The 56,629-nt window shown below is 63.4% G+C and carries 51 protein-coding genes (1 of these 51 running past the window's edge); 15 read left to right on the forward strand and 36 right to left on the reverse strand.

All coding sequences use genetic code 11. The features are described from left to right. Together LOY22_RS14315 and tenA are read left to right on the forward strand one after the other, a co-directional pair. On the forward strand, positions 1-83 hold the 3' end of the coding sequence (locus LOY22_RS14315) for a TenA family protein (RefSeq protein ID WP_258593639.1). 565 nt of this gene lie to the left of the window's left edge; the window shows 83 of its 648 coding nt (coding positions 566-648); its start codon lies beyond the left edge, outside the window; its stop codon occupies positions 81-83. Between the two features lie 3 nt (positions 84-86). Beyond that, positions 87-752 carry a thiaminase II gene (gene tenA / locus LOY22_RS14320; RefSeq protein WP_258593641.1) on the forward strand — a complete coding sequence of 222 codons (666 nt, stop codon included), beginning with the start codon at positions 87-89 and terminating at the stop codon, positions 750-752. A gap of 19 nt (positions 753-771) precedes the next feature. Here tenA and xerC read toward each other — a convergent pair whose 3' ends face one another. Together xerC and LOY22_RS14330 are read right to left on the reverse strand one after the other, a co-directional pair. Further along, the gene (xerC, locus tag LOY22_RS14325) at positions 772-1,686 is read right to left on the reverse strand and encodes a tyrosine recombinase XerC (RefSeq protein WP_258593642.1); all 915 of its coding nucleotides are present in this window, start codon (positions 1,684-1,686) and stop codon (positions 772-774) included. Between the two features lie 181 nt (positions 1,687-1,867). After that, the gene (locus tag LOY22_RS14330; RefSeq protein WP_258593643.1) at positions 1,868-2,674 is read right to left on the reverse strand and encodes a hypothetical protein; all 807 of its coding nucleotides are present in this window, start codon (positions 2,672-2,674) and stop codon (positions 1,868-1,870) included. Between the two features lie 115 nt (positions 2,675-2,789). On the opposite strand from LOY22_RS14330, the gene LOY22_RS14335 reads away from it, so the two are divergent. Continuing rightward, positions 2,790-3,437 carry a DUF1345 domain-containing protein gene (locus LOY22_RS14335; RefSeq protein WP_123566602.1) on the forward strand — a complete coding sequence of 216 codons (648 nt, stop codon included), beginning with the start codon at positions 2,790-2,792 and terminating at the stop codon, positions 3,435-3,437. Here the strand turns inward: LOY22_RS14335 and LOY22_RS14340 are convergent. Next, positions 3,363-4,619, reverse strand: coding sequence for a pyridoxal phosphate-dependent aminotransferase (locus LOY22_RS14340; RefSeq protein ID WP_213604322.1), 1,257 nt, complete (start codon positions 4,617-4,619; stop codon positions 3,363-3,365). The two genes, LOY22_RS14335 and LOY22_RS14340, sit on opposite strands and share 75 nt — an antisense overlap. A gap of 308 nt (positions 4,620-4,927) precedes the next feature. Here LOY22_RS14340 and LOY22_RS14345 point away from each other — a divergent pair, with 308 nt between their 5' ends. Then, entirely contained in the window at positions 4,928-5,188 is a 261-nt protein-coding gene (locus LOY22_RS14345) for a DUF1652 domain-containing protein (RefSeq protein ID WP_045198261.1), read from the forward strand. On the opposite strand, the gene LOY22_RS14350 is transcribed toward LOY22_RS14345, so the two are convergent. The 9 genes from LOY22_RS14350 to LOY22_RS14390 form a co-directional block, all read right to left on the reverse strand. After that, the gene (locus LOY22_RS14350; protein ID WP_093382198.1) at positions 5,189-7,273 is read right to left on the reverse strand and encodes a bifunctional diguanylate cyclase/phosphodiesterase; all 2,085 of its coding nucleotides are present in this window, start codon (positions 7,271-7,273) and stop codon (positions 5,189-5,191) included. Between the two features lie 280 nt (positions 7,274-7,553). Further along, positions 7,554-9,050, reverse strand: a complete 1,497-nt coding sequence (locus LOY22_RS14355; protein WP_258593644.1) for an efflux transporter outer membrane subunit — start codon at positions 9,048-9,050, stop codon at positions 7,554-7,556. After that, a complete protein-coding gene (locus LOY22_RS14360) occupies positions 9,047-12,154 on the reverse strand; it encodes an efflux RND transporter permease subunit (RefSeq protein WP_213604318.1) in 3,108 nt (1,035 codons plus the stop codon). The genes LOY22_RS14355 and LOY22_RS14360 overlap by 4 nt, the downstream gene beginning before the upstream one ends. Before the next feature lie 121 nt (positions 12,155-12,275). Then, the gene (locus LOY22_RS14365; RefSeq protein ID WP_045198253.1) at positions 12,276-15,371 is read right to left on the reverse strand and encodes an MdtB/MuxB family multidrug efflux RND transporter permease subunit; all 3,096 of its coding nucleotides are present in this window, start codon (positions 15,369-15,371) and stop codon (positions 12,276-12,278) included. Then, positions 15,368-16,651 (reverse strand): MdtA/MuxA family multidrug efflux RND transporter periplasmic adaptor subunit, encoded by a 1,284-nt coding sequence (locus LOY22_RS14370; protein ID WP_093382181.1) that lies wholly within the window; start codon positions 16,649-16,651, stop codon positions 15,368-15,370. Before LOY22_RS14370 ends, LOY22_RS14365 begins: the two co-directional genes overlap by 4 nt. Positions 16,652-16,885: 234 nt before the next feature. Further along, on the reverse strand, positions 16,886-17,386 hold the full coding sequence (gene tpx / locus LOY22_RS14375) for a thiol peroxidase (protein WP_258593646.1): 501 nt from the start codon (positions 17,384-17,386) through the stop codon (positions 16,886-16,888). Positions 17,387-17,545: 159 nt separating this feature from the next. Continuing rightward, entirely contained in the window at positions 17,546-18,823 is a 1,278-nt protein-coding gene (locus LOY22_RS14380; RefSeq protein ID WP_045198247.1) for a serine/threonine transporter, read from the reverse strand. 217 nt (positions 18,824-19,040) lie between these two features. Then, on the reverse strand, positions 19,041-20,237 hold the full coding sequence (locus LOY22_RS14385) for an amino acid aminotransferase (protein WP_258593647.1): 1,197 nt from the start codon (positions 20,235-20,237) through the stop codon (positions 19,041-19,043). Between the two features lie 131 nt (positions 20,238-20,368). Beyond that, positions 20,369-21,394, reverse strand: coding sequence for an Ldh family oxidoreductase (locus LOY22_RS14390; RefSeq protein WP_195884262.1), 1,026 nt, complete (start codon positions 21,392-21,394; stop codon positions 20,369-20,371). Positions 21,395-21,544: 150 nt separating this feature from the next. On the opposite strand from LOY22_RS14390, the gene LOY22_RS14395 reads away from it, so the two are divergent. From LOY22_RS14395 to LOY22_RS14425, 7 genes are all read left to right on the forward strand, one after another. Continuing rightward, positions 21,545-22,414, forward strand: a complete 870-nt coding sequence (locus LOY22_RS14395) for a MurR/RpiR family transcriptional regulator (protein ID WP_045198460.1) — start codon at positions 21,545-21,547, stop codon at positions 22,412-22,414. Between the two features lie 34 nt (positions 22,415-22,448). Then, on the forward strand, positions 22,449-23,207 hold the full coding sequence (locus LOY22_RS14400; protein ID WP_045198241.1) for a transporter substrate-binding domain-containing protein: 759 nt from the start codon (positions 22,449-22,451) through the stop codon (positions 23,205-23,207). A 136-nt stretch (positions 23,208-23,343) separates the two neighbouring features. Next, the gene (locus tag LOY22_RS14405; RefSeq protein WP_045198240.1) at positions 23,344-24,063 is read left to right on the forward strand and encodes an ABC transporter permease; all 720 of its coding nucleotides are present in this window, start codon (positions 23,344-23,346) and stop codon (positions 24,061-24,063) included. Next, a complete protein-coding gene (locus LOY22_RS14410) occupies positions 24,060-24,770 on the forward strand; it encodes an ABC transporter permease (protein ID WP_045198238.1) in 711 nt (236 codons plus the stop codon). Before LOY22_RS14405 ends, LOY22_RS14410 begins: the two co-directional genes overlap by 4 nt. A 25-nt stretch (positions 24,771-24,795) precedes the next feature. After that, positions 24,796-26,037 (forward strand): FAD-binding oxidoreductase, encoded by a 1,242-nt coding sequence (locus LOY22_RS14415; RefSeq protein WP_213604312.1) that lies wholly within the window; start codon positions 24,796-24,798, stop codon positions 26,035-26,037. 18 nt (positions 26,038-26,055) lie between these two features. Beyond that, on the forward strand, positions 26,056-26,844 hold the full coding sequence (locus LOY22_RS14420; RefSeq protein WP_045198234.1) for an amino acid ABC transporter ATP-binding protein: 789 nt from the start codon (positions 26,056-26,058) through the stop codon (positions 26,842-26,844). A 189-nt stretch (positions 26,845-27,033) separates the two neighbouring features. Further along, on the forward strand, positions 27,034-28,179 hold the full coding sequence (locus LOY22_RS14425) for a DUF1624 domain-containing protein (RefSeq protein ID WP_258593648.1): 1,146 nt from the start codon (positions 27,034-27,036) through the stop codon (positions 28,177-28,179). 40 nt (positions 28,180-28,219) lie between these two features. Here LOY22_RS14425 and LOY22_RS14430 read toward each other — a convergent pair whose 3' ends face one another. Beyond that, entirely contained in the window at positions 28,220-28,513 is a 294-nt protein-coding gene (locus LOY22_RS14430) for a hypothetical protein (protein ID WP_010222003.1), read from the reverse strand. Between the two features lie 161 nt (positions 28,514-28,674). Beyond that, positions 28,675-29,097 carry a homoprotocatechuate degradation operon regulator HpaR gene (hpaR, locus tag LOY22_RS14435; RefSeq protein WP_045198230.1) on the reverse strand — a complete coding sequence of 141 codons (423 nt, stop codon included), beginning with the start codon at positions 29,095-29,097 and terminating at the stop codon, positions 28,675-28,677. A gap of 367 nt (positions 29,098-29,464) precedes the next feature. On the opposite strand from hpaR, the gene LOY22_RS14440 reads away from it, so the two are divergent. Further along, positions 29,465-30,280, forward strand: a complete 816-nt coding sequence (locus LOY22_RS14440) for a gamma-glutamyl-gamma-aminobutyrate hydrolase family protein (protein ID WP_045198229.1) — start codon at positions 29,465-29,467, stop codon at positions 30,278-30,280. Positions 30,281-30,327: 47 nt separating this feature from the next. Here LOY22_RS14440 and LOY22_RS14445 read toward each other — a convergent pair whose 3' ends face one another. Together LOY22_RS14445 and LOY22_RS14450 are read right to left on the reverse strand one after the other, a co-directional pair. After that, positions 30,328-31,251 (reverse strand): EamA family transporter, encoded by a 924-nt coding sequence (locus LOY22_RS14445; RefSeq protein WP_258593650.1) that lies wholly within the window; start codon positions 31,249-31,251, stop codon positions 30,328-30,330. A 154-nt stretch (positions 31,252-31,405) separates the two neighbouring features. After that, positions 31,406-32,113, reverse strand: coding sequence for an MOSC domain-containing protein (locus LOY22_RS14450; RefSeq protein ID WP_258593652.1), 708 nt, complete (start codon positions 32,111-32,113; stop codon positions 31,406-31,408). A gap of 126 nt (positions 32,114-32,239) precedes the next feature. On the opposite strand from LOY22_RS14450, the gene LOY22_RS14455 reads away from it, so the two are divergent. Beyond that, positions 32,240-32,626, forward strand: coding sequence for a hypothetical protein (locus tag LOY22_RS14455; RefSeq protein WP_176794330.1), 387 nt, complete (start codon positions 32,240-32,242; stop codon positions 32,624-32,626). A gap of 4 nt (positions 32,627-32,630) precedes the next feature. Here LOY22_RS14455 and LOY22_RS14460 read toward each other — a convergent pair whose 3' ends face one another. The 9 genes from LOY22_RS14460 to LOY22_RS14500 form a co-directional block, all read right to left on the reverse strand. After that, positions 32,631-35,072 carry a TonB-dependent siderophore receptor gene (locus tag LOY22_RS14460; protein ID WP_258593654.1) on the reverse strand — a complete coding sequence of 814 codons (2,442 nt, stop codon included), beginning with the start codon at positions 35,070-35,072 and terminating at the stop codon, positions 32,631-32,633. A gap of 87 nt (positions 35,073-35,159) precedes the next feature. Beyond that, positions 35,160-36,134 carry a FecR domain-containing protein gene (locus LOY22_RS14465; RefSeq protein WP_093382141.1) on the reverse strand — a complete coding sequence of 325 codons (975 nt, stop codon included), beginning with the start codon at positions 36,132-36,134 and terminating at the stop codon, positions 35,160-35,162. Next, positions 36,131-36,637 carry a sigma-70 family RNA polymerase sigma factor gene (locus LOY22_RS14470; RefSeq protein WP_123566874.1) on the reverse strand — a complete coding sequence of 169 codons (507 nt, stop codon included), beginning with the start codon at positions 36,635-36,637 and terminating at the stop codon, positions 36,131-36,133. Before LOY22_RS14470 ends, LOY22_RS14465 begins: the two co-directional genes overlap by 4 nt. 104 nt (positions 36,638-36,741) lie before the next feature. Then, positions 36,742-37,170, reverse strand: coding sequence for a MarR family winged helix-turn-helix transcriptional regulator (locus tag LOY22_RS14475; RefSeq protein WP_038994982.1), 429 nt, complete (start codon positions 37,168-37,170; stop codon positions 36,742-36,744). Then, entirely contained in the window at positions 37,163-38,239 is a 1,077-nt protein-coding gene (gene hemE / locus LOY22_RS14480; RefSeq protein WP_093382136.1) for a uroporphyrinogen decarboxylase, read from the reverse strand. Before hemE ends, LOY22_RS14475 begins: the two co-directional genes overlap by 8 nt. Before the next feature lie 44 nt (positions 38,240-38,283). Then, entirely contained in the window at positions 38,284-38,967 is a 684-nt protein-coding gene (gene rpe / locus LOY22_RS14485; protein WP_045198215.1) for a ribulose-phosphate 3-epimerase, read from the reverse strand. Positions 38,968-38,979: 12 nt separating this feature from the next. Then, entirely contained in the window at positions 38,980-39,906 is a 927-nt protein-coding gene (locus tag LOY22_RS14490; RefSeq protein ID WP_213604303.1) for an alpha/beta fold hydrolase, read from the reverse strand. Positions 39,907-39,951: 45 nt separating this feature from the next. Next, a complete protein-coding gene (locus LOY22_RS14495) occupies positions 39,952-41,529 on the reverse strand; it encodes a class I adenylate-forming enzyme family protein (RefSeq protein ID WP_093382133.1) in 1,578 nt (525 codons plus the stop codon). Next, complete coding sequence (locus tag LOY22_RS14500; protein ID WP_258593661.1) at positions 41,516-43,144, reverse strand: phosphopantetheine-binding protein; 1,629 nt, start codon at positions 43,142-43,144, stop codon at positions 41,516-41,518. Before LOY22_RS14500 ends, LOY22_RS14495 begins: the two co-directional genes overlap by 14 nt. A gap of 451 nt (positions 43,145-43,595) precedes the next feature. Between LOY22_RS14500 and ccoN the strand changes: the two genes are divergently transcribed. Beyond that, a complete protein-coding gene (gene ccoN, locus LOY22_RS14505; protein ID WP_045198209.1) occupies positions 43,596-45,023 on the forward strand; it encodes a cytochrome-c oxidase, cbb3-type subunit I in 1,428 nt (475 codons plus the stop codon). Positions 45,024-45,034: 11 nt separating this feature from the next. Continuing rightward, complete coding sequence (locus LOY22_RS14510) at positions 45,035-45,247, forward strand: hypothetical protein (protein ID WP_038994976.1); 213 nt, start codon at positions 45,035-45,037, stop codon at positions 45,245-45,247. Between the two features lie 12 nt (positions 45,248-45,259). Here the strand turns inward: LOY22_RS14510 and cysC are convergent, their stop codons facing one another. The 11 genes from cysC to LOY22_RS14565 all read right to left on the reverse strand — a co-directional run bounded on the left by cysC (position 45,260) and on the right by LOY22_RS14565 (position 56,087). Beyond that, the gene (gene cysC / locus LOY22_RS14515) at positions 45,260-45,871 is read right to left on the reverse strand and encodes an adenylyl-sulfate kinase (RefSeq protein WP_045198205.1); all 612 of its coding nucleotides are present in this window, start codon (positions 45,869-45,871) and stop codon (positions 45,260-45,262) included. A 67-nt stretch (positions 45,872-45,938) separates the two neighbouring features. Further along, positions 45,939-46,736, reverse strand: coding sequence for an SDR family oxidoreductase (locus LOY22_RS14520; protein ID WP_045198203.1), 798 nt, complete (start codon positions 46,734-46,736; stop codon positions 45,939-45,941). Between the two features lie 5 nt (positions 46,737-46,741). Next, positions 46,742-48,100, reverse strand: coding sequence for a DUF1254 domain-containing protein (locus LOY22_RS14525; protein ID WP_176794251.1), 1,359 nt, complete (start codon positions 48,098-48,100; stop codon positions 46,742-46,744). A 71-nt stretch (positions 48,101-48,171) separates the two neighbouring features. Next, entirely contained in the window at positions 48,172-49,335 is a 1,164-nt protein-coding gene (locus LOY22_RS14530) for a sulfotransferase (RefSeq protein WP_093382123.1), read from the reverse strand. A gap of 38 nt (positions 49,336-49,373) precedes the next feature. Continuing rightward, a complete protein-coding gene (locus LOY22_RS14535) occupies positions 49,374-50,585 on the reverse strand; it encodes an aminotransferase class I/II-fold pyridoxal phosphate-dependent enzyme (RefSeq protein WP_052676522.1) in 1,212 nt (403 codons plus the stop codon). Between the two features lie 2 nt (positions 50,586-50,587). After that, on the reverse strand, positions 50,588-52,069 hold the full coding sequence (locus LOY22_RS14540; protein ID WP_213604300.1) for a coniferyl aldehyde dehydrogenase: 1,482 nt from the start codon (positions 52,067-52,069) through the stop codon (positions 50,588-50,590). 19 nt (positions 52,070-52,088) lie between these two features. Then, positions 52,089-52,994 carry a fatty acid desaturase gene (locus LOY22_RS14545; RefSeq protein WP_052676521.1) on the reverse strand — a complete coding sequence of 302 codons (906 nt, stop codon included), beginning with the start codon at positions 52,992-52,994 and terminating at the stop codon, positions 52,089-52,091. After that, positions 52,991-53,239: an acyl carrier protein gene (locus tag LOY22_RS14550; RefSeq protein WP_045198198.1), complete on the reverse strand. Its 249-nt coding sequence runs from the start codon at positions 53,237-53,239 to the stop codon at positions 52,991-52,993. Before LOY22_RS14550 ends, LOY22_RS14545 begins: the two co-directional genes overlap by 4 nt. After that, positions 53,236-55,068, reverse strand: coding sequence for a fatty acyl-AMP ligase (locus LOY22_RS14555; RefSeq protein ID WP_258593666.1), 1,833 nt, complete (start codon positions 55,066-55,068; stop codon positions 53,236-53,238). The genes LOY22_RS14550 and LOY22_RS14555 overlap by 4 nt, the downstream gene beginning before the upstream one ends. 115 nt (positions 55,069-55,183) lie before the next feature. Next, positions 55,184-55,600, reverse strand: a complete 417-nt coding sequence (locus tag LOY22_RS14560; RefSeq protein WP_195884275.1) for a hypothetical protein — start codon at positions 55,598-55,600, stop codon at positions 55,184-55,186. Positions 55,601-55,667: 67 nt separating this feature from the next. Next, complete coding sequence (locus LOY22_RS14565; RefSeq protein ID WP_045198192.1) at positions 55,668-56,087, reverse strand: MAPEG family protein; 420 nt, start codon at positions 56,085-56,087, stop codon at positions 55,668-55,670. Between the last annotated feature and the right edge of the window lie 542 nt (positions 56,088-56,629).

Consider the following 56,629-nt stretch of genomic DNA (forward strand, 5'->3'; position numbering starts at 1 on the left):
CACAGGTCAGCCGCGACTTCTTCCTGCGCAGCGTGGCGCTGGAACAGGCGTTTTTCGACGCCGCCTACGACATTGAGGGCTAAGCCATGGATATCTTCGAGCGCCTGAAACAGGCCGCCAGCGCCGACTGGCACAGCTACGTCGAGCACGACTTCGTTCGCCAGATGGGCGCCGGCACCCTGGCGCAACCGGCGTTTCGCAAGTACCTGGTACAGGACTACCTGTTCTTGATCCAGTTCGCCCGCTCCTGGGCCCTGGCCGCCTACAAGAGCCGCACCCTCGCCGACATTCGCGCCGCCCAGGCGGGGCTGGCGGCGATTCTCGACGAAACCGAGCTGCACGTGCGCCTGTGCGAGCGTTGGGGGCTGTCGGCCGACGACCTCGCGGCGACACCGGAGCACCAGGCCACTGTCGCCTACACCCGCTTCGTGCTGGACTGCGGCGCCGCCGGCGACCTGCTGGACCTGCACGTGGCCCTGGCGCCGTGCGTGATCGGCTACGCCGAAATCGGCCGCAACCTGACCCCCGACGGCGTTCAGGCACTGGGCGATCATCCTTACCGCGAGTGGATTGGCGAATACGCAGGCGCCGGCTACCAGGGCGTGGCCACCGCTGCGCGTGCGCACCTGGATGACCTGGCCGCGCGAACCATGACCGAGCGCCGCTTCGAGGAACTGGTCAAGGTCTTCGCCCAGGCCTCGCGGCTGGAAGCCGACTTCTGGCAGATGGGGCTGGATGCGGCTGGACAGTAAGGGTTAAAGATTCCACAGGTCAGTAATCGTAGCGATCCACCGCCCGCCGCCGCTCGTTGTCATCGCGCATGTCGTAGTTGGCGGTGGTCTGGATGTTGGTGTGGTGGGCCAGCTTTTGCGCGATCGACAGGTCATGCTCTTCGATCACCCGGGTGATGAACGAGCGGCGAAAATCGTGGGGCATGATCTTTACCCCTACTTGAGTGCCGCGCTGGCGGGCGATGTAGTAGATCGCGTGCTTGGTGATGCGCTCGCGGGTGATGTGGCTGCCACGGCGGATGCGGTTGAACAGGAACTCGTCGTCGGCCTGCCCTTCAGGCAACTGCTCGCGGCGAAACGCCAGCCAGGCGTTGAGCTTTGCAAACGCCCAGGGCGGCGCGTACTTGATCAGTTGCTTGTTGCCCTTGCCCAGTACCTGCAGGCTGCGTTCGCTGAAGTCGACCTGGCTGAGGGTCAGGTTGACCGACTCGGACTTGCGCATGCCGGTGCCGTACAGCAAGGCGATCACCGCCGCATCGCGCAACCCCTGCGGGCGCGGGTCGGCAGCGCAGGCGTCCATCAGCTCGCGAATCAGGCTGCGCTTGAGGTTGCGCCCGGCCTGCAGGCGCGTGCCCTGGGTCGGCTTGACCGTGCGGATCTTGAGCAACTGCTCCTGGCTGATCAGGCTCAGGCGCCAGGCCTCGTTCATTACCCCGCGCACCGCGTTGACGTACAGCGACGAGGTGTTCGGCGCATAGCCGTCGGCGCGCAAGGCCGCCACCAGGGCGGTGACATGCCCGGGCTCGAGCTGGTGCCAGGGCACCTCGGCGATGTCGCAATCCTCGAAGCCCAGGCGGTCGGCAGCATCCTGGAGGATGTACTTCATGGTCAGCTGGCTGGACGGCGCCAGGCGGGCGAGGTATTGCAGCAAGGGGTTTTGCAGTGAATCGGACAAACCGGGAATCCTGTAGAGCGCAGCTGAGGTCAGGGGCCTGCAACGGGCCAGTCTGACTCGTGACAACACCGTGGCCACTGACCTGCATCACAATCAGGTCATTGATTGGCAAGTCTTTTTAGCCACGGCAAGAATCCCGATAGTACCTCATCGTCGCCCCCGGAATCGATTGAGGGCATTTTCATGGCACCGAGTCATCCAGGTACAGCTTCACGGTTTCGCGGGTCAGCGACATGACTTCATGGGTCAAACCGTTGAAATCCGTCTCGCCATGCTCCAGGTAGCCGTCACTGCGCTTGACCACATAGGCCACGTAGCCGCGTGGGCGGCCGGTGTCGTTATCGATGATTTGCAGGCGGTCGCTGTACAGCGGCAACGGCTCGATCCGCGGCACCAGGGGCGAACGACCGATGACAATCGGCTCGGGCTGCCACTGCACCAGGCGCTCGCGGTGCCGGGCCACTTCGGTGAGCACCTGGTCGACCGGCAACTGCAGGGTTTTCGAATAGTAGGCATCGTAAAGAAACGCGGTAATGCTCAGTTTGCAGGGGATATGCGCCTTGTCCGCCAGCAGGCGCTGGATCGCCGGCTTGAGCAGTTCGGTCTGCGTGCTGCGGTCCGGGGTGGTCTTGTAGAAATGCGCGTTGACCACGTAGTTGTAGCCCTTGATTTCGGAGATGCCCTCGAAATCGACACCGCCAACCAGGCTGTAGATCATCGCATGGCCAACGGTGAAATCCTGGTCATCGTCCAGGGCGCAGGTAAACCACTCGCCGATCTGCCCGTCGCCGGTATGCCGTTCGAACAGGCTGATAATCTCTTCGTCGCTGCGAAAGCGCAGGGAGTAAGAGCCATCGTGATAGGTGAACGAGGTGAATTCCAGCGGCATCGACTCGATACCGTGGCTGCAACCGCCAAGCGCTAGCGCAGCGCCCAGGGCGCACGCGGCGAGGCGTAAAGAGGGGGCGAACAAAGGGGCGTCATCCATGAGCAAGCGAGGCGCGCAAGAATGCCCAAGGCCGCGCCCGCCAGCAAGCATTTCCGCGCCCGCAGGCGGCAACGATGGGCTACAGTTGCCGAGGAACCCCCTGCCCCGAGGCCCCATGGCTTTCCATCGACTGACCCGCACCCACCCGCGCCTGAGTTTTTCTGCCGTTGCCGGCTGCCTGGGCGGCTGGCTGATTCCCGCCGACAATCTGGTGCAGCACATCCTCACTGGCTGGAACATCGGCGTCTGGCTGTACCTGCTGCTGGTGCTGTGGCTGACCCTGCGCGCAAGCCCCGAGAAGGTACGCGAAGTGGCCTGTGTCGAAGATGAAAACGCCGGCCTGGTGCTGCTCACCGTCAGCATCGCAGCGATCGCCAGCCTTGCCGCAGTGACCCTGCAACTGGCCGCCAGCCGCGGCCTTGCCGGTGGCCCGCAACTGCTGCACTACGCCTACACCGGCTTTACCATTGCCGGCTCCTGGCTGATGATCGGCACCATCTTCAGCCTGCACTACGCCAGGCTGTTCTACACCGCCGGCAGCAAGGAGCCTTTGCTGCGCTTTGCCGATGGCGAGCTGAACCCCGACTACTGGGACTTCCACTACTTTTCGTTCACCCTCAACGTCGCCGTGCAGACCTCGGACGTGGGCGTTGCCGACCGGCAGATGCGCCGTATCGTCCTCGCCCACTCATTGGTGGGTTTCGTGTTCAACACCGCGATTCTGGGCTTTACCATCAACATCGCCGCCGGCCTGTTGAACTGACGGCACGCCTTCAAGCACCTGCATGGCGCAACGGGCGATGCGCTGGCAGGCCTGCTCCAAACGGTCGCTGTCGAGCACCAGGCCAAAACGCAGGTGGCCGGCGGCGCTGGGGCCGAAGGCGTCGCCAGCGAGCACCGACACCCCATGCTCCTCCAGCAGACGCTCGGCAAAGGCCTGGGCGCCAATGCCGGTCTCGCGGATATCGATCATCACGAACATGCCGCCATCGGGCTTGTGCACGCGGATGCCCGGGCAGCCGTCAAGGCTTGCGCAAACCCGGTCGCGCCGCTCGCGGTAGCGCTCGCGCATCTGCCGCACCTGGGGCAGGTCTTGCTCCAGGGCCACCTGGGCGGCGTCCTGGATAAAATCCGGCAGGCCGTACAGCATGCACAGCGCCAGGTTGCTCAAGTGCTCGGTCAACTGCTGCGGGCCGATCACCCAGCCGACCCGCCAGCCCGACATGGCATGGGACTTGGACAGACTATTGATGGTCGCGCTGCGTTCGGCCATGCCCGGCAGGCTGGCCGGGCTGAAATGCTCGCCCTCGTACAACAACTCGCTGTAGACCTCATCGGAAATCAGCCACAGGTCGTGGTCGATGCACAGTTGCGCCAAGCGCTGCCAGGTAGCCTTGGGCAGGCTGGCGCCAGAGGGGTTGTGCGGGCTGTTGAGCAGCAAGGCGCGGGTGCGCGGGGTAATACGCCGGGCGATGTCGTCAGGGTCGACCCTGAAGCCCTGCTCGGGGCGTACCGGCACCGGCACCAGACTTGCGGCGCAGGCACCGAACACCGCTTCGTAGGTGACATACATGGGCTCGGCGACGATCACCTCGTCGCCCGGGTCGAACAGGCACTGGGCCACGCCATACAGCGCGCATTGCGCCCCGGCCAGCACCACCACTTCCAGCGGGTCGACCGGCTGGCCGCTGTGGCGGGTGTGATGGGCGGCGATGGCGCGGCGCAGGGCCTCGCTGCCGCGCACATCGGAATAGTGGGTGTGGCCACCGCGCAGGCTGTCGATGGCGGCGTCGACTATTGGTTGCGGGGTGTCGAAGTCCGGGTCGCCAATCGACAACAGGATGATATCCCGGCCCTGGCCTTGCAGTTCGACGGCGCGGTAGTGGATGTTCCAGGCAGCAGCACCGTCACCGGCGATACGTTGGGTGAGCGCGGAATAACGCATGGACGGTCTCCTTGACTGAACCTGGACGCGCCATTGGTCTGAAACTCCCAGGCAAGCATCCCAGCCGACTGTCGGTAAAAATAGCAGAGCGGCGCCATAGCAGGCGGGGAAATATTGCCAGCAAACGTTTGCCGCCAACACCAAAGTGGTCGCCGCGCCTGCCGGGGAACGTGAGCTGGGTCAAACTCTCGACAAACCGTCATCATCCTGGGCCGACACTGGCGCCATCAATGCTATGTTTAGGTTTCCCGCCGGGTCGCACCGACCCGCCCATTCTTGCGTGAGGTTCACCGTACAAGGAGGCCGGCATGAACAAGCTGACGTTCCCCAACGCCTGCCAGATGATGCGCTGGCATTTTCATCCGCTGGGCTTCGAGGCCAGCATGGACGCCCCGCGCAGCATGGTGGCGCGCCTGTTCGACCGGGCCACCGGCGAAACCCTGCTGGCGATTGCCGGCATTCCCTGCGCCACGCTGATGCACGCGGCGGACGTCGAGCGCATCATCGAAGCGGTTGAGGCCGAACTCGACGCCTTCGAACCGTCCTGCAACCTGCGTGCGGTCGGCTGATCAGCTGACAACCCGGGGCTCGCGCCCGCGCTCGATATCGGCAATGAAGCGCTCGGCCGGCTGTGGCTGGCCGAGCAGATAACCTTGCAACGAGTCACATCCCAGGCGGGTCAGGAAGCTCTGCTGGCGGTCGGTCTCGACCCCTTCGGCGACAATCCGCAAGCCCAGGGCCTGGCCCAGCGCGACGATGGCCGAAACGATGGCAGCGTCGTCGCTGTCCTGCTCCAGGTCTCGCACGAAGCCGCGGTCAATCTTCAATTCGTTGGCCGGCAGGCGCTTCAAGTACATCAGGCTCGAATAGCCGGTACCGAAGTCATCGATAGACAGGTCCACACCCATGTCCGAAAGCCGCTGCAGCACCTGCATGCTGGCGTCGGCATCGCGCATGGCGGTGGTTTCGGTGATTTCCAGGGTCAGGCTGTTGGCCGGCAACTGATGACGCGCCAGCACCCTGGCAACGCTCTCGACCAGCCCGGTGTGGCAGAACTGGATGGCCGACAGGTTAACGGCGATGCGCCAGTTGCTGTGGCCCCGGTCGATCCAGATGCGCATCTGCCGGCACGCCTCGTCCAGCACCCACTCGCCGATGGGGATGATCAGGCCGGTTTTTTCCGCCTGGATGATGAACCGGTCGGGCAGCAGCAGGCCATGTTGCGGGTGTTCCCAGCGCAGCAAGGCCTCGGCGCCGATCGGCTGGCACTCGAGGGCGTCGAACTTGGGCTGGTAGTACAGGCGGAACTGGCCCTGCTCCAGGGCCACGCGCAAATCCTGCAGCAGTTGCAGTTGCAGGCGGGCGTTGCTGTTCATCGACACGTCGAAGAAGCTGTAGCCGTTCTTGCCGGCGCTCTTGGCGTGGTACATGGCCGCATCGGCGTTGCGCAGCAGTTCGTGCTGGTCGATGCCATTGCCCGGGTAGAGGACGATGCCGATACTCGCCGAGATCTGCAGGTTCTGTTCAGCAACGCGAAAGCTGCGCGAGATCAGGTTGACCTGCTTGGCCGCCACGCCCACGGCGTCGTCGGCTTCCTGCAGCTCGACCAGCAGCACGAACTCATCGCCGCCGATCCGCGCCAGGGTGTCCTGGCTGTGCAGGTGGCCGCGCAGGCGCAGGGCGACTTCCTTGAGCAACTGGTCGCCCATGTGGTGGCCGAAGGCATCGTTGACCGGCTTGAAGCCGTCCAGGTCGATGAACATCAGCGCAAAACAACCGCCCTGCTCGGCCACCTTGCTGATCGCCTGGTCGATACGGTCGGCCAGCAGCGTACGGTTGGGCAGGCTGGTGAGGGTGTCGTGCAGGGCCAGTTGGGTCAGTTCCTGGTTGGCCAGGGTCAGCGAGCGGGCAAGCTCGGCGGTGCGCGCTTCCAGGCGCGCATCCAGCACCGAGGTCAGCAAGGCTGCGGCCAGCACCGCCAGGGTGGTGATAAGCACCAGGTAATCCAGGCCGTTGCCGCTCAGGCCGCCGCCCAGTGCGCCGCAGTAACTGCCTTCGGGGAAGTTCGCCGCGGCCATGCCGGTGTAATGCATGCCGACGATCGCCACGCCCATGATGATCGCCGCGCCGCCACGCAAGTGGCGCACGTACAGGGTTTGCTGGCGCAGGCGGAAGGCGATCCACAACGCCGCTGCTGAAGCGCCGACAGCGATCAGCAACGAGGCGCTGAACAGCGCGGGGTCGTAGTCGATGCCCGGGGTCATGCGCAGCGCGGCCATGCCGGTGTAGTGCATGCTGCTGATGCCGGTGCCCATGATCAACGCGCCAGCGCCCAGTTGCAGCCACGGCAAGGTCGGCTGGCTGACCAGCCACAGGGCGAAACCCGACGACAGCCCGGCGATCAGCAGCGACAGCAGGGTCAGGGTAATGTCATAACCGAGCTCGATCGGCAGGTTCAGGGCGAGCATGCCGATAAAGTGCATCGACCAGATCCCGATGCCCATGGCCAGCGCCCCGCCACCGATCCACAGGTACACCGCACGGCCCTTGGCGGTGTTGATCCGGCCGGCGAGGTCGAGGGCGGTATACGAAGCAAGGATGGCCACACACAGCGAAATCAATACCAGCGACGAAGAGTAACTACCGATCAGCATGAGGCCTTCCACAACCCGTAGACCGGGCACTGGCGAGGCCCGGATAAAAGCCGATGATTGTACTCAACCTTTGGCGAAACGCACGGAGTTTTCGGTGGAAGATGGCAATGATGAATCACTGCCATCTCAAGTGATTTCTAGCAGAAAAATACTTTATAAATCAATAAGATATATAACTTTATTAATGTGAAAAGCAAGAAAACAGTGCAGCTTGCACCACAAGCTAACCTACCGAACAAACAACATTAATAAATCAACTTATACCTTTGATTTATATTGATTAATTAACACTATCCTGCTCGGCAAACACCGCCTGCGCCTCCCAGCCCCCACCCAGCGCCGCGATCAACTGCACGCTGGCCACCAGCCGCCCCTGCAGCAGGTTGAGCACGCTGCGCTCGTTGCTCAGGGCGGTGGTCTGCACGTTGACCACATCCAGGTAGGCGATCAGCCCGGCCTTGTACTGTTTGTTGGTCAGGCGCAGGGAGTCGCGGGCCGAAGCCAGGGCTTCGCTGCGCAGCCGCGCTTCGTCTTCATAGACCTTGAGCTGTACCAGGTAGTTTTCCACTTCCTTGAAGCCGTCGAGCACGGTCTGCCGGTACTGGGCCACGGTCTGGTCGTAGACCGCTTCGCTGCGGTCGACTTCTGCCGCGCGCTGGCCGGCGTCGAACAGGGTCATGGCCAGTTGCGGGCCGACCGACCAAAAGCGGTTCGGCAGGCTGATCCAGTCGCTGAAGCTGCTACTGCTGTAGCCGCCGCTCATGCTCAGGGTCAGGTCCGGGAAGTAGGCGGCGCGGGCCACGCCGATGCTGGCATTGGCCGACATCACGTTGCGCTCGGCCTTGGCGATGTCCGGGCGGCGCTCCAGCAGTTGCGAAGGCAAGGCCAGCGGCACTTGCGGCAGTGCCGGGATGTCCTTGCTGTCGGCCAGGGCGAACTCGGCGGGGGCCTTGCCGAGCAGCACGGCAATGGCGTTTTCCAGCTGCGCGCGCTGCCACACCAGGTCGATCAGGTCGGCCTGGGTGCTCTTCAGCTGGGTCTGCGCCTGGGCCACCGCTTCCCTGCCGGAAATCCCCGCTCGGTACTGGTTATCGATCATTTTCAGCGAACGCTCATAGGCCTCGACGGTGGCCTCGAGCAGGCGCTTCTGCTCGTCGATCACCCGCAGTTGCAGGTAGTTCTGCACCAGTTCCGACTGCAGGCTCAGGCGGATCGCCGCCATGTCGGCGAGGCTGGCTTCAGCGCTGGCCTGGTTGGCGGCCAGGCCGTCACGCAGCTTGCCCCACAGGTCGGCCTCCCAGCTCACCCCCAGCTGGGTGTTGTAGGTGTTGCGGATGCCGCTGCTGTTGTTGCTCAGGCTCGAACTCGAGCTGCCGGTGCCCTGGCTGGAGCGGGTTTTGCCGGCCGACAGGTCGAGGCTTGGGAACAGTGCACCACGGGCACTGCGCACCAGGGCCTGGGCCTGGCGGTACTGGGCTTCGTACTGGGCGACGGTCTGGTTGCCGGCGTTGAGCTGCTCGACCAGGCCGTTGAGCTGGGCGTCGCCGTACAGCTCCCACCAGGCGCCGCGGGCGATGGCGTCCGAGGGGTTGGCCTGGGTCCAGCCTTCGGCGTGCTTGAAGGCCACCGGCGCCGGGGTTTCGGGGCGGTGGTAGTCCGGGCTCAGGGTACAGGCGCTGAGCATTCCCAGGCACAGGGCCGAGGCCAGCAGGCGCGAGCCGCGGGCAGCCAGCAACGGCTGCAGCGAACGGTCGGAAAGAAGCGGACGTCGGGTCATAGCGGGGTTTCCAAAGCAGCGTCGGTACGCACGCCGCGCCAGCGGTTGAAGCGATGGCGCAGGCGGTCCAGATAGAGGTAGACCACCGGGGTGGTGTAAAGCGTGAGGATCTGGCTGAAGACCAGCCCGCCGATGATGGTCAGGCCCAGCGGCTGGCGCATCTCGGCGCCTTCGGCGTGGCTGAGCAGCAGCGGCAAGGCGCCGAGGATGGCCGCCAGGGTGGTCATCAGGATCGGCCGCAGGCGCAGCAGGCAGGCACGGCGGATCGACTCCTCCGGGCTCAGGTGCTCGTGGCGCTCCAGCTGCAGGGCCAGGTCGATCATCATGATGGCGTTCTTCTTCACCACGCCAATCAGCAGGAACAGGCCCAGCAGGGAGATCAGGCTGAACTCGCTGCCGACCACATACAAGGTCAGCAAGGCCCCTACCCCGGCCGATGGCAGGGTCGAGAGGATGGTCAGCGGGTGAATGTAGCTTTCGTAGAGAATGCCCAGCACCAGGTACACCGCCAGCAAGGCGCCGAGGATCATGAACGGCTGGCCCTTCTGGCTTTCGGCGAAGGCATCGCCGGTACCGCCGAGCTTGGCGATCACGTCCTCGGGCAGGCCGACCTTGGCCACTGCCCGCTCCACAGCGGCCAAAGCCTGGTCCTGGCTGTAGCCTTCGGCAATGTCGAAGTTGATGCTCTCGGAGGCAAACTGGCCTTCGTGGCTGACGCGGTCGTCGGCCAGGCTGTTCTGGTAATGGGCGAAGGTGGACAGCGGTACCCGCGCGCCATCGGCGGTGATCACCTGGACCTGCTCGAGGGTGCGCGGGTCCTGGGCATATTTGGGGTTGATCTCCATCACCACCTGGTACTGGTTGAGGCTGTCGTAGATGGTCGAGATCTGCCGCTGGCTGTAGGCGTTGTTAAGCACCGAGGTGACCATGCTCATGTCGATGCCCAGGCGCTTGGCCTGTTCGCGGTCGACCACCAGGGTGATCTGCTGGGTACCGCCGCCTTCGCGGGCGTCGATGGCGGTCAGTTCCGGCAGGCTCTTGAGCGCCGCGACCACCTTCGGATACCACTCGCGCAGGGCCGACAGCTCGCTGCTTTGCAGGGTGTAGAGGAACTGCGAGCTGCTCTGGTCGCGACCGCCGCCGAACTGCAAGTCCTGGTCGGCCATCAGGAACAGCCGCCCGCCGGGCACCTTGGGCATCTCTTTGCGCAGGCGCTCGATGATCTTCTGCGCCGAGACCTTGCGCTCGCTGATCGGTTTGAGGCGCACCAGTACCATGGCGTTGTTGGTGCCGCTGTTGCCACCGATGAAACCGGCAACGCTTTCCACTGCCGGGTCGGCCAGCAAGGCGCGGCGGAAGATCTCCATCTTCGGCTGCATGACCTGGAACGACAGACCGTCGTCGCCGCGGACAAAGCCCATCAGCTGGCCGGTGTCCTGCTGCGGCAAAAAGGTCTTGGGCACCACCACGTACAGGGCGATGTTGACCGCGATGGTCACCAGCAGGCTCAACAGGGTCAGGCGCCGGTGGCGCATGACCCAGTCAAGGCTGCGCCCGTAGCCGGCCATCATGCGCTGGTTGAGCTGCTCGCTCCAGCGTTGCAGGCGGGTCTGTTGCCCCTCGGCGTGGGGCTTGAGCCAACGTGCGCAGAGCATCGGCGTCAGCGTCAGCGACACCAGCAGGGAGACCAGGATCGCCACTGCCAGGGTGATCGAGAACTCGCGAAACAGCGAGCCGACGATGCCGCCCATGAACAGGATCGAGACGAACACCACCACCAGCGACAGGTTCATCGACAGCAAGGTGAAGCCCACCTCCTTGGAACCCATGTACGCCGCGCGCATCGGCGGTACGCCTTCGTCGATATGCCGGGAGATGTTCTCCAGCACCACGATGGCGTCATCCACCACCAGGCCGGTGGCAAGAATCAGCGCCATCAGCGACAGGTTGTTCAGAGAAAAGCCGCACAGGTACATGGCCGCGAAGGTGCCGACCAGCGACACCGGCACCGCCAGGGTCGGGATCAGCGAGGCGCGCAGGTTGCCGAGAAACAGGAACACCACCAGCACCACCAGCACCACGGCGATGATCAGGGTGTGCTCGGCTTCCTTGAGGGTCGCCTTGATCACCGGCGAGCGATCCATGGCCACGTCCAGCTTGACGCTGGCCGGCATCAGCGACTCCAGGGCCGGCAACTGCTCCTTGATTTTGTTCACGGTCTCGATGATGTTGGCGCCGGTCTGGCGGTTGATCACCAGCAGCACCGCGTCCTGGTCATTGAAGAAACCACTGTTGTAGCGGTTCTCCACCGCGTCGCTGACCTTGGCCACATGGCTCAGGCGCAGCACCGCGCCATCCTGGTAGCGAATCACCAGCGGCTCGTAGTCCTTGGCTTTCTCCAGCTGGTCGTTGGCCTGCACCTGCCAGTTGCGCTGGCTGTCTTCGACAAAGCCCTTGGGCCGGCGCTGGTTGGCGTTGGCGATGGTCTGGCGCACGTCGTCCAGGGACACGCCGTACTGGTTGAGCAAGTGCGGCTCGAGCTCGACCCGCACCGCCGGCAGCGAACTGCCGCCGATCTGCACTTCGCCGACCCCCGGCACCTGCGACAGGCTCTGGGACAGGATGGTCGAGGCCAGGTCGTACAACTGGCCCTTCTGCAGCACGCTTGAGGTCAGCGCCAGGACCATGATCGGCGCCTGGGACGGGTTGTATTTCTTGTAGGTGGGCATGCTGCGCATGCCGCTGGGCAGCAAGTTGCGCGAGGCATTGATCGCCGCCTGCACCTCGCGCGCGGCGGCGTCGATGTCGCGGCCCTGGTCGAAACCGAGGATCACCCGCGTCGAGCCCTGGCTCGAGCTGCTGGTAAGGGTGGTCACCCCGGAGATCGCGCCCATCGAGCGCTCCAGCGGCGTGGCCACGGTCGAGGCCATGACCTCGGGGCTGGCGCCCGGCAGGTTGGCCTGGACCACGATCACCGGGAACTCGATCTGCGGCAGCGGCGCCACCGGCAACAGGCCGAAGCTGACACCGCCAAGCAGCATGATCGCCAGGCTCAGCAGCATGGTCGCCACTGGGCGGGCGATGAACGGAGCTGAGAGGTTCATGGGCGGCTCCAGTTGCAAGCTGCAAGCTGCAAGCTGCAAGCAACTTGAGGTGACCTTCGATCCACAGATCGAACACCGGACCGCTTGCAGCTTGTAGCTTGCAGCTTGTAGCTGGCCCCGATCACACCAAGTCTCCAGTCAGGCCACGGGAGCGAAGGCGCCTCGACAACCGATCAAAGTACAAATAGATGACAGGCGTAGTGAACAGCGTCAGCACCTGGCTGACCAGCAGCCCGCCAACCATCACCAGGCCCAGGGGCTGGCGCAGCTCGGCGCCGGAGCCGCTGGCGAGCATCAGCGGGATGGCGCCGAACAGTGCCGCCAACGTGGTCATCAGGATCGGCCGGAAGCGCAGCAGCGCGGCCTGGTAGATGGCCGCTTCCGGGGCCATGCCCTGGTTGCGCTCGGCCTCCAGGGCGAAGTCGATCATCATGATCGCGTTCTTCTTGACGATACCGATGAGCAAAATGATGCCGATGATGGCGATCATGCCCAGGTCGTTACCGGAGAGGATCAACGCCAGCAAGGCGCCCACCGCCGCCGACGGCAGGGTCGAGAGGATGGTCACCGGGTGGATGTAGCTCTCGTAGAGCACGCCAAGCACGATATACATGGTCACCACCGCCGCCAGGATCAGCAGCAAGGTGCTCGACAGCGAGGCCTGGAAGGCTTCGGCCGCGCCCTGGAAGCGGGTTTGCACGCCCACCGGCATGCCGATGTCCTGCTGCACCTGCTCGATGACCTTGACCGCCTCGCCGAGGGCGACGCCGTCACCGAGGTTGAACGACATCATCACCGCCGGGAACTGGCCGATATGGGCAATCGCCAGTTGCGCCTGGCGCTGCTCGATGCGCGCCAGGCTCGACAGCCGCACCTGGCCGCCGTCGGCAGCCTTGACGTGAATCTGCTCGAGCACCTGCGGGCCGATGCTCGACGCCGCCTCGGCCTGCAGCACCACGCGGTACTGGCTGGCCTGGGTGTAGATGGTCGAGATCTGCCGCTGACCGAAGGCATCGTAGAGGGCGTTGGTGATGTCGGCGACGTTGATGCCCAGGCGGCTGGCGGCGTCGCGGTCGATCACCAGGAATACCTGCAGGCCCTTGTCCTGCAGGTCGCTGGCGACATCGGTGAGTTCCGGGCGTTGCTGCAGGGCATCGACCAGCTTGGCGCTCCACTGCGCCAGCAGCTCGGCATCCGGCGAGGACAGGCTGAACTGGTACTGAGTGCGGCTGACCCGGTCTTCGATGCTCAAATCCTGCACCGGCTGCATGAACAGGCGGATGCCGACCAGCTTGTCGACCTCCGGTTGCAGGCGGGCAATCACCTGGGCTGCGGTGAGGTCACGCTCGCCATGGGGCTTGAGGTTGATCAGCAGGCGACCACTGTTAAGCGTGGCGTTGTCGCCATCGACGCCGATGTACGACGACAGGCTCTGCACCGCCGGGTCCTTGAGGATCACCGCGCTGAGCTGCTGCTGGCGCTGGCTCATGGCGCTGAACGACACCGACTGCGGCGCCTCGGAAATACCCTGGATCACCCCGGTGTCCTGCACCGGGAAGAAGCCCTTGGGCACCACCAGGTACAGCAGCACGGTCAGGCCCAGGGTCGCCACGGCCACCAGCAGGGTCAGCGGCTGGTGGCGGAGCACCCACTGCAGGCCACGGCCGTAGTAGTCGATCATCCAGTCGATCCAGGCGCCGCTGGCACGGTAGAAACGCCCCTGCTCTTCCTCCTTCGGTTCGCGCTTGAGCAAGCGCGCGCACATCATCGGCGTCAGGGTCAGCGACACCACCAGGGAAATCAGGATCGCCACCGCCAGGGTGATGGCGAATTCGCGAAACAGCCGGCCGACCACATCGGCCATGAACAGCAGCGGGATCAGTACCGCAATCAGCGAGAAGGTCAGCGAAACCAGGGTGAAGCCGATCTGCCGCGCGCCTTTGAGCGCCGCCTGCATCGGCGTCTCGCCCTCTTCGATATGCCGCGAGATGTTCTCCAGCATGACGATGGCATCGTCGACCACAAAGCCGGTGGCGATGGTCAGGGCCATCAGGGTCAGGTTGTTGATCGAGAACCCGGCCAGGTGCATGACCGCAAAGGTGCCGATCAGCGACAGCGGCACAGCCACCGAGGGGATGATGGTGGCGCTGAAGCGGCGCAAAAAGATGAAGGTGACCATGACCACCAGGGCGATGGCGATCAGCAGCTCGTGCTGCACGTCCTTGACCGAGGCGCGGATGGTCTGGGTGCGGTCGGTGAGCACGCTGACATCCAGGCCCGCCGGCAGGTTGTCGGTGATCGACGGCAGCATCGCCTTGATCCGGTCGACCACCTCGATGACGTTGGCCCCGGGCTGGCGCTGGATGTTCAGCAGCACCGCCTGGTTCTGGTTGGCCCAGGCCGCCAGGCGCTCGTTTTCGGCGCCGTCGACGATCTCGGCGACATCCTTGAGGCGCAGCGGCGCGCCGTTGTTGTAGGCGAGAATCAGGTTGGCGTATTCCTCGGGCGAACGCAGCTGGTCGTTGGCGTCGAGCATCGACACCCGCGTCGGGCCATCGAAGTTGCCTTTGGGCTGGTTGACGTTGGAAGCGCCGATCAAGGTGCGCACGTCGGCCAGGTTGAGCCCGGCCGAGGCCAGGGCGTCGGGGTTGACCTTGATCCGCACCGCCTGGCGTTGGCCGCCGGCGATGCTGACCATGCCGACGCCGCCGATCTGGGCGATTTTTTGCGCCACGCGGGTGTCGACCAGGTCGTTGAGCTTGGGCAGCGGCATGGTTTTCGACGAAATCGCCAGGGTCAGCACCGGCGTGTCGGCCGGGTTGACCTTGTTGTACACCGGTGGCGCCGGCAGGTCGCTGGGCAGCAGGTTGCTGGCTGCGTTGATCGCCGCCTGCACCTGTTGCTCGGCAACGTCCATGTTCATGTCCAGGCTGAAGCGCAGGGTCAGCACCGAGGCGCCACCGGAGCTGGTCGAGGCCATCTGGGTCAGCCCGGGCATCTGCCCGAACTGGCGCTCAAGCGGCGCAGTGACCGCGCTGGTCATCACCTGGGGGCTGGCGCCGGGGTACAGGGTCATCACCCGGATGGTCGGGTAATCGACCTGGGGCAGCGCCGCCACCGGCAGCATCTTGTAGGCGATCAGGCCGGCCAGGACGATGGCCAGCATGCTCAGGGTGGTCGCCACCGGGCGCAGGATGAACAGCCGCGAGAGGTTCATGCGCCGGCCTTGCCCTGTGCGCTGTCAGCGGCGGAGGCTTCTTTCTTGTCCTGGCCCTGCAGGTGCTGGCCAGGGGTGACCGGCACTTCGGCGCTGTCGTTGACTACTTCGACCTCGCTGCCATCACGCAAGCGGTCGGTGCCTTCGAGCACCACCCGCTCGCCCTTGGCCAGGCCTTCGTTGACCACGGTGAGATCACCATCGCTGGCGCCCAGCGTGAGCTTGCGGATGCGTACCTTGTTGTCGCCTTCCATGACATAGACGAACGAGCCGTCGGTGCCGAACTGGATCGCCGCCGACGGCGCCATCACCACACCCTTGAGGGTATCGGCGAGCAGGCGCACGTTGACGAACTGGTTGGGGAACAGCGCTTCGTCCTGGTTTTCGAAGAAGGCCTTGAACTTCAGGGTGCCGGTGGTGGTGTCGATCTGGTTGTCGAGGCTGCGCAGCACGCCGGCCGCCTGTTGCTTGCTGTCGCTGCGGTCCCAGGCCTCGACCGGCAACTGCGCGCCGCTGCGGTAGCGCGCCAGCACCGTGTTCAGCTCTGTTTCCGGCAAGGTGAAGGCCACGGTGATTGGCTGGGTCTGGGTGATGACCACCAGCGCGGTGGTGTCGTTGGCCGCCACCAGGTTGCCGACGTCCAGCTGGCGCAGGCCCAGACGGCCGCTGATCGGCGCGCGGATGCGGGTGAAGTCGAGGTTGAGCTTGGCGTCGCCTACCGCCGCCTGGTTGGTCTTGATCGTGCCCTGGTACTGGCCGACCAGTGCCTCCTGGGTATCGAGGGTCTGCTTGGCGATGCTGTCTTCGGCGAACAGGCCTTTATAACGCTGCAGGTCGATCTGGGCGTTTTTCAGTTGCGCCTGGTTCTGCGCCAGGGTGCCTTCGGCCTGTTGCAGGGCGATCTGGTAGCTGCGCGGGTCGATCTCGGCCAGCAGGTCGCCGGCCTTGACCTTCTGGCCTTCCTGGAAGTTGACCTTGACCAGTTCGCCGCCGACCCGGCTGCGCACATTCACCGTGTTGGTCGCGGTCACCGTGCCCAGGGCCTTGAGGTATACCGGGAAGTCGCCAACCGTGGCCGGCTCGACCCGTACCGGTACCGGCCCGCCGAACGCGCCAAAACCCGGCCGCCCGCCCTTGCCGCCCGGCGCGGCACCTGCCTTGTGCGCCGCCGGCGACGGCCACAGCCACCAGCACAGGCCGGCGACCAGCAGCAGGATCAGCAGGCCGACAAGCCAGCGACGGGAGGAACGGGAACGAGAAAGCATCGGTTGATCGACCATTGTGCGGGAAAGAATTCTTTTCAGGAGGCTGAACGATAAGCACTGCAGACAGATAAGCAAAGCGCCTTTACCGGCACTTTACCTTGAGCTTACGTAGCTAACGTAATGAACTATAAATAAAAACGGCCTGGACGAGGGCCAGGCCGTTACATCTCTTCGCAATTCTTCGCGGGGCAAGCCCGCTCCTACAGGGATGGTGTAGGAGCGGGCTTGCCCCGCGATCGGCTGTCACTGTTACTTCAGAACAGCCAGGGCAGCCTCATAATTCGGCTCTTCGGCGATTTCGCCAACCAGCTCGCTGTGCAGCACCTTGTCGTTCTCGTCCAGCACTACCACGGCGCGGGCAGTCAGGCCGGCCAGCGGGCCGTCGGCGATTTCAACACCGTAGTTGCCGAAGAACTCACGGCCGCGCAGCAGCGACAGGTTCTGCACGTTCTCCAGGCCTTCAGCACCGCAGAAGCGCGCTTGAGCGAACGGCAGGTCGGCGGAGATGCACAGGACGACGGTGTTGTTCAGCTCGTTGGCCTGGGCGTTGAACTTGCGAACCGAAGTGGCGCAGGTCGGGGTGTCGACGCTTGGAAAGATGTTCAGCACTTTGCGCTTGCCGGCCAGGGAAGCCAGGGTCACGTCGGCAAGGCCTGCACCAACCAGAGAAAACGCAGGTGCCTGGGCGCCGACTTTCGGCAGTTCGCCTTTGACCTGAACCGGGTTGCCTTTAAGAGTCACTTTAGCCATGAACGAAGTCCTTATGCGGGGGTGATTAAAGGACCAGAGTTAACCATGAAAGTGCCCGTCTACCTATGGGCGAATGTTAAATTGTTGAATTGCCAGACAACTTTTGTGGACAATCTTTAGTTGTCCGGGAGCCGATTGCCGGCTCCCGAATCAGGCATTTCAGCTCAGCAGCGAGTACACCAGCGCCGAGATGGCCACCAGGCCCACGGCGACGACGAAGACGTTGGACATCTGCCCGCGGTACTTGCTCATCGCCGGCACCTTGCGGATGGCGTACATCGGCATCAGGAACAGGATCGCGGCGATCACCGGGCCGCCGAGGGTCTCGATCATGCCGAGGATGCTCGGGTTGAGGGTGGCGACGATCCAGCAGATGATCAGCATGAAGGCTGCGGTCATGCGGTCCAGGGCCTTGGCGCCCGGGCGCTTGCCGGTCTTCAGCACCAGGCCTTTGAGGCCTTCGCTGGCACCGATGTAGTGGCCCAGGAACGACTTGGCGATGGCGATGAAGGCAATCAGCGGCGCGGCGAAGGCGATGGTCGGGTTGCTGAAATGGTTGGCCAGGTACGACAGGATCGACAGGTTCTGCGCCTTGGCTTCGGCCAGTTGCGCCGGGGTCAGGGTCAGTACGCAACTGAACACGAAGAACATCACCATGGCCACCATCAGCAGGTGGGCGCGGCACAGGATCTGCCCGCTGCGCTCATCGGCATGCGCGCCATAACGGCGCTTCTGGTCAACGGCAAAGGCCGAGATGATCGGCGAATGGTTGAACGAGAAGACCATCACCGGAATCGCCAGCCACAGGGTATGCAGGAACGCCGAGCCCGAAGGCATTTCAGTGGCGGTGCTGAGGATACCGCCGCTCCAGTGCGGAATCAGGAACACCGCGAGGAACGCCAGGGCGACGATGAACGGATAGACCAGCCAGCTCATGACCTTGACCGTGGCCTGCTCGCCGCAGCGCACGATGGCCAGCAGGCCGAGGATCAGCACGAACGACAGCAGCGCGCGCGGTGGCGGCTCGATGTGCAGCTGGTGCTCCATGAAGCTGCCGACGGTGTTGGTCAGGGCCACACTGTAGATCAGCAGGATCGGGAAGATGGCGAAAAAGTACAGCAAGGTGATCAGGGCACCGGCACTCAGGCCGAAATGCTCTTCGACCACGTCGGTGATGTCGGCGCCGTCGCGCCCGGAGAGCACGAAGCGGGTCAGGCCGCGGTGGGCGTAGAAGGTCATCGGGAACGCCAGCAGCGCCAGGATCAGCAGCGGCCAGAAGCCGCCGAGGCCGGCGTTGATCGGCAGGAACAGGGTCCCGGCGCCGATCGCCGTGCCAAACAGGCCCAGCATCCAGGTGGTGTCCTGACGGGCCCAGCTGCCGAGGGCGGCGGGGGTCGATTCGAAGCGTTGTTCAACGCTTGGGGCCTGCTCATTCATCCGGGTGCAACTCCACTCGCAAGACTGCAACAGGGCCAGGAGTGGCTAAACAGACGCTTCGCCCCTCTTGACCATACAAAGAGGGGCGCGATTGTGCGCCGATTGGTTGCACTTGCAAAGCCCTGGCCGAGGAGTGGTTGCACCGAAGCTGCAAGCTATCAGCTTCAAGCTGCAAGAAAGGTTGTACCCACTCGCAGCTTGAAGCTGGAAGTGCCAGTTACCTTTGAACTGCAGCGAACGCCTTGGCCACCTGCTGCAGGTTGTCCGGACGCAGGCCGGCCATGCACACCCGGCCGCTGTCGATCAGGTACACAGCGAACTCGTCACGCAGGCGACGCACCTGCTCGACGCTAAAGCCGGTGTAGCTGAACATGCCGCGCTGGCGCAGGAAGAACTGGAAGTCCTGGCCCGGCAGCAAGTCACCCAGGGTATCGACCAGGGCCTGGCGCATGTCGAGGATACGCAGGCGCATCTTCTCCACTTCCGCCTCCCACTGGGCATTGAGCTCAGCATCACCGAGCACCGCGGCCACCAGCTGGGCACCAAAGCTTGGCGGACTGGAGTAGTTGCGGCGCACGGTGGCCTTGAGCTGGCCGAGCACGCTTTGTGCAGTATCGCTGTCGTCACAGACCACCGACAGGCCGCCAACCCGCTCGCCATACAGCGAGAAGATTTTCGAGAACGAGTTGCTCACCAGGCACGGCACGCCGGCGCGGGCCACTTCACGGATGGCGTAGGCGTCTGCGTCCAGGCCTTCGCCAAAGCCCTGGTAGGCGATGTCGAGGAACGGGATCAGGTTGCGCGCCTTGAGCACTTCGATCACTTGCTGCCACTGCGCTTGGCTCAGGTCGACGCCGGTGGGGTTGTGGCAGCACGGGTGGAGCAGGACGATGCTGTTGGCCGGCAGGCCGTTGAGGCTGCCAAGCATGCCGTCGAAGTCGACGCCGCGGCTGGCCGGGTCGAAGTACGGGTAGGTGTTGACCTTGAAACCTGCGCCTTCAAAGATCGCCCGGTGGTTGTCCCAGGTCGGATCACTGACCCACACCTGCGACTCGGGGAAGTAGCGCTTGAGGAAGTCGGCACCGACTTTCAGCGCGCCGGAGCCGCCGACGGTCTGTACGGTGGCCACACGACCGGCCTCGACCGCCGGGTGGCCGGCACCGAACAACAGCGCCTGGATCGCCTGGCGGTAGCTGTTCAGGCCTTCCATCGGCAGGTACATCGAGGCTTCGTGAGGCTGGGCGGCAAAGCGCTGCTCGGCTTCGCGCACCGCGGCCAGCTGTGGCACCACGCCTGCGGCATCATAATACAGGCCGATGCTCAGGTTGACCTTGGCGCCGCGCGGATCGGCCTTGAAGGTCTCCATCAGGGAGAGAATCGGATCGCCGGCATAGGCATCGACATGTTTGAACACAGCGCACAGCTCCTTGGGTCAGGACAGTTCGGACTAAAAGCTGTGTCGAGGATACCTGTACTGGCGGCCGAGGAACATTACCCTTGGTGCAACTGATTTGTGCATGTATGCACGGTAATCGGCTGGCTGCCCTACCCCGCCAGGCCCTGTAGCTGCTCAAGCTCCGCCACTGTCAGGGTCACGCCCTCCTTCGCCGACTGCTCGCGCTCGCGAAAACGCCGCTCACCCGGCATGCGCTGCAGGCCCACCGCCTGCATCTGCCGCACCAGCTCGCGGCTGCGTTCAGCAAAACGGTTACCTACTGAGCGGGCCGGGTCGATGACGATGATCAACTGCCCGGTCCAGGGCGTTTTCGCGCCTGGGTGCTGCGACCAGTCGAACTCGAACGAGAAGTTGCCGCCGGTCAGCGCCGCCGCCAGCAGTTCGACCATCATCGACAGCGCCGAGCCCTTGTGCCCGCCAAACGGCAGCAGCGCGCCGCCATCGAGAATCGCCTGCGGGTCGCAGGTCGGTTCGCCTTTATTGTCGACGCCCATGCCTTCGGGCAGCCGTTCACCCTTGCGCGCGGCGATCTGCACGTCGCCATGGGCCATGGCGCTGGTGGCCATGTCGAAGACGATCGGGTCGCTGCCGGCGCACGGCGCGGCAAAGGCAATCGGGTTGGTGCCAAACAGCGGTTGCCGGGCGCCATGGGGCACCACGCAGGTCATGCTGTTGACCACGCTCAGGGCCACCAGGCCTTCATCGGCAAAAGGTTCGACATCCGGCCAGAGGGCGGCGAAATGGTGCGAATTATGGATCGCCAGCACGGCAATGCCGGCGCTGCGGGCCTTGGCCACCAATAGCTCGCGAGCCGCGGCCAGCGCCGGCTGAGCAAAGCCGCCCTTGGCATCGACGCGCACATAACCGCTGGCGAGGTCTTCGACAGCGGGTACGGCCTGGCCATCGACCCAACCACTTTCCAGGGTCGAGACATAACCGGGAATACGGAACACACCGTGGCTGTGAGCGCCATCGCGCTGGGCGCTGGCGCAGTTGAAGGCCAGGGCCTGGGCGACCGCTGCGCTGCAACCATGGCGGACGAAAATACGCTGCAACAAGGCCTGCAGGTCGGCAAAGGCGATCTGCGCGACAGCAGTGTCGGGACGTGCGGACATCTGAAGCTCCCTTATTGGATTTGGAATGGGCGACAGCGATGGGCAATGGCCAGACTTTCCTCCAGTGACAGCAAACTGTCAAATGTTGACTTGATGACAGAAAACATTCATTTTCTGTTTCCACGTGCCACCGCCTTCGAGTATCGCCCTGTGAGCCAACCGATCAAACAGCGCCTGGAACACAGCCTGCACAACGCAGCGGCGTCGGGGCGCAAGATCGCCAGCTACATGCTCGCCCACCTCACCGACCTGCCGTTCGAAACCTCCGCAAGCCTGGCGGCGAAAATCGGCGTCAGCGAGTCGAGTGTCGGGCGTTTCTGCCGCTCGCTGGGTTACGAGCACCTCAAGGCCCTCAAGCACGATCTTAAGGACGACCTCGGCGAAGGCCCGTGGCTGGTCGGTGATCGCCTGCAAGAATTTCGCCAACGCCATGGCCAGGATGCCGCCGGCCTGGCACGCAGCCTGGAGCAGGAGGTTGGCGCCCTGGTGCGGGTTTACGAATACAGCCGCACCCCGGCCTGGAATACCGTCAGCCAGCGCCTGGCGCAGCGGCGCAAGGTGTTTATCGCCGGTTTTCAGACCGAGCGCGGCATCGCCCAGTGCATGGCGCACTTGCTGCAATACCTGCGCGACGGCGTGCAGGTGGTCGATGGCAGTGCCGGGCATTTTGGCGAAGTGCTGCTCAGTGACCCGGCCGACTGCGCCCTGGTGGTGTTCGAGGCCCGCCGCTATTCCCGCCATGCCCTGAACCTGTGCCGCAAGGCGCATGCCGCGGGCATTGCCGTCACCCTGGTGACCGACACTTTTTGTGACTGGGCCGATGCCAACGCCAGTGAGGTGTTTCGCATCCCCACCGAATTCAATCTGTTCTGGGAGTCCACCGCGACGATGCTGTCGTGGGTACACCTGATGGTCAACGAGGTCTGCAAGAAGCTAGGACCGGATGTTGAAAAACGCTTGGAAGCAACTGCAGCTCTACACAACGAATTCGTTGGCTACACGTCAACGAGCAAACAATAGCAAGAGTGCAAACAACAACAGATCGAGGTGTGTCATGAAACCTGTTATCCGCTTCGCAGGGGCTTGCGCCCTGCTGCTCGCCGGCTCGACCCTGGCCCAGGCCGAAACCCTGAAGATCGCTACCGAAGGCGCTTACCCACCGTTCAACTACGTTGATTCGGATAACAAACTGCATGGCTTCGACGTCGACATCAGCCACGCCCTGTGCGAACAGATGAAGGTCGAATGCACCCTGGTGGCCCAGGACTGGGAAGGCATCATCCCGGCCCTGATGGCCAAGAAGTACGACGCCGTGGTGGCGTCGATGATCGATACCGAAGAGCGGCGCAAGAAGATCGCCTTCACCAACCACTACTACAAGACCCCGTTGTCGGTGGCCGTGGCCAAGGACAGCGACATCACCGACGCACAGACCACCTTCAAAGGCTACACCGTCGGCGCGCAATCCTCCTCGACCCAGGCCATCTACGCCGAAGACGTCTATGGCAAGGCCGGCGCCGACGTCAAACTCTACCCGACCCTTGATGAAGCCAACGCCGACCTCGCCGCCGGGCGCCTGGACGGGGTGATTGCCGACAAGTTCCCGCTGACCGAATGGCTGGGCAAGGCCGGCAAGGACTGCTGCAAGATCCTTGGCGACGTCAACGGCACCAAGGCCGACGCCTCGATTGCCGTGCGCAAGGAAGACCAAGCGCTGCGCGAACGCCTGAACAAGGCCCTGGACGAAATCGTCGCCAACGGCACCTACCAGAAGATCGCCAGTCGCTACTTCGACTTCGATATCTATCAGTGACTGATCGCGGGCCCAGTCGAAGCGTCGCACCGCCGCTCCCACAAATACCCTGTGGGAGCGGCGGTGCGGCGTCCCGACTGGACCCGCGAAGAAGCCCTCCAAAGCACCATCACTCTTGAACCGAGAGGGTTCGCCCATGCTCGAACAACTGTCACTGCTTTCCTTCGCCAGCGGCGGCTGGGGCCAGGCTTTGCTGGCCGGCGCCCTGGTGACCATTTCCCTGGCCCTGGCCTGCCTGCCCATCGGCCTGCCGCTGGGCCTGGGCGTGGCCCTCGCCGCCCGCTCCTCCAGGCGCTTCCCGCGTGCTGCGGCGACGGTGTTCTCTACTGTGTTTCGTGGCCTGCCGGAGCTGCTCACGCTGCTGATCATCTACTACGGCTGCCAGATTGCCGCGCAGAAAATCCTCCTGGCCATGGGCTATGAAGGCGAAGTGCTGATCAACACCTTCCTGGCGGCGATGATCGCCTTCAGCCTGGTGTTCGCCGCGTTCTCCAGCGAAATCTGGCTGGCCGCGTTCAAGACCGTCGCCAAGGGCCAGTACGAAGCCTCGGCGGCGCTGGGCCTGAGCAAGGCCACCACCTTTCGCAAGGTGGTCTTCCCGCAACTGGTGCGCATTGCCCTGCCGGGCCTGTCGAACAACTGGCTGTCGCTGCTCAAGGACACCTCGCTGGTATCGACCATCTCCCTGGTCGACCTGATGCGCCAGACTAACCTTGCGGTCAGCGTGACCAAGGAGCCGATGTTCTTCTACGGCGTCGCCTGCCTGGGCTACCTGTTGTTCTCGGCGCTGTCGGGACGGGTGTTCAGCTTCATCGAACAGTATTTCAGCCGCCATTTGCGGGGGGCACGGACATGAGCTTCGAACAACTGCTGGCGCTGGTACTCGACCCCGACCTGCTGGAACGCTACGGCCCGCGTTTTATCGACGGCCTGCTGGTCACCGGCAAGCTGGTGGCACTGTCGTTTACCCTCGGCGCCCTGCTCGGCATGCTCCTGGCCCTGGCCCGGCTGTCGGACAAGCTGGTGCTGCAACGCCTGAGCGCCGGCTACATCTACTTCTTCCGTGGCTCGCCGCTGCTGGCCCAGCTGTTCTTGCTGTACTACGGCCTGGGGTCGCTCAAGGGCTTCTGGCAGGAGGTTGGCCTGTGGTGGTTCTTCCGCGATGCCTGGTACTGCACCGTGCTGGCCTTCACCCTCAACACCGCCGCCTACCAGGCGGAGATCTTCCGGGGCAGCCTGCTGGCAGTCGCCCCCGGCCAGTACGAAGCCGCCAAGGCCCTGAGCCTGAAGCGCTCGACCACCTTCTTCAAAGTGATCCTGCCGCAGTCATTGATCGTTGCCATCGGCCCGCTGGGCAACGAACTGATCCTGATGATCAAGGCCAGCGCGATTGCCTCGCTGGTGACCATCTACGACCTGATGGGCGTGACCAAGCTTGCGTTCTCGCGCAGTTTCGACTTCCAGATCTACCTGTGGGCTGCCGTGCTCTACCTGCTGATCGTCGAGATCGTGCGGCGCAGCCTGAAACACATCGAAGCCCGCCTGGGCCGCCACCTGCGCTGATCGCCTGTTTGTGAGGACCGCTCCAATGCATTGTCAAACCATCGTTCTGGGCGCCGGCATCGTCGGCGTGTCCACGGCCCTGCACCTGCAGGCACGCGGGCGCAAGGTGATCCTGATCGACCGTGAAGAGCCGGGCAGCGGCACCAGCCATGGCAACGCCGGGCTGATCGAGCGCTCCAGCGTCATCCCCTATGCCTTCCCCCACGAGCTGTCGAGCCTGTTGCGCTATGGCCTGAACCGCCAACCCGACGTGCGCTACAGCTTCACCCACCTGCCCAGGATCGCCCCATGGCTGTTCAAGTACTGGAAGAACTCCTCGCCCGCCGGCCTTGCCGTGGCCACCCAGGCCATGCTGCCGCTGGTGCAGCGCTGTGTCGAGGAACACGACGCGCTGATCGATGCCGCAGGCCTCGGCGAGCTGGTCAGGGCCAGCGGCTGGATCGAGGTGTACCGCAATGAAGAGGCCTACCGCAAAGCCGTGGCCGACGCCCATGCCCTGAAAGCCTATGGCTTGAAGTACGAAATTCTCGACCGCCAGCAACTGCACGCGCGCGAAGTGGACCTTAGCGACAAGGTGGTCGGCGGTATTCACTGGCTCGACCCCAAGACCGTCAGCAACCCCGGCGGCCTGACCCGCGGCTATGCGGCGCTGTTCGTCCAGCGTGGCGGCCAGTTCATCCACGGCGATGCCCGCACCCTGCGCCAGATCGGCAGCGACTGGCAGGTCGACAGCCGCCAGGGGCCGATCAGCGCGCCGGAAGTGGTGATCGCCCTCGGTCCGCAGTCGGCCGAGCTGTTCAAGCCGCTGGGTTATCGCATTCCGCTGGAAATCAAGCGCGGCTACCACATGCACTATCGTGCCCGTGACGGCGCCGAGCTCAAGCATTCGATCTGCGATGCCCAGGGCGGTTACGTGCTGGCGCCGATGGCCATGGGCATCCGCCTGACCACCGGCATCGAGTTCGCCGCCAGCAGCGATGCCGCCAACCAGATCCAGTTGCAGCGCTGCGAAGCGTTGGCGCGCAAGGTCTTCCCGCTGGGCGAGCGGATCGATGCCGAACCCTGGCTGGGCCGCCGCCCGTGCCTGCCGGACATGCGCCCGGTGATCGGCCCAGCCGCGCGCCACAAGGGCCTGTGGTTCAACTTCGGCCATGCCCACCACGGCCTGACCCTGGGCCCGGTGACCGGCCGCCTGCTGGCGCAAATGATCACCGGCGAAACACCCTTTACCGACCCTGCGCCGTACCGCGCGGACCGCTTCAACTGATCGCGGGAGAATAACAACATGACCGCTTCACTGAGCCTTGCTACCCCAACCCCTGCCCTTGCCGCCGACCCGCGCAAGGTCGTGGTGACCATCGAGGGCCTGAACAAGCACTACGGCGCCTTCCATGTGCTGCGCGACATCAACCTGCAGGTGCGTGAGGGCGAGCGTATCGTCTTGTGCGGCCCTTCCGGTTCGGGCAAATCGACGTTGATCCGCTGCATCAACCGCCTGGAAATCGCCGAACAGGGCAACATCCGCGTCAACGACACCGATCTTGCCCTGACCACCCGCCAGGCCGCCGAGGTGCGCAGCGAAATCGGCATGGTGTTCCAGCATTTCAACCTGTTCCCGCACATGAGCGTGCTCGACAACTGCACCCTGGCGCCGATGAGCGTGCGCGGCCTGTCGCGCAAGGAGGCCGAAGACCGCGCGCGCTTCTACCTGAACAAGGTCGGAATCGAAAGTCAGGCCGGCAAATACCCCAGCCAGTTGTCTGGCGGCCAGCAACAACGGGTGGCGATCGCCCGGGCGCTGTGCATGAAGCCGAAGATCATGCTGTTCGACGAACCGACCTCGGCGCTGGACCCGGAGATGGTCGCCGAAGTGCTGGATGTGCTGGTGAAACTGGCCGATACCGGCATGACCATGCTCTGCGTTACCCATGAAATGGGCTTCGCCCGCCAGGTGGCCGAGCGGGTGCTGTTTCTCGATGGCGGGCAGATCATTGAAGACGCAGCGCCCGAGGCGTTCTTCAATAACCCGCAGAGTGCGCGGGCCAAGGGCTTTCTGGCGCAGATACTGCACTGAGGCCTTTGGGCAAGGCTTCGCCTTGCATCGCTGGCAAAGCCAGCTCCCACAGAGATCTCTGCAACACTGAGGACCTGTGGGAGCCGGCCTTGCCGGCGATGGGCTGCGTAGCAGCCCTGGTTTGCTTGCGAGAAATACTAGTTATGTTATAACGCATCACCCAATCACTCAGCGACCGCCACCTCACCCATGCCACCCGCCACCCACCGCCTGCTTTGCATCGACGCCCTGCGCGGCCTGGTCATTGTCTTCATGCTCCTTGACCATGTACGCGAAACCTTCTTTCTGCACCGCCAGGTCAGCGACCCGATGGATGTCGCCAGCACCGACCCCTGGCTGTTCCTCAGCCGTACCCTCGCCCACCTGTGCGCGCCGGTGTTTGTCCTGCTGACCGGTTTGTCGGCTTACCTGTATGGCGAAAAGCACCAGGGCAAGGCTGCGGTTTCGGCCTTCCTGTTCAAGCGTGGCCTGGTCCTGGTGCTGCTGGAGTTCACCCTGGTCAGCCTGGCCTGGACCCTGGAACTGCCGCCCAAGGTGATCTACCTGCAGGTGATCTGGGCCATTGGCTTGAGCATGATCGCCCTGGCCGGCCTGGTGTGGCTGCCGCGCCCGCTGCTGGTGGTAATCGGCGTGCTGATCGTCGCCGGGCACAACCTGCTCGACCCGCTGCACTTCGCTGCGGGCTCGGCGCTGCATGTCCCTTGGGCGATCCTGCATGACCGTGGCTGGATCGAGGTAGCCGACAACTTGCGCCTGCGTACCTCGTACCCGTTGCTGCCATGGATCGGCGTAATTGCCCTGGGCTATGCCATGGGCCCCTGGTTTGCCCAAGGTGCGGATGCGCAGGCACGTCAGCGCAAGTTGCTGCTGACCGGCCTCGGTGCCCTCGCCGGCTTCCTGCTGCTGCGATTGCTCAACGGTTACGGCGAAGCCCGGTGGCAGGTTGGCGAAACCACGTTGCGCACGCTGATGAGCTTTTTCAACATCACCAAATACCCGCCATCGCTGCTGTTCCTGGCCCTGACCCTGGGCGTCGGCCTGTTGCTGCTGCGCAGGTTCGAGCACCTGCAAGGCAGCCACGCGATCCGGGTGCTGAGCGTATTCGGTGCCGCGCCGATGTTCTTCTACCTGCTGCACCTGTACGCACTGAAAGTGCTGTACCTGATCGGCGTCGCCTGCTTTGGCCTGAACCAGGGCAGCTACTTTGGTTTCGACGGGGTCTGGTCGGTATGGCTGACGGCGATGGTCTTGAGCGTTGTGCTCTATCCGCCGGTGCGCTGGTTCGCCGTCCTCAAGGCCCGGCGCCGCGATATCGGTTGGCTGAAGTACTTCTGAACAGGCCCGCCCCTGCAATCAGGGGCAGGCCTGGCAAGGCTTACTGCGGGTGCATTTTTGATTTGATCAGGCCGGCGATGAAGGTGAGCACCGCGCCCCCTGCACCGCCGCCGACAATACTGCTGATCAGTGCCGGCAGGTCCAGCGAACCGCCCGCTGCCACCGCCGCACCGGGTTCACCGGTAAAGGCTGCGAGTATCTGCCCGACAATCACCCCACCCACTCCACCGAAGATCGAGTTGAGTAGCGGGCCCATGCTTTGTTTACTCATACCGGCTGCGTTGCCGCCCACCACACCGGCAACAATCTGAATAATCAGACTGACAATATCCATGATCCAACCCCTTTGTAGCGTTATCAATTGACGACTCGCGTCCTGCTACTTCAGAAAGTCACGACCACGGGAACAGAGACGCCGCGCTCCGGTCAACGACGGCACACTGTTGCGGATAGGCACAGTATAGGTAGCCAGCGGCCAGTGCGCCAAAACGGCGCTCAGGGCTTGATGTTCTTCAGGCAGTTGAGCAGGCCCAGCAGCTCGTGCAGTTTGTCTTCGCCGAATTGCTCAAGGATGCGCTGGTAGTTGTGTTCCATGTCTTCGCTCATGTCGACGAAGCATTGCTGGCCCTGTTCGGTCAGGCCGACGAACACCCGGCGCTGGTCCTGGGTCGACTTCTTGCGCCGCACCAGGCCGTCACGCTCCAGGCGCGCCAGCACGCCGGTCATGCTCGGCTTGAGGATGCAGGCCTGCTCGGCCAGTTGGTGGCTTTCCAGTTCGCCTTGCTGGCGCAGGATGCGGATCACCCGCCACTGTTGTTCGGTCAGGCCATGGGCGTTGAGCGAGGGGCGGAAGAAGGCCATGGCGGCTTCGCGGGCTTGCAACAGGGTCAGGGTCAGGGACGGTCTTGGAGTGGGCATGGTTCAGGCTGGTAGTCATCGGTGACAGCCAGCTTAAGAGAAACCGCGCGATGCAGCAAAGCCGCGCAGGCGCTGGTTCGGCCATACACCGGACGCTTGTTAAATATAATGAACTGGCCGCAACAGGCGCCTTACCGGTTATCGGGGGCTGCAGACCGATAATTGCATCCAGGCAATCTCAAGCTTCGCCCGTGCAATCTGAAGTCGTTTGACATATTAAACGGCTCTGGCAAGCTATATGACAGGTTTCGACCGGATACAGCCCCTTGCTTGGCGTACCGGCAGTGCTCGAAACCTCAGGCAGCGCAAAGGTTCCAGCTGCGCGCCTGCACAATAATGACAGGCTGCGCCTGTCCCAAGGTGACATATGCCCAACAGCAACATTGGCAATAAGAATCAAACCCTTCGCAAACCCGTCGTGCTGATGACCATGGGCTCCCAGGAGCGCAAAGGCCACGACTATCAGGTAATGACCCACAAATACATCGTCCCGCTGGTAGAACACGCCGGTTGCGTACCGGTGCTGGTGCCAACCTGCTGCGGTACAGACGACCTCGAAGCCTACCTGGATATGGCCGACGGTGTTTACCTGACCGGCGCCGGCAGCAACATCGACCCGGCCCTGTACGGCCAGGAGAACGAAACCCCGGGCAAGGCCCAGGACCGCGACCGCGACCTGTTCGACCTGCCGCTGGTGCAACTGGCTATCGCCCGTGGCCTGCCGATCTTCGGCATCTGCCGTGGCATGCAGGAAATCAACGTGGCCCTGGGTGGCGACATCTACCAGAAGGTCTACGCCGAGCCAGGCTTCAACGACCACCGGGAAAACCCGGACGATCCGGTCGATGTCCAGTACAGTGCGGTTCACAGCGTCAAACTGGAGCAAGGCAGCTGGCTGCAAAAGTTGCTGCAGAGCGATGAAATCCGCGTCAACTCGCTGCACGGCCAGGGCCTGAAAAACCTCGGCGAAGGCATCGAACCCCTGGCCCGTGCCGAAGACGGCCTGGTCGAAGCCATCCACGCCCCGAGCCTGTCGCCGTTCCTCTTCGCGGTGCAATGGCACCCGGAATGGCAAGCGGCGAAAAACCCCGACTCGGTGAAGATGTTCCAGGCCTTCGGTGAAGCCTGCCGCAAGCAGGCTGCCAAGGGTCAGGTGGTGAAGAAGCTGGGTACGGCTGCCTGATTGTTGATTGAACTGGTTCCTTCGAGATTCGTTGGAGCCAGTTTGGTTTACTGGCGAAGCATGTTTTTCATTGCCGGCAAGGCCACGAGCAGCGCTAACAATAACCAGACAAACGATATGACTGTCGCAACGGTCATGTTGATCGACTGTTTATATACAACTACAGCCAGTACGAACTGAGTAGTCGGTAAAAGAAACTGGAATGTACTCATTGTCGTCAACGCCAAGCGTCTGGCCGAAAACGCGATCAGCAGTAACGGCACCACCGATACCAGCCCGGCAAACAGCAGGACAATCGACATTGACGTGGGCATCGTCACGGGCAACGCCATCTCCCATGAAGTAAAAAGCAGTGCTACCAGGCAAACCAGCGATAACAGCAAAGTTTCCAGTGTAGTTGCGCATAAGGCATCAATCGTCGATACCTTCTTCAAACACACATACCCGCCCCACGTAAGCGCTATCGCCAGATAGATGCCATGATTCAGCCCCTGTGCGTACACCGCCAAATAGGCCAGTGCGATGCCAATCAGAACGAAAGCGACTGTGTGCAGGCTGCTCAAACGCTCACTCAGCATCAGCACGCTGGCTGCGACCGTGATGCAAGGAGCAATCAAATACCCCAGACCAGACTCCAGGACAAAACCCTGAATAGAGGCGTAAATAAATAAGCCCCAGTTCGTCGCCAGGAGCAATGCAGCCACCCCGTGAACGACTACGCTGTTCAGCGTTAAATTCCGGTAGAGCGCACCCAGCTTACCCAGCAGCACCAGCGCCAGCATCAACACAGCCAGCGAGAGCAACACCCGGTAAGCAACGAGCACCGAGGGTGAAACCTCCCGCAGCGCCTTCCAGTACAGCGCCGAGCCCCCTAACCAAATATTGGCGCCCATCCCAGCGATGATTGCCAGCGTATTGCTCCTGCCTGTTGTTTGGTCAGGTTTGCGGGTCACGGTCTCTGAAGGCGACATGGAAGGACCAACCTGGGTCGATGGCAAGGGCTATCGATCCTAGTCGTAATTGCGACCGTCAGAGTTGAGATTACTCTGACATTGAGGAAGGATTGATCCTGTTTCTTCGGCTCAGGCTAGACCTGTAAACCGTGTCCCCGGTTTGCAATGTTTCTCACCCCTGCACTTCGACGCCAGGCCCCTGCAAACGCGGCGCCCAGTCCTCGACTTCGGCCTTTTCCAAACGTCGTGACAGGGTCCGGCGCCAGGAAGCCGCCAGCGGTAGTTCCAGGCACTGGCGAATCACCTCGAGGTCGACCTGCCTGTCGAACAGTACCGACGACAAGCGCGCTACCGACCACTGCGGATGCGGCCGTTCGATCAGCTCGATGTTCATGCCGGCAGCCAATATGCCTTCTTCCAGCACCCGGTAGTACCAGCCGGTACGGCCGCTTTGCTGGACCCGCAACGACATGTCTTTTACCCCGAAGCGGTCATTGAGTTTCCAGCACGGCATGCGCCCCTGGGAAATCTCCAGCAGCGCGCTGCCAGCGCGAAAGCGATCGCCCAGGCATACGGTCTGCTCGGTCCAGCCGCAGGTGCTTAAGTTTTCGCCGAAGGCGCCCGGAGCCTGCAGCAGCGGATGCTCGCCCAGCTCTGCAACCCAGGCGGCATAGTGTTCGCGGGGGTAATGGTGGATGGCCTTTTCGACCCCGCCATGCACACGTAAGTCGCCCTGCTCATCGCCAACCAGGCCCAGTTCGGTGACCGCGACCTCGCCGTCACGCGGCATCTTGGCGATGGCACTGGATGAGCCCGGACGGGTGAAAGGCACGGCGCGCCCGGTCAATACGCTTTGCAGTTGCAGTTGTTGCGCCAGCATGGGCGACTCGCTCCTGGTGAAGTTCGGCGAAGTGTAAGGGTATCACTGAGCGCCGCCCGCACCAGTGCTCAATAGCTATCTGCCAGGCATGGGCAAAAGTCCTCGAGCCTCGCTATGCTGCAAGGCATGAACGCCACCCTGCCCACCCGCACCCCCTGCCCGCCCGGCGCTTGCGACTGCGGCCGCGAGACGCTGCAGGACCCGCGCATCCTGCTGCTGACGCGCCAGGAAGAAAGGCGCCTGCTCGAACGCCTGGAAAACCTGCAGAGCCTGGACGACCTGGAGCACATGCAGCGGCGCTTGTATGAGCAGTTGGGGATTCGGCTGCAGATCACCCCGAGCTTCAACGAGGTGCGGACCATGCGCGGTATCAGCATCCAGATCGAAGACCTGCCGGGCTTGTGCCGCAAGACCCGGCAGAACATTCCGGCGGCGATCAGGCGGGCGCTGGAGAAGCAGCCGGAGATTGCCTACCGGCTGCTGGATGCCCATGACTTGTTGCGCGATACCTGAAGGCTTACCAGTTGTAGGTCAGGTCGGTGGTGATGGTCCGCCCTTCGCCGTAGTAGCAGTCCACGTCACTGGTGCAGCGGCTGACGTAGGTCTTGTCTTCGAGGTTCTGCAGGTTCATCTGCACCTTCACGCCCTTCAGGCGCAACGGCGATTGCTGCAGGTCGTAGGAGAGCATGGCGTCGTACACGGTGTAGGACGGGATACTGAAATGCCCGTCGGCAAAGTCGCTGCCGTCGCTACCGCGCACGTAACGTGCACCCAGGCCCATGCCGAGGCCGGCGACCGGCGTGTCGCCGGTGAAGTGGTAATCCAGCCACAGTGCTGCGGTCATCGGCGGCGTGCCGGACGGATGACGGCCTTCGCGGCCGTCGTTGTCCTTGGTGTAGACCACGTCGTTGCGCGACACCGAGGCGATCAGGCCGAGGTTGTCGCTGAGGCTGGCCTTGCCCTCAAGCTCAACACCGCGTGAACGCAGCTCGCCGACCTGGCTGTTGAAGCCGGGGTTGCCGACATCGGCGGTGAGGATGTTCTGCTGCTTGATCTCGTACACCGAGAGCTGGATGAAGCTGTCCTGGCCAGGCGGCTGGTACTTGATACCGGCCTCGACCTGCTTGCCGGTGGACGGCTCGAACGCTTTGCCGGCGTAGTCGGCGCCGGCAAGCGGCAGGAATGATTCGGAGTAGCTGAGGTAAGGCGTGACGCCATTGTCGAAGGCGTAGCCCAGGCCGGCGCGGCCGGTGAATTTCTCGTCCTTGACAGTGGTATGGGTGCCAGCGAGCGGCTCCTTGTTATCGGCCTCGGCCCAGTCATAGCGACCACCGAGGGTCAGGAACCAGTTATCCCATTTGAGCTGATCCTGCACGTACAGGCCGGTCTGGTTGATGGTGCGGTCCCATTTGAACGGCTGGCCGAAGTTCATGGGCTTGCCGTACACCGGGTTGTAGAGGTCGATGATCGGCGGATTGCGGTCATACAGGCCGAGGAATCGGGAGTTGGAGTGGTAGTAATCGACGCCGATCAACAGGGTGTGGGCGAGGTCGAAGGTATTGAACTTGGTCTGGGCCATGTTATCGATGCCGAACACCTTGTTGCGCTGGGCCCAGTCGACGCCAAAGCGGGTCATGGCGCTCTGGTCGTCGGCGCCGGTGACCGGGTTTGGCACGAAAGCGTAGCCGTGCAATGGCGCCCGAAACTTGTCATCGACGTAGGCGTAGCGGGTGTTCTGCTTGAGGGTCCAGACATCGTCCAGCTCATGGCTGACTTCGTAGCCGAAGGTGTACTGCTCGCGATCGTAGGCGTTGCCCCCCGGTTCACCGATGAAGCGGCTGCGCTTGATCCGTCCGTTGGCGCTGGCGAACACCGTGCCCACCGCCGGCAAGCCCTGGGCTTCGGGTACGCCGTTGTCGCGCTGGTAATGGCCGTAGACGGTCAGGCGGGTCTGCTCGTTGGGGCTCCAGGTCAGGCTCGGGGCGATCATGTAGCGCTGCTGTTCGACGTAGTCGATTTCGCCGTTCTTATCCAGGCCCATGCCGGTGACCCGGTACTGGTACTCGCCCTGGTCATCCACCGGGCCGGCGAAGTCGAAGGCGCCATAGCGGCGGTCCTGGCTACCGCCACCGATCTTGACCTCATGCAGCGGCGTCGCGGTCGGGCGCTTGGAGACCATGTTGACCAGCCCGCCTGGCTGGTTCTGGCCGTAGAGCACCGAGGTCGGGCCCTTCATCACCTCGATGCGCTCCAGCGCGTAGGGGTCGATCTGCAGGGCGCCACCGGTACTGCCACCGCCATACGGCAGGTGCAGGCCGTCCAGGTACAGCGGCGTCGGGCTGAAGCCGCGGGAGGTCGGTTCGTCGAAAATCCCCACCCGGTCGGAGAAGCCGCCACCGGTAATGCCCGGGGTGTAGCGCAGGGCCTGGGTAACGGTCTGCGAACCCAGCGCCGAGATTTCATCCTGGGTGATGACGTTGATGGTCTGCGGCACTTCCAGCACCGAGGTGTCGGTTTTGGTCGCGGTACCGGTGCGTTTGGCCACATAGCCCTGCACCGGGCCCCAGGCGTCTTCACTGGCGTTGGAGACGATCTGGGTCAGGCCCAGCTCCAGCGCCCCGCTGTGCTCGGCCGGCACCAGGCTCCAGGTGCCGCCGGCGGTGATATTGAGGTTGAGGCCGCTGCCATTGAGGGCCTGGCTGGCCGCTTGCTCGGGCGTGAACTGGCCGCTGACCGCCGCCGAGCGCTTGCCTTGCAGCAGCGCCGGCTTGACCGACAGCACCCGCCCAGACTGACGGGCGATGCGGCTCAGGGCTTCGCCCAGGTCGCCGGCCGGGATATCGAAGCGCTGGCTGGCGCTGACGCTGTTGTCGGTTTGCGCCACGGCGTACAACGGCGCGCCGCTGCCCAGGGCGATGGCAAGGGCCAGCAGGCTGGGACGGATCATGGAGTCGGGCATGGAGGGGTTGGCTCGTTCAAAGTTGTTGTCGATAACGAGGACACGCCACGCAACAAACCCCCTCAAGGAAATCGCAATTATTTTTATTTAGATCACATCGATGCGAGTCAGCCAGCCACCAAAACTGTCGACCCGGATCGGCAAGGTCTCGGCCAGGGAGCGCAAGGTGCGTTCGCTGTCATCCAGCGGAAAGCTGCCATAGACCCGCACCTGCGCGGCCTGCGGGCTGATGCGCAGCAGCCCGGCGCGGTACGGGCGCAAGGCTTCGATCAGCTCGCCCAGGGGTTCGTCGCGCACATCCACGCGGCCCTCGGTCCAGCTCGCCCGGGTACGCAGCGACGCGGCCAGCGGCTGGCTGGCGTGGCCATCAAAACGAAAGGCCTGGCCCTCCTCCACACGCAAGGCGGGCGCACTGCCGCTTCTGAGCAGCACGCTGTGCTGCTGCACCGAGACCAGGCTCTGCTGTTGTTCCTGGCGCACGCTGAAGCGCGTGCCCAGGGCCTGCACCTGGCCTTCGCGGGTGGCGACGACAAAGGGCCGGCCCGGCTCTGCAGCAACCTCGGCTTGCAGCTCGCCGTCGCGCAGCAGCACCAGCCGCTGCCCGGCGCTGAAGCGCACATCCACCGCGCTGCGCGCATTCAGGCGCAGCCGCGAACCATCGGCCAGGGTGAAGGTGCGCCGCTCGCCGGTGCCGGTGCGCAGGTCGGCGAGCAGGTCGCCCAGTGGCGTCATGCGATTGCCGAGCGCGCCGGCGCCCAAACCCAGCAACAGCATCGCCAGGCCGCCGCCCAGGGCCTTGCGCCGCGACGGCGACGGCAAGGCGCGCAGGCTGCGGCTGGCCATGGCCAACTGGCCGGGGCTACGCTGCTCGGCCTGCTGCAGGTCGGCCAGGGGTTCGTCGAGCAAGGCGTTGACCCGCTGCCAGGCGGCCTGATGGCCGGGCGATTGCTTGAGCCAGGTGTTGAAGGCCAGCAGCAAAGGGCTGCCGGCCGGGGCATTCTCCAGCTTGAGCAGCCAGTCCACCGCTTCGTGGGTAGCGCGGTCCAGTGGTGTGCTGCTCATTCTGGCCTGGCGCTCAGGCAATGCAGGAAGGCCCGGCGCAGGTCACGCTCGACCGTCGCCAGCGACACCCCCAGGTGCTCGGCGATGGCCGGCTGGCTCAGGCCTTCGAGACGATGCAGGATGAACCCATGGCGCACCCGCGTCGGCAGGCCGTCAAGCAGGCGATCGATTTCAGCCAGGGCTTCACGCACCAGCAGCACGTCTTCAGCCGAAGGCATGCACTGCTCGGGCAGGCTCGCCAGCTCGTCGAGGTAGGCCTGCTCCAGCGCCCGGCGGCGGAACAGATTGCTCAGCAGGCGGCGGGCGACAGTGGCGAGAAACGCCCGCGGCTGGTCAAGGGCGGGCAAGGCGCTGCTGGTCATGGCCCGCACAAAGGTGTCCTGGGCCAGGTCCGCGGCATCGTCCGGGCAGTTCAGCCGCCGGTACAGCCAGGCACGCAGCCAGCGGTGATGGTCACTGTAGAGGTGGGCGACGATAGCCTTGGAGTCGACAGAGCTCGGCACGAGGGTGATCACACATTAATGGTAATTACTCTCATTATCATGATGCTGGAGTGATTGCACAATCCCCTTTCGCGGGGCAAGCGGACTTGCCCCGCGCGGCGGGCTCAGCGCAAACGCGCCCTGATCCGGTGGCAAACATCCAGCACCTGCTCCACCTCACCCTCGCCCAGGTCGATCTTGCAGGCCATGTTGCTGAACACCTGCGCCGCCTCGGCCTTGAGCTCACGGCCCTTGTCGGTCAGCAACAGGTTGCGCCGGCGACGGTCGTTGGGGTCGAGGTACACGGTGATGAAGCCGTTGTCGGCCAGGCGTTTGACGATCGGCGTCAGGGTGCCAAGGTCGAACAGGGTCAGCTCGCTCAGGGCGCTGATCGAGACATCGTCCTGGCCCCACAGGCCGGCCATCACCAGCAGTTGCGGGTAGGTCACGCCGCGCTTTTTCAGCGGCTCGGCGTAGTCGCGAACCATGGCGTTGGCCGTCGAGTACAGCGAGAAGCACAGCATCCGGTCGAAGTCGAAGGTCGGGTCAAGCATAGGCACCTCCGCGCACACGGCTCAGTTCATGCACGGCATTGACCAGCGTGGCCACCGCCTCGGGCGAGGTCGCCGGGGAAATCCCGTGGCCCAGGTTGAACACATGGCCAAAGCCCGCAGCGGGCGGCCCGAAGGCCTGCAGGGTACGCTGCACTTCATGGCGGATACAGGCCTCATCACCCAGCAACACGCTGGGGTCGAGGTTGCCCTGCAGGGCAACACTGTTACCCACCAGTTGCCGGGCCATGCCCAGGTCGCAGGTCCAGTCCAGGCTCAGGGCATCGGCGCCGCTGTCGGCCATCTCCGCCAGCCACGGGCTGCCGCCCTTGGTGTAGATGATCGACGGTACGCGCTGGCCGTGGTGGGTCTTGTGCAGGCGCGCCAGCACCTCGCGCATGTAGAACAGCGAAAACCGCTGGTAGGCGCCGTCGGCCAGCACCCCGCCCCAGGTGTCGAAGATCATCAGCGCCTGGGCACCGGATTCGATCTGCGCATTGAGGCTGGCCGCCACCGCCTGGCTGGTGACCTGGAGAATGCGCTGGAGCAGCTCCGGGCGGCGGTAGAGCATCTTCTTGATCAGCTGGAAATCGCCCGGCGGGCCGCCTTCGACCATGTAGCAGGCCAGGGTCCAGGGGCTGCCGGCAAAGCCGAGCAGTGCCACCTTGGGGTCAAGCTCGCGGCGGCTCTGGGCCACCGCCTGGTACAGGTAGTCCAGCGCTTCGGGCTCTGGCACGCGCAGGCGCTTGATGGCCTGCTCGTCACGCAGCGGATGGCGAAAGCGCGGGCCTTCGCCATGGCCGAAATACAGGCCCAGGCCCATGGCATCGGGCACGCTGAGGATGTCGGAAAAGACGATGGCTGCATCCAGGTTGAAACGCCGCAAGGGTTGCAAGGTGGCTTCGGTGGCGTAGTCCGGGGTTTTCACCAGGCTCAGGAACGACCCGGCCCGGCCCCGCAGCTCGCGGTACTCGGGCAGGTAGCGCCCGGCCTGGCGCATCAGCCAGACCGGCGTATGCGTTGTCGGCTGACGCAGCAAGGCCTTGATTAGGGTTGTAGTGTGCAAGGACAGGTAACTCGTACTGGATTCGCGAGAATCGTTGGAAAGACCGCCTATCAGTGGCGGTTGGGCAAAGCGTGGGCAATCTCGCGGCGCAAGGCCTCGATGCTGGCGCGGTAATCGCCCTGGGCGAAAATCGCCGTGCCGGCCACGAACATGTCGGCGCCGGCGGCGGCCACCTGGCCGATGGTGTCAAGGTTGACGCCGCCGTCCACCTCCAGACGGATCGCCCGGCCACTGTCGTCGATAAGCTTGCGCGCTGCGGCAATCTTGGGCAATACCGCAGGGATGAACTTCTGTCCGCCAAAGCCCGGGTTGACCGACATCAGCAGTATCAGGTCGAGCTTGTCGAGCACGTATTGCGCGGCGTCCAGGCCGCTGGCCGGGTTGAACACCAGGCCCGCCTTGCAGCCCAGGTCCTTGATCAGTTGCAGCGAGCGGTCCAGGTGCAGGGTCGCCTCGGGGTGAATCGAGATGTAGTCGGCGCCGGCTTCGGCAAAGGCCTGGATCATCGCATCCACCGGCGTCACCATCAGGTGCACGTCAATCGGCGCGGTGATCCCGTGGCTGCGCAGGGCCTTGCAGAACTGCGGGCCCATGGTCAGGTTGGGCACATAGTGGTTATCCATCACATCGATATGGATGACATCGGCACCGGCGGCCAGTACCTGCTCGGCTTCAGCGCCGAGGCGGGCGAAATCGGCCGCCAGAATCGACGGTGCAATCCAGAACTCTTTCACGGGTGTACTCCATTACTCATTGACTAATCGTTGCCGCGGCCCGGGTTCACGCTGAAGCAGCGCGGCGTTGATCTGCGCGATCAAGGCCGTGCCGGGTTCCTCCAGGTGAAAATGATGGCCGCCCTCATGCCAGTGCACCTGGGTGGCCCAGGGCAAGGCGTTTTTTCTTTTATCGAACTGGGCACCGGCAAACAGCCCCTGGCGCCCGAGCAACAGGTGCAGCGGGCAGCTGATCTGGCGCAAAAAGTCGCAGGCCTGGCGCTCGGTCAGTTGCATAGGCTCAGGCAGCACCAGGCGTGGGTCGTGGCGCCAGCGGTAACCGTCGCCGACACTGAGCAGGTCGCGCATGGCCAGCAGCCGCGCGCCCTCGGCGCACAGGGTGCCGTCGATGCTGTTGCGCCGCTCGCCGATGGCCGCTTCAAGGCTGCCAAACTGTGCCGATTGCGGCGCTGAAAACCCATGCAAGCGGGTACGCAAGGCCAGGCGCAGCAGGCGCTGGGATTTTTTCAGGTGCTCGACGGTGTCTTCTTCGGCAATGGTAAAGGGCGCGCCCATGCCGTCGATGAACACCATGCTGTCGATCGACTTGTTCATCGCCGCCAGAATCGATGCAACCCCGGTGCCCATGGAGTGCCCCAGGACCGAAAAACGCTTCCAGCCCAGGCACTCGATCAGGGCGTTCATGTCGTCGGCGTGTTCCCACAGGTAATAGCCGCTGTCACCCCGACGGTGCTCGGAGCGGCCGTGGCCGGCCAGGTCCGGGGCGACCACGAAGCAGTCCTCGAGCAGCGGCGCGATCCGTTCGAACGACGCTGCGTTGTCCAGCCAGCCATGCACGGCGAGCACCGGGTGGCCGCGCTCATTGCCCCAGATGCGCAAGGCGAAATGGTTGCCGTTGACGTCCAGCGATTGCTCGCGACCTCTGTTGCCCAGACTCATATCCGCACATCCTGTATGCCTGAATCACCGATAAAAAAGCGCCACTCAACCGGCCACGGCCAGTTGCGCATGGCGCGCTGTCTGTTGCAGTTGCTGCAAGTCGAACTTGCCATTGGCGGTGCGCGGCAGGTTGCCCTCGATGCTGATCGACAGCGGCACCTTGTGCGCTTCAAGGCCATGGCGGCAACGTTCGAGCAAGTGCTCGGCACTCAGGCTGACACCTTGGCCCAAGGTGACGAACGCCCATAGCCCCTCGCCGACCGAGGCATGTTCGATACCGACCACCGCCGCCGCTTCGACACCGTCGATGGCATACAGAAAGCTCTCGACCTCGCTGGGGCTGACCTTCATGCCGCGCGACTTGATCATATGGTCCATGCGCCCCTGGAAGTACAGGTAGCCATCCTGGTCGAGGCTGCAATAGTCGCCGGTGTACAGCACGCTTTCCCCCGGGTACGGCCCCGGCTTGAGTTTTTGCGCGGTGGCCTGGGGGTTGCGCCAATAGCCGGCCATCACCGTGGCGCCGCGAATCACCAGCTGGCCGACCTGATGCGGCGTGTCGATGCGCCGGCCCTCATCGTCCACCAGCCACAGCTCGGTGTTGGGGATGGCGATGCCGACACTGCCCGGCTTGTCGTCGATGTCCTCGGGCGGCAGGTAGGTGCAGCGCTTGCACTCGGTCAGGCCGTACATCGAGAAGATCAGCGCCTGGGGGAACAGGCCCTTCATCTGCGCAATATGGTTGGCCTTCAAGGCCGCGCCGGTGTTGGTGACCATGCGTACCTGCGGGAAGGTCGCCTCGCGCTTGTGCGCATACTCGTGCAGGAGCATGAGCATGGTCGGCACGAACGGGATCACCGTGACCTGGTACTGGCGGATCTTCTTGATCAGGAAGATCGGCCAGGTGAACTCCTTCTCCAGCACCAGCGTGGCCCCGGCGCTCAGGGCCATGATCATCTGGTACAGGCCGTAGTCGAACGACAGCGGTAGCGAGCACAGCACATTGTCGCTGGCCTGGTAGCCCAGGTAGGTGTGCAACGAGTTGAGCGCCGCGAGCATATTGCGGTGGGTGAGCATCACGCCCTTGGGCGCGCCGGTGGAGCCGGAGGTGTAGATGATCGCCGCCAGGTCCAGGTCAAGGTTGCCGCACGGCAGCGGAATGCCGGCGCCCTGCCCCAGCAGGCTTTCAAGCGTGTGGGTATCGGCTGCGTCGGCTTCGCCGTCGAGCAATACAATGGCCTTGAGGTAGCTCAGCCCGGCGGTGCCGGGCGCCAGGCTGGCGAATTTCTCCGAGGTGGTGATCAGCACCGAGGCCTCGGCATCGCGAATGATGTAGTCGAGGCTGTCGGCCGGGGTTTCCAGGCCGACGTTGACCATCACCCCGCCGGCCCGCAGCACGCCCCAGAAGGCACAAACGGTTTCGACCCGGTTGCCCAGGCACACCACCACGCGTTCCTGGCGCAGCAGGCCATTGACCTGCAGGCCGGCGGCCAGGCGCCCGCTGGCTTCATCGAGCTGGGCGTAGGTGTAGGTTTCATCGGCGTAGATGATCGCCGCTTTGTCCGGGTGCAGGCCGTTGGGGGTTTCCAGCACCTGCTGCAGGAGGACGTCAGACGCCTTCATGCTGCACCTCGGTACGCGACCGGCGCGCGACCGCCGGTTGACGATGAGCGTCGATGTAGCCCGCCAGGGTCGCCACGGTGTTGAAGTGGCCCGGGGCGATGGTGTCGGGATTGACGAAGAAGCCTTCGATGTCGTCTTCGAGGTTGACCAGCAGCTCCATCGAGGTCAGCGAGTCCAGGCCGAGGTCGTCGCGCAGGTGCGAGTCGGCGCTGATCACGGTGTTTTCCGGCAGCTTCAGCACCACCCGCAGGATCTCGCCAAGCTGGCGCTGGGTCGCGGCCTGGGCGATCGGCGTCGGCTCGCCGGGTGCCGGTGCCGGTGCCGGTGCCGGTGCCGGTGCCGGTGCGGCGCCGAGCATGGCCGACAGTGGTACGTCGGCATGGCTGTCGCGAATGTCCAGGGCGGTTTGCCGGGCGCGGGCGAGGAACAGCTGGCCGTTGCTGACGATCACCTCGGCCGGGTGGCCATGGCTGTGGAACAGGGTGGGCGATGCGGACGGGCCATAGGCGCCGGAAGCGGTGACAGCGAGGATGTCGCCCTCGTGCAGGGTTTCGATCTGCAGGTCGCGGGCCAGCAGGTCGTCGGGGCTACAGAGCGGCCCGGAGATATGGTATTCGCGCAGCGGTGCGCCGGTGCTGCCGGTGGCATGGACGATACGAAAGTTGCGCTTGAGCACCTGGCCGCTGCCGGCGGCGGCGCCATGGCAGTTGGTACCGCCATCGGTGACGGCAAAGGTCTTGCCGTGGTTTTCCTTGATGTTGTCGACCGTCACCAGCAAGGCGCCGCACTTGCCGGCGATAAAACGCCCGGACTCGACGATGATGCGGGTCTGCGGGAACTGCTGGTTGAAGGCTTCGAACAGCGGCGCCAGCAGTTGCTTGAGCTGGCGGGTGTCGAGTTCGTTCTCGTTCTCGTAGTACTTGATGCCCAGGCCGCCACCGACATCGACCATGCTCATGTCCAGGTTGTAGCGCCGGGTCAGGCTGCGGAACAGGCCGAGGATGTACTTGGCGTTGTCGTACACCGATTGCGCATCGAGGATCTTGGTGCCGTTGTAAACGTGAATGCCCTTGATCTTCAGGTTGGGCAATGCTGCGTAGTCACCGAAATTGGCCACCGCGGTGTCTTCTTCGATACCGAAGTGGGTCGGCCGCCCGCCCATCTTCCACGGCGAGCCGGAGGCGGAGAAATTCGGGTTGATGCGGATCGCCACCGGCGCCACGCAGTTCAGCTCGCCGGCCAGGACCGAGAGCTTGCGCAGCTCGGTCTCGGACTCGACGACGATGGCGAACACCCCGACCTCCAGGGCGCGCCGGTGTTCTTCAGGCTTTTTATAGGGCCCGAGGAAAATGATGTCCTGGGGGTCGACCCCGGCCTTGAGGGCAATTTCCAGCTCGCCCAGCGAGCAGACTTCGGTGTTACCGCCGTAGGAGCGGATCAGTTTTACCAGGGACAGGTTCGGGTTGACCTTCAACGCATAGAAGATGTCCACACAGTCCGGCAATGCATCGCGCAACTCGTTGAAACTGTTGCGCAGCACGGCTTCATCGTAGAGGTAGGTCGGTGTCCCGAACGTTGCTTTTGCCTGGACGACCAGTTCCTTGGAAAGCTTCATCTGTTGCTCCCTTCGTTCTTATAGTGTGCCGCCGCTGCGCGCGTACCCCGTCCCGGCTCGAAAGCACCGTTACAGGGGCGAATAGCGGGATGGCGTCAAGGTTGGTTGCGCACCACTGCCGGACGTGTGCTGGCGTCCGGCATAAAACTTTGCGCGCAAAGTTTGTGAAATTCTGCGGCCGCATTTGCGGTGATGTCAAGATAATTCCACGGGGTTTTGGCTGCGACACAGCGACACGCATTTACCGGCACGATCAATGCAGAACAGCAGTAATTCACTACAGCTTGCCCATAACAGGTGCCATATTGGCCAATGAATACGGGGGTTTGATCTGATCCGGTGTTAACACAGGTTTCTGAGTCTGTTTTGTATGTCGGCAGCTTCCTAGAGTCTGCGCCTGTGCCCCTGCCCCACGGCAGGGCGAGCCATACAGGAACTGTGGAAACTAGCCATGAGCACACATCAACAGGCGCAGGCCTATAACTACAAGGTGGTCCGGCAATTCGTCATCATGACGGTGGTCTGGGGTATCGTCGGCATGGCCATGGGCGTCTGGATCGCCTCGCAACTGGTCTGGCCGGAACTTAACCTCGACTTGCCCTGGACCTCGTTCGGCCGCCTGCGCCCCTTGCACACCAGCCTGGTCATTTTCGGCTTTGCCGGTAGCGCGCAATTTGCCGCCAGTTACTACGCCGTGCAGCGCACCTGCCAGGTGCGGCTGTTCAGCGACAAACTTGCCGCCTTCACCTTCTGGGGCTGGCAGGCGACCATCGTGATCATGCTGGTAAGCCTGCCCCTGGGCCTGACCACCACCAAGGAATACGCCGAGATCGAATTCACCGGCGCGGTGTGGATGGCCATCGTCTGGGTCGCCTACGGCATCGTCTTCTTCGCCACCCTGATGCGCCGCAAGGCCAAGCACATCTACGTCGGCAACTGGTTCTTCGGCGCCTTCATCGTGGTCATCGCCATGCTTCACGTGGTCAACCACCTGTCGATCCCGGTCAGCTGGTTCAAGTCGTACCCGGTGTACGCCGGGGCCACCGACGCCATGGTCCAGTGGTGGTACGGCCACAACGCCGTGGGCTTCTTCCTGACCACCGGCTTTCTCGGCATGATGTATTACTTCGTGCCCAAGCAGGTCGGTCGCCCGGTGTACAGCTATCGCCTGTCGATCGTGCACTTCTGGGCGCTGATCACCCTGTACATCTGGGCCGGCCCACACCACTTGCACTACACCGCCCTGCCCGACTGGGCGCAATCGCTGGGCATGGCCATGTCGCTGATCCTCCTGGCACCCAGCTGGGGCGGCATGATCAACGGCATGATGACCCTCTCCGGCGCCTGGCATAAGCTGCGCAGCGACCCGATCCTGCGCTTTCTGGTGCTGTCGCTGGCGTTCTACGGCATGTCGACCTTCGAAGGCCCGATGATGGCGATCAAGACCGTCAACGCCCTCTCGCACTACACCGACTGGACCATCGGCCACGTACACGCCGGTGCCCTGGGCTGGGTGGCGATGATCACCTTCGGTTCGCTATACCACATGATCCCGAAAGTGTTCGGCCGCGAGCAGATGTACAGCGTCGGCCTGATCAACCTGCACTTCTGGCTGGCCACCATCGGCACTGTGCTGTACATCGCCTCGATGTGGGTCAACGGCATTGCCCAGGGCCTGATGTGGCGCGCCACCAACGACGACGGCACCCTCACCTACTCGTTCGTCGAGGCGCTGGTGGCCAGCCACCCGGGCTTTATCGTGCGCTTTGTCGGCGGCGTGTGCTTCTTGAGCGGCATGCTGCTGATGGCCTACAACACCTGGCGCACCGTGCGTGTGGCCGATGAAAAACTGGCGCTGAACAACGCCAGCCTGGCCTAGGAGGCCCGACCATGGATGACTGGCTGTATGCACTGTATTGCCTGAGCGGCGTACTGTTCTTCTACCTGGTCACCAGCGCCTGCCTGCAGCGTCACAGCGGCGAAGTGGACGATCAGGCCAGCCTGATACCCTTCGCCGATGACCCGGCGGTGGCCCGCCGGGTCGAGGCCGCCACCGGCAAGCCGGTGCCGGCAGTGGCGCCGGATGCGGCCCTCAAGGCCTGAACCGCGCCGGGCTCAGAAGGCGCCCAGGTAGCCCTGCCCGCGCAGCACTGCCACCAGCTGCGCGACGCAGGCGTCGACATCCTGGCTTTCGGTGTCCAGCAGCAGCTCCGGCTGCTGCGGCGCCTCATAGGGTGAGTCGATCCCGGTGAAGTTCTTGATCTGCCCGGCCCGGGCCTTCTTGTACAAGCCCTTCACATCGCGCTGCTCGCAAGTGGCCACACTGGCCTTGACGTAGACCTCGACAAACTCGTCGCCCTTGACCAGCTCGCGCACCAGCTGGCGATCGGCGCAAAACGGCGAGATGAACGAGCACAGCACAATCACCCCGGCATCGACAAACAAGCGCGAGACCTCACCCACGCGGCGGATGTTCTCGATGCGGTCGGCTTCGCTGAAGCCCAGGTCCTTGTTCAGCCCGTGGCGGACGTTGTCGCCATCGAGCAAGTAGGTATGGAAGCCCTGGTCGATCAAAAACTGATCCAGTGCATTGGCGATGGTCGACTTGCCTGCCCCGCTCAACCCAGTGAGCCAGATAATGCACGGCTTTTGCCGCTTGAGCCTGGCCCGTGCCTGCTTCTCGACCGCTTGTGGATGCCAGACGATATTGGTTCCGACTTTTCCCATGTCCATCGACCTCATGCAATAACGGTTGAAGTTCCACTTCACGCTGTGTCATCGGCTGCCCGGCGGTTCAAACCGGCGGGAACGGCAGCACCCGGTCGATGACATAGGTAGACAGTTTTTGCGGTAACAACTTCTGCACCAGAATCAGCAGCTTCACGTCACTGGACAGGTTGATGCGAAACTGGCGCCTGAAGCAGCCCTTGAGAATCGCCGCGGCCGCCTGGCCTGCGGGCATCGGCTTGCCACGGCCCATCTTGGCCTTGATCCAGGCCGGCATATGCTCAAGCTCACCGGCGTACATCGGCGTGTCCAGGTCGCCCAGGCAGGCCAGGTGCACGTGCACCTGGCGCGGTAACAGCTCGCGGCGGATGGCATCGGCAAAGTTGTTCAGGCCGCCCTTGGAGGCGGCGTACAACGAATAACCGGCCGCGCCCACCAGGCCAAAGCCCGATGAGATGAACAGCACATGGGCGCCGCGGCGCAGCAAGGGGATGCCCAGGTAGGTGGACGACACCGCGCCGAGCAGGTTGATCTTCAGGTTGCGGTTGACCTCCTGCAGGCTCTTGTAATCGCCCAGCAGGTCGATGGTGGCAATCGCCGCGTTGACGATCAGAAAGTCGATGGCCTCAAAGCGCCGGCTGATCGTGGCAAAGGTGCTGCACATGGCCTGTTCGTCGGCAACATCACAGACGAAGGTGTGCACGTTGATCCGGCTGTTCAGCGCCTCAAGGCTGGCCTTGGCCGCCTGCAGCCGGCCCTCGTCGCGGGCCAGCAGCAGCACGTCATAGCCTTTTCTGGCCAGTTGCCCGGCCAGCTCCAGGCCCAGGCCGGATGAGCCGCCGGTAATCAATGCGATCTTGTTCATCGGCTTCACTGCCCCTGTATGCGGACGATCGGCGCCACCCGGTACTGGCCCGAGAGCAAGGCTGGCCCCGGGTTGTAGCAGCGCAGGTTGAGGTTGAAGTAGCCGCTGTGCGAAGGCAGCCAGTTCCCCGCGAACGGCGGCGCAACCGGCGCCTTGCCAATGAACACCGAGGTCGAGCCATCGGCATTGGCCTGCAACTGGTGATACAGCGAATTGACCGTGTACTTGTCCTGCGGGTTGTCGGTCAGGCGGCCCTGGTCGTCGTAGTAGCTGATCGACCAGAAGGCTTCAACCGGCGGCAACTGCCCGGCTTCAAAGCGGATTTCATACTGGTTGTCGCCATGCAGCAGGTTGCCTTCGCAATCCGTCCAGGCCATGAAGTACAGGCTTTCTTCCGCTACGTTGGCCCAGATGCCGTGCAACGACACCAGCGCCCGCAGGATGTAGTCATGGCCGTAGTTACCGATCGCCCCCGGCAACTTCCAGCCGTTGTTCAGCTCGCCGCGCTCGAACACCTTGCCTTGCAGGATCGCCGTGGCTTGCACCACCGCGCGCGCCAGGCCTTCGCGCACTGCAGGTGCCAGGCTCTGGTGGGCGAAGCCGTTTTCAACGCTGATACCGACGTCTGCCATCAGCCCGAGCAACATGCCTTCGCTGGCGCTGGGCGGGACGAACTTGAGCACCGCGCCCAGCTCTTCGAAGAACGCCAGCTCCGCCGGGCAACTGGAATCGCCCGCGCGCAGCGGCGCACAAGACCCCGGGGTAACCTGCGCGAGGTCAAAGCCCGGGTGGTCGGCGCCATGCAGCGGTGTCAGGCGCAGGCCGTCCTGCAGGGCGTTAACCGCGCTCAGGTCTTCATGATCGCCTGCGGCAATGCGCCCGACCACATACAGAAAGTCGCTGTCGCTGTAGATCACCGTGGCCTGCGCCGGCACCCGATGCTGATCGCGACGGTTGGCAATCACCACGCTGGGCAGTTGTCGGCCATAGGTGCGGGTGCCGAGGTTGGCCAGGGTCTCCATGTACGGATCGAGCACCTGCAGGCCATACCAGCGCTCCTGGAAATCTGGCGCCGTGAGTACCAGCGGGCCCTGGTGCAAATCCAGTACCGCGGTTGAATAGAGAAAATCGGTGGCCGAGTTGACGAACTTGCTCGACGCCCGGGTCGACAGGCTACGCATATGCTGGAAGGCGTTGATCGCCTGCCCCTGCGCTTGCGCGCCGTGGCCGACCACCTTGCCCAGGCGATACTTCCAGCACTCGACGATCGGCAGCCCCCAGACCACCAGTTGCACACCGACACTGAACGCCCAGTCCTGCTGACCCTGGGCAACCGTTTGGTGGATATCTTCAGCCATGCTCATGAACACACTTCCTGCGCTATAGAGGGGTGAGCCTGTGGCCCACGCGGACATTGACGGGTGAACCAGGGCACTCAGTAGTTCATGTCGCAGGACCAGTCGCGGCTGTTATCGACGACGATGTCGGGCGGCAGGCTGTATTTCATTTTTTCCAGGGCAAAGCCCCAGTTGGCCTCGATGGCCCGGGCCTGCTGCTCGCTGTAGGTGTATTTGTTCTTCTTGTAGCCGGCGATCGATGCCAGGTAGGCCTCGATGTCCTTGAGCACGGCAGGCTCGAGCGGCAGGTCGAGGGTCTGGTAGATGCGCTTGACTTCGTTGAGCGGGTCTTCGTCGAAGTCCTCGTAACTCACCTCGACCAGGTTGCCCGGCGGCACCAGGTCGCGCGCATCCCAATAGGCATTCATGATCTTCCCGTACAGGCTGTAGCAGAGCTCGGAAAAGTCCTCGTTGGTGAACTCTTGCAAGGCCATTTCCTCGGCTTCCTTGACGAAGTCATGCAGCGCCGAGACATAGATGTTGTAGGGGTTGCGCGAAATATGAATGAACTTGGCATTGGGATAGAGCTTGAGCAGCGTCGGAATCCGTGCGGTGTTGTAGGGGTTCTTCAGCACCAGGCGCTTGCCGTTGGCCAGGAACGAGGCCTTCTTGATCACCTGCTGGTAGACCTTTTCCCAGTTCGCCACCTCGTCGGGGCTGGTCTGGAACAGCACGTACTTGTCGAAACTTTCGCGGATGGTGCGCGGAAAGTGGTTGCAGTGGTGCGAGGTGGTCATCAGGCACGACAGGCTGAATTCTTCTTCCTGGGGCAGGTCGACGCCGATCTTCATGTTGTCCATCATCCGCTGCGCCGGCAGCAGGCTGGCAACCATGCGTTTGAGCAGCTTGTGGCGGCTGAGGATCACCGCGCAGGTAGGGAAAATTGCCTGCAGGGTGGTCAGGTAGCCCAGGCGCTTGTCCTGGCTGATGACGTTGTGCAAATGGGTGGTGCCGCTGCGCCAGTGGCCGAGGATGAAGATCGGGTCTTCCTGCAGGCGGCTGCGCTCGATGGCCTTGTTGAACCGCAGGGTTTCCACCAGGCGCAGCGGCAAGGTCAGCGCCGTGCCGCACAGTGTCAGGGTGAAGGTCGCCAGCTTGTCGCGGCTGACGCCGCCATGCTTGATGACATTGCGGATCAGGTTGCTGGCACTGCCGCCGATGTACGGATGCACCGACAGCTTGCCTTGTTTCTTATCGCTCATGATGACTCCCTTGTTTTTATAGTTATGCGCAGACACGCTCAGCCTTCGCGCTGTTGCGCGCTGGCCTGCGGTGCATCGAGCAGGTCCATTTCCATCAGGGTTTGCAGGGTGGCGGCGACCGCCTTGTCCAGCTCCGCGGCGCTGAGCTGGGAGTGGATCGAATAGCGCACCACACCCATGCCCGCCGGGATTGCCGGCTGCAGGAACACCGAGGTCAACACCCCGCGCTGCTGCAACTTGCCGTAGAACACGCAGGCTTGCTGTTCGTCGTCGAAAAACAGCGAGACGATCTGGCACTGGCTGTCGCCCACCGCCACCCCGGCCTCCTGCAACTGGCGGCGAAACTCGCTGGCGTTGTCCAGGCAGCGCCGGGCGCGCTCGGGTTGGTGCATGATGATGTTCAGCGCAGCCAGGTGCCCCGCCGCCGAGACGCTGGAGGTGGCAGAGCTGAAAATCACCGAGCGACAGCCAGCGCGCACCAGCTGCATGGCTTGGGCATTGCCGGCAATCAGCCCGCCGTGCCCGCCCAGCGCCTTGTTCAGGCTCACCGTGCGAAAGTGCACGCGTTCGGCCAGGCCCAGTTCCACCGCCAGCCCGCCGCCATTGCCGAACATGCCGAAGGAATGCGCCTCGTCGAGCACCAGCAGGCACTCGTGGGCTTCGCAGATTTCCAGGTAGCGGCGGATGTCGCCGATCGAGCCGTCGGTGCTGTACACCGCATCGATGACGACGATGCCCGGGCCGTTCTTCTCCAGCCGGCGCAGCAGATCGTCGGTGTCGTTGTGTTCGATGACGATCTTCTTGCCCAGCGACAACTTGATGCCGTCATACAGCGACGCATGGGCATGCCTGTCGATGTACACCGGCTTGAACAGCGGCGTGATCGCCTCGAGCAGGCCGACGTTGGCGGCCCAGCCGGAGGTGGTCAGAATCGCGTCGTCGGCGCGCATGCAGCGGGCCATCTGCGCGCGGAACGCCTCGCACTCATCGGCGCTGCCGCCAAAGATGCTCGACATGAACGACTCGTCGCGCAACTGGGCATTGGCCCCGGCGCGGGCGGCACTCACGGCCGGGTGATTGCCCAGGCGCAGGTAGTCGTTCTGGTGCAAGGCGATGTAGCCGCTCAGGTCGCTCGGCTGGCAGAACGGGAACGGGTCGAGGCTGGCGACGAACTCGCAAGCCGGGCGCATGTGCTCGACGTACCAGTCAGGCACGCGCGCCGGGTTAGAAGTGTGCAGGGGTGCGTTCATGGTCAGGCCATCCCGATCATTTTCTTCAGGAACCAGCGTGAACTGCTGGTATAGGGCGCGCGCACCGCATCGAGGAAGTTGATGCGCGACTGGCGGAACACCGGCTTGAAATGGCTGAAGGCCTGGAACCCGCGTTCGCCGTGATAGGCACCGAAGCCGCTGTTGCCGACGCCGCCGAACGGCAGCGATTCCTGGGTGTAGTGCAGCAGCGTGTCATTGATGGTCACGCCACCGGCCACTGTGCTTTTGAGCACGTAGTCCTCGACGTTATGGTCGTCGGTGAACACATACAGGGCCAGTGGCCGCGGGCGCTGGTTGATGTAGCCAACGGCGCTGGAAAGCTGCTCGTAAGGCACGACAATCAGCAGCGGGCCGAAGATCTCGTCCTGCATGATCCGCGCATCCTCGGGCGGGTCGATCAGCAGCGTCGGCAACAACCTGCGGCTCTGCGCGCAAGACAGCTGCTGCGGGTACACCGGGTGCTGCTGCGCCCCACGGCCAATGGCATCGTCGCAGTAACCCTGCAGGCGCTCGAAGTGGCGGCTGTTGATGATGCTGGTGTAATCCGGGCTGTGCAGCGGGTCGGGGTACATGTGCCGGACCTGCGCGCTGAACGCCTCGACGAACTCGGCCTGGCGCGCCTTGGGCACCAACACGTAGTCCGGTGCGGTACAGGTTTGCCCGGCATTGAGCAGCTTGCCGGTCACGATCGACTTGACTGCGCGCCGCATGTCGAAGTGCTCGTCGATGATCACCGGCGACTTGCCGCCCAGCTCCAGGGTCAGCGGCGTGAGGTTGGCCGCCGCGGCCGCCATCACCTGCTTGCCGACCGAAGTGCTGCCGGTAAACAGCAGGTGGTTGAAGGCAAGTTCAGTAAACTGCCGGGCCAGTTGCTGGTCGCCTTCGACCACGCACACGTGCGACGGCTTGAAGGCCTTGGCCAGCATCACCTGCAGCAGGCGGCCGACTGCCGGGGCCATTTCGCTGGGCTTGATCATTACCCGGTTGCCGGCGGCCAATGCGGCGATCAGCGGCTTGATCACCAGGCCAAACGGGTAGTTCCACGGCGACATGACTCCCACTACCCCCAGCGGCTGCGGCATCACCCAGGCGCGGGCGGGCTTGAAGTTGATGTCCACCGCGCAGCGCCGGCGTTTCATCCAGCGCTTCAGATGACGCTTGGCGTAGGTGCAGGCCTTGAGGCTGCCGACGATCTCGGCCATCAGCGTTTCTTCTTCGCAGCGGTGGCCGAAGTCCTTGTCCAGCGCCGCCTGGATCTGCGGGATGTGGCTGCGCACCAGTTGCTCGAGGTCGTCCAGCGCGCGCAGGCGCTCCTCAAGGCTGGGCATCGGCTGTTCGAGAAAGGCTGCCGTCTGTTGCTCGAAAATCGCCTGCAGCGCCGAGGCTGGCGCCTGTGGCTGATCACTCAAGGACACAGGGCGCACCTGGGCCGGGTCGGCAACACTGGAAATCGAATGGTTCATGTCCATCACCTGCCTTCAGTTACTCAGCCAGAGAAAGGGGTTGCTTGATCGGTGCCAGCCGGTGCCCGGGCACCAGTGCCGGCGCCTGGGCTTCATGGCGGGTCTTTCTCGACAGCCAGACTTTCTTGTAGCGATAGAACGGCGCGCCGGGGTACAGGTGGTGCGACAGGTGATAGTTCTGGCCGACGAACAACGGGAAGAACAGCCAGTCCATGCCGACCCGGTTGTTGGTCGCCTGGTACTTGTTGTCGTGCGCCTTGGTGGCGTGGGGAAAGTGCGGCAGGTAGTCGAAGGTGATCGCCAGGAAGAACTGCGCGACCCGGGTCGGCAGCAGGTACAGCACCAGGAACGGTACGATCCAGCCCATCAGGCAGACGGTCACCACCACCGCCACGGCAAATAGCCAGGCCAGCCAGAACTCGACCTTCTCGGCGGTCGGCCGGGACTGATAAGAGCCGTTGCGAAAGTAGGTGGTGATGTAGGCACTGTCCATCATCAGCCAGCGCAGCGGCAGGGTCCAGGCGCGGCCGCCACCGCAGGAATAATCCGGGTCCAGGCGCGGATCATTGGTGTGATGGTGGTGGGCCATGTGCAGGAAGCGGTAAGTGCGCAAGAACGGCGTCAGGGTCACCAGCAGGAACCCCAGGCGGCCAATGACGTCATTGGCAAAGCGGTTGGCGCAGATCAGCCCGTGGGACGCTTCGTGCAACACGGTGTAGGCCAGGTACGAACACAAGGTGTTGATGACGAATGCCCAGCCCATGGCCAGGCGGTCGCTGACCGCCAGCGCCGTGGACAGGATGAAGGCCAGCATGATCACCACGAACAGGATGATGGTCGGCCAGGCGAAGCGCGGGCGGGTCATCAGGCGGCGAAACTCGTCCTCGCAATCGACGCGCGCGCCGTGCTGCGGTACTGGGTTCATGGTTCAGCCCTCGTGAGCGTGGAAAGGTGGTTGCTGAGTTCGTCGATCGACGGGTAGTCGTAGACCAGGGCAGGATCGAGCTCGCGCTCAAGCCATTCACCGAGCTCACCGATCATGCCCACGGCATCGCGCGAGGCGACGCCGTACTCATCGAACGCCAGGGCGCTGTCGACCTGCGCCAGGTCGAGCTTGAGCAGGCTTGCCAGGTGTTCGCGCAGCCATTGGGCGATCTGTTGCTGGCTCATGACGTCACCTCCCTGGTGCCCTGGTGGTTGAGCTCGAACGGCGAGACCACCGCCTGCAACTGCCCGTCCAGGTACAGGCTGCGGCACTGCGCGCGCTGCAACTTGCCACTGGAGGTCAAGGGCAAGCGGCTGCTGACGAACAACAGCTCATCCAGGGCCACACCATGGGCACGCGACACTGCCGCGCTGATCGCCCGGCTGGTCTGCTCGACCGAGAAGATCTGCGCCTGGCTCTTGTGCAGCGAGATCACCACCACCAGTTGCTCGCGCTCGTCGCGATCGACGGAAAACGCCGCGATGGAAAAGGCATTGGCGATGCTGATGCTCAGCTCGGCGAGGGTGCTTTCGATGGTCTGTTCAAGGTCGTGGGGGTAGTGATTTTTGCCATCGATGATGATCAGATCCTTGCGCCGGCCGGTGACGAACAGCTCGCCCTGGTGCATGAAGCCCAGGTCGCCGGTGCGCAGGAAGCGCCGCTGCGGCTCGCCTTCAAGGGTTGCCTGCAGCACCTCCTGGGACAGTTGCGGGCGGTTGCGATAGCCGCCACTGACGCTCGGGCTGCTGACCCAGATTTCACCGACCAGATCGTCCGCAAGTGCCACGCAGCGCTGCGGGTCGACCACGCGTACCTGGCAGCTTTGCGCCGGTACCCCGGAGCTGACGAAGTGAATGCTCTGTGGCCCGGCGTGCTGTGCGTCGACCAGCACCGCGCGGTCGAGGTTGAGCTGCGCTTTGTCCAGGGTCAGGGTCAGCGGCGTGACGCCTTGCGGCACGCCGGTGACGAACAGCGTGCTTTCGGCCATGCCATAGCAGGGGCAATACGCCTGCGCCCGGAAGCCACTGTCGGCAAAGGCTTCGGCAAAGCGCTCGAGGGTGCCCTTGCGCACCGGTTCGGCGCCGCTGTAGGCGACCGTCCAGTTGCTCAGGTCCAACTGCTGGCGTTGCTCTGGCGTGGTGCGCTGCAGGCACAGGTCGTAGGCGAAGTTCGGTGCGCCACTGGTGGTTGCGCGGTAGCGGGAGATCGCCTCCAGCCAGCGCAACGGGTTGGCGACAAAAGCCAGCGGCGACATAAGGATGCAGCGCACGCCCAGGTAGAACGCCTGCAGCAGGCCGATCAGGCCCAGGTCGTGGAACACCGGCAGCCAGCTGACATACACGGTGTTGTGGTCGTGATTGAGCGACTCGGCAATCATCTGCTCGTTGCTCATCAGGTTGGCGTGAGTGACCACCACGCCCTTGGGAATGCCGGTGGAGCCCGAGGTGTACTGGATGAAGGCAACTGAGTCTGCATCGATGGCCGGCGCCTGCCATTGCCCGGCAAGCGCGGGGTCGGCCTGGTCGACGTCGACCACCTGCACCAGGCCGGTGATGACCTCATGCGCGAGCAGCGCCGCCAGCGACAGCCGGTCAGTGATCAGCAACTGCGCCCCGGCATCGCTGATGACCCGGCACAAGCGTTCACTGCTTTCATTTTTTTTCTGCGGGTAGACCGGCACTGCGGCAATGCCGGCATACAGGCAGGCGAAAAACGCCAATACAAACTGCGGCCCGGGTTGCGTGGCGATGATCGCCGCCGGTGGTTGCCGCTCGGCGCCGGCCTTCAGGGCCAGTTGCTGTTGAAGTTCGACCGCCAGTGCCCTGGCGGCGTAATCCAACTCGGCGAAGGTATAGGTCTTGCCCTCTTCGCGGCCCTTGTCGAGCCACAACAAGTACTGTTTATCGGGTTGTACCCGGGCATGATGACGGGCGAGATCCACCAGCGTTGCAACTACCGATGCAGCGGCCGACGGTTTCACCAGCGAGGTGCTCCGCTCAACGTTCATATTCATGATTAACGGCTCTGGTTCGTTATTATTTTTATACAGCGCACAGCCCTAACTCGCGCGCACTCGCGCGCGACCGACGTGTTATTGAAACAGTGTTATTAGCTGTGACGTGCGAGACTCAACTGCTTAATATCAAACGCTGCGCTTCATTGCGTTCAAGTTTCACGCAATAAAGAACAAAGTAGGGTGTCCCGACAATAATATTGAGCATGATGGTTTTGAGAATTTCCGGCGTACCGACCAATCGATGCGCAGCGGCATAGGTCAGCAGGGTCAAGCCATAGGGGACAAATGCAGCAATTGGAAAGCGCCAGGGTTTGGGCGTGACGCTAAAGGCAAACTCTACCAGGCCGGCAACCAGGTAGCCGCCAATAAAGCTGCCCAGCGCCTGTACCATGGCCGAGGCCATGGCAGTTTCCAGCCCGGCGTTTACATAATAGGCCCAGCCGCCGTAGAGGATGGCCGACAACACCCCGGTTATAAACATTCGCCTGCTTTTACTGCCACGCGCTGTTGTTGTTATTGTTGTGCTCATCTCGAACGGTCTCCGGTGATTGCCAGTAGTCGCCGCGGTCTATCATTAGAAACAAACAAACGTACTGTCAGAGGATCAGAAAGCCCAGGCGCACGCACATCGCCAGGAGCACCAGCCAGCTCAGCATGAACAGCTTGGAGCGTGGCCCGACCTTGTTGTTGGTGACGTGCACCAGGCTCTGCAGCACCCGGCAGGCGACGTAGGCCCAGGCCAGGCCGATGAACACCCAGTCAACCTTGGCCAGGCTGATCAGGGCGACACACAGGAAGTAGAACGGTGGCGTCGACTCCAACAGGTTGTGAAAGCAGCGCTCGGTCTGGCGTACTGCCCGCGGCAGCTTCTCGCCGGTGTCATAGGTCTTGAAGTAAGCGGCACTCAGCGCTCCGGACTTCACGGCACTTTGCCGTCCACGAAACATCAGATACAGCACCACGACGGTCAGCAGGATCATTGCCAGCGCCGGATAAAACATCAGACCTTGATTCATTGCACACACCTTCTTATTGTTGGTTTTCTACAACTTTCCGATGCCCAGCCGCTCGCCCGCCACTACACCGGCGCGCAGGCTGAACAGTTGGCCCTGGGTTCAAGGCCAAATCGACGATAACAGACCGACTACTTTACGGTGGCGTAATACAGCGTAAGAAACATCCCAAACAGTTGTGACTATTCAGGCTACTTCGGCAGCATTGACAGCGATTGCCCGAGACCGTGTCTACTGCATGTAGCAGCAGCGGTTACGCCAGCAATCTGAGCAGGACCGAGACGACAAAAGCCGTGTGGTGATGGGTTTAACTGCAACCCGAATGACGTGGTCGACTCCGTTCGACATATTCGCGCTCCTCGCTTAACTGTTTCCAAAAGTTGCACGGTTCTTTTCGAGCGTCAAGCGAAAAAAAACACCGCTCATCGCTTTTGGATCCCTTCGCCGGGCACTTGCGCTGTTTACCTGTAAAGAAGTTGTCACACTGGCGTCGAGTAACAAGTCTAGACCGGGCATCACGCCGTAAAGAGGGATTGGCGATAACG

The sequence above is a fragment of the Pseudomonas sp. B21-035 genome (assembly GCF_024748945.1).
Taxonomy (GTDB): Bacteria; Pseudomonadota; Gammaproteobacteria; order Pseudomonadales; family Pseudomonadaceae; genus Aquipseudomonas.

Excerpts from the sequence above, each read along its gene's own strand:
- tenA (WP_258593641.1), top strand. The coding sequence starts at position 87 with ATGGATATCTTCGAGCGCCTGAAACAGGCCGCCAGCGCCGACTGGCAC.
- LOY22_RS14330 (WP_258593643.1), bottom strand. The coding sequence starts at position 2,674 with ATGGATGACGCCCCTTTGTTCGCCCCCTCTTTACGCCTCGCCGCGTGC.
- LOY22_RS14335 (WP_123566602.1), top strand. The coding sequence starts at position 2,790 with ATGGCTTTCCATCGACTGACCCGCACCCACCCGCGCCTGAGTTTTTCT.
- LOY22_RS14340 (WP_213604322.1), bottom strand. The coding sequence starts at position 4,619 with ATGCGTTATTCCGCGCTCACCCAACGTATCGCCGGTGACGGTGCTGCT.
- LOY22_RS14345 (WP_045198261.1), top strand. The coding sequence starts at position 4,928 with ATGAACAAGCTGACGTTCCCCAACGCCTGCCAGATGATGCGCTGGCAT.
- LOY22_RS14350 (WP_093382198.1), bottom strand. The coding sequence starts at position 7,273 with ATGCTGATCGGTAGTTACTCTTCGTCGCTGGTATTGATTTCGCTGTGT.
- LOY22_RS14355 (WP_258593644.1), bottom strand. The coding sequence starts at position 9,050 with ATGACCCGACGTCCGCTTCTTTCCGACCGTTCGCTGCAGCCGTTGCTG.
- LOY22_RS14360 (WP_213604318.1), bottom strand. The coding sequence starts at position 12,154 with ATGAACCTCTCAGCTCCGTTCATCGCCCGCCCAGTGGCGACCATGCTG.
- LOY22_RS14365 (WP_045198253.1), bottom strand. The coding sequence starts at position 15,371 with ATGAACCTCTCGCGGCTGTTCATCCTGCGCCCGGTGGCGACCACCCTG.
- LOY22_RS14370 (WP_093382181.1), bottom strand. The coding sequence starts at position 16,651 with ATGGTCGATCAACCGATGCTTTCTCGTTCCCGTTCCTCCCGTCGCTGG.
- tpx (WP_258593646.1), bottom strand. The coding sequence starts at position 17,386 with ATGGCTAAAGTGACTCTTAAAGGCAACCCGGTTCAGGTCAAAGGCGAA.
- LOY22_RS14380 (WP_045198247.1), bottom strand. The coding sequence starts at position 18,823 with ATGAATGAGCAGGCCCCAAGCGTTGAACAACGCTTCGAATCGACCCCC.
- LOY22_RS14390 (WP_195884262.1), bottom strand. The coding sequence starts at position 21,394 with ATGTCCGCACGTCCCGACACTGCTGTCGCGCAGATCGCCTTTGCCGAC.
- LOY22_RS14400 (WP_045198241.1), top strand. The coding sequence starts at position 22,449 with ATGAAACCTGTTATCCGCTTCGCAGGGGCTTGCGCCCTGCTGCTCGCC.
- LOY22_RS14405 (WP_045198240.1), top strand. The coding sequence starts at position 23,344 with ATGCTCGAACAACTGTCACTGCTTTCCTTCGCCAGCGGCGGCTGGGGC.
- LOY22_RS14410 (WP_045198238.1), top strand. The coding sequence starts at position 24,060 with ATGAGCTTCGAACAACTGCTGGCGCTGGTACTCGACCCCGACCTGCTG.
- LOY22_RS14415 (WP_213604312.1), top strand. The coding sequence starts at position 24,796 with ATGCATTGTCAAACCATCGTTCTGGGCGCCGGCATCGTCGGCGTGTCC.
- LOY22_RS14420 (WP_045198234.1), top strand. The coding sequence starts at position 26,056 with ATGACCGCTTCACTGAGCCTTGCTACCCCAACCCCTGCCCTTGCCGCC.
- LOY22_RS14425 (WP_258593648.1), top strand. The coding sequence starts at position 27,034 with ATGCCACCCGCCACCCACCGCCTGCTTTGCATCGACGCCCTGCGCGGC.
- LOY22_RS14430 (WP_010222003.1), bottom strand. The coding sequence starts at position 28,513 with ATGGATATTGTCAGTCTGATTATTCAGATTGTTGCCGGTGTGGTGGGC.
- hpaR (WP_045198230.1), bottom strand. The coding sequence starts at position 29,097 with ATGCCCACTCCAAGACCGTCCCTGACCCTGACCCTGTTGCAAGCCCGC.
- LOY22_RS14440 (WP_045198229.1), top strand. The coding sequence starts at position 29,465 with ATGCCCAACAGCAACATTGGCAATAAGAATCAAACCCTTCGCAAACCC.
- LOY22_RS14445 (WP_258593650.1), bottom strand. The coding sequence starts at position 31,251 with ATGTCGCCTTCAGAGACCGTGACCCGCAAACCTGACCAAACAACAGGC.
- LOY22_RS14450 (WP_258593652.1), bottom strand. The coding sequence starts at position 32,113 with ATGCTGGCGCAACAACTGCAACTGCAAAGCGTATTGACCGGGCGCGCC.
- LOY22_RS14455 (WP_176794330.1), top strand. The coding sequence starts at position 32,240 with ATGAACGCCACCCTGCCCACCCGCACCCCCTGCCCGCCCGGCGCTTGC.
- LOY22_RS14460 (WP_258593654.1), bottom strand. The coding sequence starts at position 35,072 with ATGCCCGACTCCATGATCCGTCCCAGCCTGCTGGCCCTTGCCATCGCC.
- LOY22_RS14465 (WP_093382141.1), bottom strand. The coding sequence starts at position 36,134 with ATGAGCAGCACACCACTGGACCGCGCTACCCACGAAGCGGTGGACTGG.
- LOY22_RS14475 (WP_038994982.1), bottom strand. The coding sequence starts at position 37,170 with ATGCTTGACCCGACCTTCGACTTCGACCGGATGCTGTGCTTCTCGCTG.
- LOY22_RS14490 (WP_213604303.1), bottom strand. The coding sequence starts at position 39,906 with ATGAGTCTGGGCAACAGAGGTCGCGAGCAATCGCTGGACGTCAACGGC.
- LOY22_RS14495 (WP_093382133.1), bottom strand. The coding sequence starts at position 41,529 with ATGAAGGCGTCTGACGTCCTCCTGCAGCAGGTGCTGGAAACCCCCAAC.
- LOY22_RS14500 (WP_258593661.1), bottom strand. The coding sequence starts at position 43,144 with ATGAAGCTTTCCAAGGAACTGGTCGTCCAGGCAAAAGCAACGTTCGGG.
- ccoN (WP_045198209.1), top strand. The coding sequence starts at position 43,596 with ATGAGCACACATCAACAGGCGCAGGCCTATAACTACAAGGTGGTCCGG.
- LOY22_RS14510 (WP_038994976.1), top strand. The coding sequence starts at position 45,035 with ATGGATGACTGGCTGTATGCACTGTATTGCCTGAGCGGCGTACTGTTC.
- cysC (WP_045198205.1), bottom strand. The coding sequence starts at position 45,871 with ATGGGAAAAGTCGGAACCAATATCGTCTGGCATCCACAAGCGGTCGAG.
- LOY22_RS14520 (WP_045198203.1), bottom strand. The coding sequence starts at position 46,736 with ATGAACAAGATCGCATTGATTACCGGCGGCTCATCCGGCCTGGGCCTG.
- LOY22_RS14525 (WP_176794251.1), bottom strand. The coding sequence starts at position 48,100 with ATGAGCATGGCTGAAGATATCCACCAAACGGTTGCCCAGGGTCAGCAG.
- LOY22_RS14530 (WP_093382123.1), bottom strand. The coding sequence starts at position 49,335 with ATGAGCGATAAGAAACAAGGCAAGCTGTCGGTGCATCCGTACATCGGC.
- LOY22_RS14535 (WP_052676522.1), bottom strand. The coding sequence starts at position 50,585 with ATGAACGCACCCCTGCACACTTCTAACCCGGCGCGCGTGCCTGACTGG.
- LOY22_RS14540 (WP_213604300.1), bottom strand. The coding sequence starts at position 52,069 with ATGAACCATTCGATTTCCAGTGTTGCCGACCCGGCCCAGGTGCGCCCT.
- LOY22_RS14545 (WP_052676521.1), bottom strand. The coding sequence starts at position 52,994 with ATGAACCCAGTACCGCAGCACGGCGCGCGCGTCGATTGCGAGGACGAG.
- LOY22_RS14550 (WP_045198198.1), bottom strand. The coding sequence starts at position 53,239 with ATGAGCCAGCAACAGATCGCCCAATGGCTGCGCGAACACCTGGCAAGC.
- LOY22_RS14555 (WP_258593666.1), bottom strand. The coding sequence starts at position 55,068 with ATGAATATGAACGTTGAGCGGAGCACCTCGCTGGTGAAACCGTCGGCC.
- LOY22_RS14560 (WP_195884275.1), bottom strand. The coding sequence starts at position 55,600 with ATGAGCACAACAATAACAACAACAGCGCGTGGCAGTAAAAGCAGGCGA.
- LOY22_RS14565 (WP_045198192.1), bottom strand. The coding sequence starts at position 56,087 with ATGAATCAAGGTCTGATGTTTTATCCGGCGCTGGCAATGATCCTGCTG.